The organism is Aliarcobacter vitoriensis (assembly GCF_003316695.1).
GTDB classification, from domain to species: domain Bacteria; phylum Campylobacterota; class Campylobacteria; order Campylobacterales; family Arcobacteraceae; genus Aliarcobacter; species Aliarcobacter vitoriensis.
The window spans coordinates 57672-115342 of the sequence record NZ_PDKB01000006.1; the positions used below are offsets into that span (position 1 = coordinate 57672).

Annotated in this window: 56 protein-coding genes (2 of these 56 cut by a window edge); 21 read left to right on the plus strand and 35 right to left on the minus strand. The window is 27.0% G+C overall.

The window, feature by feature from the left end; translation table 11 throughout:
- The 3 genes in view from CRU91_RS04540 to rpe are tightly spaced (each overlapping or abutting the next) and all read right to left on the minus strand, a layout consistent with a single transcriptional unit that may run on beyond the window.
- On the minus strand, positions 1–533 hold the 5' portion of the coding sequence (locus CRU91_RS04540) for a 3'-5' exonuclease (RefSeq protein WP_113893866.1). It extends 286 nt beyond the left edge of the window; only the first 533 of its 819 coding nucleotides appear in the window; it begins with the start codon at positions 531–533; its stop codon lies off the left edge, out of view.
- Positions 520–1113 (minus strand): phosphoribosylanthranilate isomerase, encoded by a 594-nt coding sequence (locus CRU91_RS04545; RefSeq protein ID WP_113893867.1) that lies wholly within the window; start codon positions 1111–1113, stop codon positions 520–522. Before CRU91_RS04545 ends, CRU91_RS04540 begins: the two co-directional genes overlap by 14 nt.
- On the minus strand, positions 1110–1751 hold the full coding sequence (rpe, locus tag CRU91_RS04550) for a ribulose-phosphate 3-epimerase (protein ID WP_113893868.1): 642 nt from the start codon (positions 1749–1751) through the stop codon (positions 1110–1112). The genes CRU91_RS04545 and rpe overlap by 4 nt, the downstream gene beginning before the upstream one ends.
- 104 nt (positions 1752–1855) lie before the next feature.
- Here rpe and CRU91_RS04555 point away from each other — a divergent pair, with 104 nt between their 5' ends.
- Positions 1856–2839 (plus strand): phospholipase A, encoded by a 984-nt coding sequence (locus CRU91_RS04555; RefSeq protein WP_113893869.1) that lies wholly within the window; start codon positions 1856–1858, stop codon positions 2837–2839.
- A gap of 47 nt (positions 2840–2886) precedes the next feature.
- Here the strand turns inward: CRU91_RS04555 and guaB are convergent, their stop codons facing one another.
- From guaB to rpmJ, 8 genes are all read right to left on the minus strand, one after another.
- Positions 2887–4332, minus strand: a complete 1446-nt coding sequence (gene guaB / locus CRU91_RS04560; RefSeq protein WP_113893870.1) for an IMP dehydrogenase — start codon at positions 4330–4332, stop codon at positions 2887–2889.
- A gap of 18 nt (positions 4333–4350) precedes the next feature.
- Positions 4351–5709, minus strand: a complete 1359-nt coding sequence (gatA, locus tag CRU91_RS04565) for an Asp-tRNA(Asn)/Glu-tRNA(Gln) amidotransferase subunit GatA (protein ID WP_113893871.1) — start codon at positions 5707–5709, stop codon at positions 4351–4353.
- Between the two features lie 159 nt (positions 5710–5868).
- Positions 5869–6219: a 50S ribosomal protein L17 gene (gene rplQ, locus CRU91_RS04570; RefSeq protein ID WP_113893872.1), complete on the minus strand. Its 351-nt coding sequence runs from the start codon at positions 6217–6219 to the stop codon at positions 5869–5871.
- A gap of 14 nt (positions 6220–6233) precedes the next feature.
- Complete coding sequence (locus CRU91_RS04575; RefSeq protein ID WP_113893873.1) at positions 6234–7232, minus strand: DNA-directed RNA polymerase subunit alpha; 999 nt, start codon at positions 7230–7232, stop codon at positions 6234–6236.
- 19 nt (positions 7233–7251) lie between these two features.
- On the minus strand, positions 7252–7878 hold the full coding sequence (rpsD, locus tag CRU91_RS04580; protein ID WP_113893874.1) for a 30S ribosomal protein S4: 627 nt from the start codon (positions 7876–7878) through the stop codon (positions 7252–7254).
- A gap of 10 nt (positions 7879–7888) precedes the next feature.
- Positions 7889–8281 (minus strand): 30S ribosomal protein S11, encoded by a 393-nt coding sequence (gene rpsK, locus CRU91_RS04585; RefSeq protein WP_113893875.1) that lies wholly within the window; start codon positions 8279–8281, stop codon positions 7889–7891.
- Positions 8282–8291: 10 nt separating this feature from the next.
- Complete coding sequence (gene rpsM, locus CRU91_RS04590) at positions 8292–8660, minus strand: 30S ribosomal protein S13 (protein ID WP_026804485.1); 369 nt, start codon at positions 8658–8660, stop codon at positions 8292–8294.
- A gap of 5 nt (positions 8661–8665) precedes the next feature.
- Entirely contained in the window at positions 8666–8779 is a 114-nt protein-coding gene (rpmJ, locus tag CRU91_RS04595) for a 50S ribosomal protein L36 (protein WP_113893876.1), read from the minus strand.
- A 232-nt stretch (positions 8780–9011) separates the two neighbouring features.
- On the opposite strand from rpmJ, the gene CRU91_RS04600 reads away from it, so the two are divergent.
- Entirely contained in the window at positions 9012–9374 is a 363-nt protein-coding gene (locus CRU91_RS04600) for an HIT family protein (protein ID WP_113893877.1), read from the plus strand.
- 3 nt (positions 9375–9377) lie between these two features.
- Here the strand turns inward: CRU91_RS04600 and CRU91_RS04605 are convergent, their stop codons facing one another.
- The 3 genes from CRU91_RS04605 to CRU91_RS04615 are packed head-to-tail and all read right to left on the minus strand — an operon-like array spanning position 9378 to position 11891.
- Positions 9378–10307: an exopolyphosphatase gene (locus tag CRU91_RS04605; RefSeq protein ID WP_113893878.1), complete on the minus strand. Its 930-nt coding sequence runs from the start codon at positions 10305–10307 to the stop codon at positions 9378–9380.
- 15 nt (positions 10308–10322) lie between these two features.
- A complete protein-coding gene (leuB, locus tag CRU91_RS04610; RefSeq protein WP_113893879.1) occupies positions 10323–11390 on the minus strand; it encodes a 3-isopropylmalate dehydrogenase in 1068 nt (355 codons plus the stop codon).
- Positions 11391–11891 carry a 3-isopropylmalate dehydratase small subunit gene (locus CRU91_RS04615; RefSeq protein ID WP_113893880.1) on the minus strand — a complete coding sequence of 167 codons (501 nt, stop codon included), beginning with the start codon at positions 11889–11891 and terminating at the stop codon, positions 11391–11393.
- Between the two features lie 161 nt (positions 11892–12052).
- Here CRU91_RS04615 and rpoD point away from each other — a divergent pair, with 161 nt between their 5' ends.
- Positions 12053–13924, plus strand: coding sequence for an RNA polymerase sigma factor RpoD (gene rpoD / locus CRU91_RS04620; RefSeq protein WP_113893881.1), 1872 nt, complete (start codon positions 12053–12055; stop codon positions 13922–13924).
- Between the two features lie 16 nt (positions 13925–13940).
- On the opposite strand, the gene CRU91_RS04625 is transcribed toward rpoD, so the two are convergent.
- From CRU91_RS04625 to CRU91_RS04685, 14 genes are all read right to left on the minus strand, one after another.
- Positions 13941–15605, minus strand: a complete 1665-nt coding sequence (locus CRU91_RS04625; protein ID WP_113893882.1) for a ShlB/FhaC/HecB family hemolysin secretion/activation protein — start codon at positions 15603–15605, stop codon at positions 13941–13943.
- 8 nt (positions 15606–15613) lie between these two features.
- The gene (locus CRU91_RS04630; RefSeq protein WP_113893883.1) at positions 15614–20299 is read right to left on the minus strand and encodes a GLUG motif-containing protein; all 4686 of its coding nucleotides are present in this window, start codon (positions 20297–20299) and stop codon (positions 15614–15616) included.
- Positions 20300–20496: 197 nt separating this feature from the next.
- Complete coding sequence (locus CRU91_RS04635; RefSeq protein WP_026804493.1) at positions 20497–20682, minus strand: hypothetical protein; 186 nt, start codon at positions 20680–20682, stop codon at positions 20497–20499.
- A gap of 20 nt (positions 20683–20702) precedes the next feature.
- Positions 20703–20834: a hypothetical protein gene (locus CRU91_RS12460; RefSeq protein WP_257118756.1), complete on the minus strand. Its 132-nt coding sequence runs from the start codon at positions 20832–20834 to the stop codon at positions 20703–20705.
- Between the two features lie 96 nt (positions 20835–20930).
- The gene (locus tag CRU91_RS04640) at positions 20931–21623 is read right to left on the minus strand and encodes a response regulator transcription factor (RefSeq protein ID WP_113893884.1); all 693 of its coding nucleotides are present in this window, start codon (positions 21621–21623) and stop codon (positions 20931–20933) included.
- Positions 21613–22989, minus strand: coding sequence for a sensor histidine kinase (locus CRU91_RS04645; RefSeq protein ID WP_113893885.1), 1377 nt, complete (start codon positions 22987–22989; stop codon positions 21613–21615). Before CRU91_RS04645 ends, CRU91_RS04640 begins: the two co-directional genes overlap by 11 nt.
- Positions 22986–23522, minus strand: a complete 537-nt coding sequence (locus tag CRU91_RS04650; protein WP_113893886.1) for a hypothetical protein — start codon at positions 23520–23522, stop codon at positions 22986–22988. Before CRU91_RS04650 ends, CRU91_RS04645 begins: the two co-directional genes overlap by 4 nt.
- Positions 23512–25536 carry a TonB-dependent receptor gene (locus CRU91_RS04655; protein ID WP_222718395.1) on the minus strand — a complete coding sequence of 675 codons (2025 nt, stop codon included), beginning with the start codon at positions 25534–25536 and terminating at the stop codon, positions 23512–23514. Before CRU91_RS04655 ends, CRU91_RS04650 begins: the two co-directional genes overlap by 11 nt.
- A 94-nt stretch (positions 25537–25630) precedes the next feature.
- Complete coding sequence (locus CRU91_RS04660) at positions 25631–26188, minus strand: hypothetical protein (protein ID WP_113893888.1); 558 nt, start codon at positions 26186–26188, stop codon at positions 25631–25633.
- A complete protein-coding gene (locus tag CRU91_RS04665; protein WP_113893889.1) occupies positions 26172–26480 on the minus strand; it encodes an AtpZ/AtpI family protein in 309 nt (102 codons plus the stop codon). The genes CRU91_RS04660 and CRU91_RS04665 overlap by 17 nt, the downstream gene beginning before the upstream one ends.
- A gap of 11 nt (positions 26481–26491) precedes the next feature.
- Positions 26492–26806 carry a pyrimidine/purine nucleoside phosphorylase gene (gene ppnP, locus CRU91_RS04670; RefSeq protein ID WP_113893890.1) on the minus strand — a complete coding sequence of 105 codons (315 nt, stop codon included), beginning with the start codon at positions 26804–26806 and terminating at the stop codon, positions 26492–26494.
- 8 nt (positions 26807–26814) lie between these two features.
- Positions 26815–28095, minus strand: a complete 1281-nt coding sequence (gene hemL, locus CRU91_RS04675; RefSeq protein WP_113893891.1) for a glutamate-1-semialdehyde 2,1-aminomutase — start codon at positions 28093–28095, stop codon at positions 26815–26817.
- 69 nt (positions 28096–28164) lie between these two features.
- Positions 28165–28503 carry a branched-chain amino acid transporter permease gene (locus tag CRU91_RS04680; protein WP_113893892.1) on the minus strand — a complete coding sequence of 113 codons (339 nt, stop codon included), beginning with the start codon at positions 28501–28503 and terminating at the stop codon, positions 28165–28167.
- On the minus strand, positions 28500–29189 hold the full coding sequence (locus CRU91_RS04685; protein ID WP_113893893.1) for an AzlC family ABC transporter permease: 690 nt from the start codon (positions 29187–29189) through the stop codon (positions 28500–28502). Before CRU91_RS04685 ends, CRU91_RS04680 begins: the two co-directional genes overlap by 4 nt.
- Positions 29190–29263: 74 nt before the next feature.
- Here CRU91_RS04685 and CRU91_RS04690 point away from each other — a divergent pair, with 74 nt between their 5' ends.
- Positions 29264–30013 carry a TonB family protein gene (locus CRU91_RS04690; RefSeq protein WP_113893894.1) on the plus strand — a complete coding sequence of 250 codons (750 nt, stop codon included), beginning with the start codon at positions 29264–29266 and terminating at the stop codon, positions 30011–30013.
- Between the two features lie 5 nt (positions 30014–30018).
- Here the strand turns inward: CRU91_RS04690 and CRU91_RS04695 are convergent, their stop codons facing one another.
- Entirely contained in the window at positions 30019–31128 is a 1110-nt protein-coding gene (locus tag CRU91_RS04695) for an FtsW/RodA/SpoVE family cell cycle protein (RefSeq protein ID WP_113893895.1), read from the minus strand.
- A 19-nt stretch (positions 31129–31147) separates the two neighbouring features.
- Here CRU91_RS04695 and CRU91_RS04700 point away from each other — a divergent pair, with 19 nt between their 5' ends.
- The 16 genes from CRU91_RS04700 (at position 31148) to argC (ending at position 49162) form a co-directional block, all read left to right on the plus strand.
- Entirely contained in the window at positions 31148–32134 is a 987-nt protein-coding gene (locus CRU91_RS04700) for an RluA family pseudouridine synthase (RefSeq protein ID WP_113893896.1), read from the plus strand.
- Positions 32082–33350, plus strand: a complete 1269-nt coding sequence (locus tag CRU91_RS04705) for a fibronectin type III domain-containing protein (RefSeq protein WP_113893897.1) — start codon at positions 32082–32084, stop codon at positions 33348–33350. Before CRU91_RS04700 ends, CRU91_RS04705 begins: the two co-directional genes overlap by 53 nt.
- 2 nt (positions 33351–33352) lie before the next feature.
- Positions 33353–34546: a tRNA (guanosine(46)-N7)-methyltransferase TrmB gene (trmB, locus tag CRU91_RS04710; protein WP_113893898.1), complete on the plus strand. Its 1194-nt coding sequence runs from the start codon at positions 33353–33355 to the stop codon at positions 34544–34546.
- Positions 34543–35205, plus strand: coding sequence for a cell division ATP-binding protein FtsE (locus CRU91_RS04715; RefSeq protein ID WP_113893899.1), 663 nt, complete (start codon positions 34543–34545; stop codon positions 35203–35205). The genes trmB and CRU91_RS04715 overlap by 4 nt, the downstream gene beginning before the upstream one ends.
- Positions 35192–36010, plus strand: a complete 819-nt coding sequence (locus CRU91_RS04720) for an FtsX-like permease family protein (protein WP_113893900.1) — start codon at positions 35192–35194, stop codon at positions 36008–36010. The genes CRU91_RS04715 and CRU91_RS04720 overlap by 14 nt, the downstream gene beginning before the upstream one ends.
- Positions 36003–37253, plus strand: a complete 1251-nt coding sequence (locus CRU91_RS04725) for a murein hydrolase activator EnvC family protein (protein ID WP_113893901.1) — start codon at positions 36003–36005, stop codon at positions 37251–37253. The genes CRU91_RS04720 and CRU91_RS04725 overlap by 8 nt, the downstream gene beginning before the upstream one ends.
- A gap of 8 nt (positions 37254–37261) precedes the next feature.
- On the plus strand, positions 37262–37690 hold the full coding sequence (locus tag CRU91_RS04730; protein ID WP_113893902.1) for a hypothetical protein: 429 nt from the start codon (positions 37262–37264) through the stop codon (positions 37688–37690).
- Complete coding sequence (gene mrdA / locus CRU91_RS04735; protein ID WP_113893903.1) at positions 37687–39465, plus strand: penicillin-binding protein 2; 1779 nt, start codon at positions 37687–37689, stop codon at positions 39463–39465. Before CRU91_RS04730 ends, mrdA begins: the two co-directional genes overlap by 4 nt.
- A gap of 119 nt (positions 39466–39584) precedes the next feature.
- Positions 39585–40250, plus strand: coding sequence for a flagellar type III secretion system pore protein FliP (gene fliP, locus CRU91_RS04740; RefSeq protein ID WP_113893973.1), 666 nt, complete (start codon positions 39585–39587; stop codon positions 40248–40250).
- Positions 40251–40280: 30 nt separating this feature from the next.
- Positions 40281–42227, plus strand: coding sequence for an HD domain-containing phosphohydrolase (locus CRU91_RS04745; RefSeq protein ID WP_113893904.1), 1947 nt, complete (start codon positions 40281–40283; stop codon positions 42225–42227).
- Between the two features lie 119 nt (positions 42228–42346).
- Positions 42347–43699 carry a TolC family protein gene (locus CRU91_RS04750; RefSeq protein WP_222718396.1) on the plus strand — a complete coding sequence of 451 codons (1353 nt, stop codon included), beginning with the start codon at positions 42347–42349 and terminating at the stop codon, positions 43697–43699.
- Complete coding sequence (locus CRU91_RS04755) at positions 43696–44421, plus strand: efflux RND transporter periplasmic adaptor subunit (protein WP_113893907.1); 726 nt, start codon at positions 43696–43698, stop codon at positions 44419–44421. Before CRU91_RS04750 ends, CRU91_RS04755 begins: the two co-directional genes overlap by 4 nt.
- Positions 44411–45985, plus strand: a complete 1575-nt coding sequence (locus CRU91_RS12465) for an efflux RND transporter permease subunit (RefSeq protein ID WP_113893909.1) — start codon at positions 44411–44413, stop codon at positions 45983–45985. Before CRU91_RS04755 ends, CRU91_RS12465 begins: the two co-directional genes overlap by 11 nt.
- Positions 45982–47637 (plus strand): efflux RND transporter permease subunit, encoded by a 1656-nt coding sequence (locus CRU91_RS12470; protein WP_113893911.1) that lies wholly within the window; start codon positions 45982–45984, stop codon positions 47635–47637. The genes CRU91_RS12465 and CRU91_RS12470 overlap by 4 nt, the downstream gene beginning before the upstream one ends.
- A gap of 13 nt (positions 47638–47650) precedes the next feature.
- Positions 47651–48145, plus strand: a complete 495-nt coding sequence (locus tag CRU91_RS04770) for a redoxin domain-containing protein (protein ID WP_113893913.1) — start codon at positions 47651–47653, stop codon at positions 48143–48145.
- Between the two features lie 66 nt (positions 48146–48211).
- Positions 48212–49162: an N-acetyl-gamma-glutamyl-phosphate reductase gene (gene argC, locus CRU91_RS04775; protein ID WP_113893915.1), complete on the plus strand. Its 951-nt coding sequence runs from the start codon at positions 48212–48214 to the stop codon at positions 49160–49162.
- Positions 49163–49347: 185 nt separating this feature from the next.
- Here argC and CRU91_RS04780 read toward each other — a convergent pair whose 3' ends face one another.
- From CRU91_RS04780 to polA, 6 genes are all read right to left on the minus strand, one after another.
- Positions 49348–50124 (minus strand): DUF4198 domain-containing protein, encoded by a 777-nt coding sequence (locus CRU91_RS04780; RefSeq protein ID WP_113893918.1) that lies wholly within the window; start codon positions 50122–50124, stop codon positions 49348–49350.
- Between the two features lie 16 nt (positions 50125–50140).
- Positions 50141–52303, minus strand: a complete 2163-nt coding sequence (locus tag CRU91_RS04785; protein WP_113893920.1) for a TonB-dependent siderophore receptor — start codon at positions 52301–52303, stop codon at positions 50141–50143.
- A gap of 177 nt (positions 52304–52480) precedes the next feature.
- Positions 52481–52624 carry a hypothetical protein gene (locus CRU91_RS12220; protein WP_222718397.1) on the minus strand — a complete coding sequence of 48 codons (144 nt, stop codon included), beginning with the start codon at positions 52622–52624 and terminating at the stop codon, positions 52481–52483.
- Positions 52625–52730: 106 nt separating this feature from the next.
- Positions 52731–53576, minus strand: coding sequence for a ModD protein (gene modD / locus CRU91_RS04790; RefSeq protein WP_113893922.1), 846 nt, complete (start codon positions 53574–53576; stop codon positions 52731–52733).
- Position 53577: 1 nt separating this feature from the next.
- Positions 53578–54087 carry a hypothetical protein gene (locus CRU91_RS04795; protein ID WP_113893923.1) on the minus strand — a complete coding sequence of 170 codons (510 nt, stop codon included), beginning with the start codon at positions 54085–54087 and terminating at the stop codon, positions 53578–53580.
- A 59-nt stretch (positions 54088–54146) separates the two neighbouring features.
- Positions 54147–56840 (minus strand): DNA polymerase I, encoded by a 2694-nt coding sequence (polA, locus tag CRU91_RS04800; protein ID WP_113893925.1) that lies wholly within the window; start codon positions 56838–56840, stop codon positions 54147–54149.
- Between the two features lie 304 nt (positions 56841–57144).
- Here polA and kdsB point away from each other — a divergent pair, with 304 nt between their 5' ends.
- Positions 57145–57671, plus strand: the 5' portion of a protein-coding gene (gene kdsB / locus CRU91_RS04805; protein WP_113893927.1) for a 3-deoxy-manno-octulosonate cytidylyltransferase. 193 nt of this gene lie beyond the right edge of the window; 527 of the gene's 720 nt are visible here — the first part of the coding sequence; the start codon lies at positions 57145–57147; its stop codon lies off the right edge, out of view.

Below are 57671 nucleotides of genomic sequence, written 5' to 3' on the forward strand. Positions count from 1 at the left end.
GATATAAAAGTATAGTCGAATTTTATATCATGAGCAACAAAAACATCATCACCTAAAAACTCTTTAAAATCTTTTAAAACTTTTTCTATTGTAGGAGCTGTTTCAAGCATAGCAAGAGTAATTTTTGTAACTTCTTGAATATAAGGTGGTATATCTTTTGCAAAAACTAAAGAATCAAATTTATCTATAATTTCTCCATTTTTGTATTTGACAGCTCCAAGTTCAATTATTTGAAAACCTTTTTTTGGGGTCCCCCCATTTGTTTCTATATCTACAAAACAAAAAGTTTGTTCATTTATAGAAGTTTGTGTAGTTTTTAAAAATACAGAATCATTTTTTATATCAAGTGGAAAGCCATTTATAAGCAAAAGTTCAAACTCTAATTCACTATTTTCATAAAATTTATCACTAGATTCTTCTAAAAGTGATAAAAAATCTTCGTATGGTATAGGCTCTTTTTTAAGTCTTCTTATAATATCCAAAAACGTAATTTTTGTTGGCTTAAGTATATATTTTCTTTTATAAGATTTCATAAGCTGCTTTTACAAAGTTTATCATTTTTTGTATATCTTTTTTGCCTTTTTCTTTTTCAACAGAACTACTTACATCAACTCCAAAAAAGCCAAAACCATTTAACTCTTTTAGATTATCACTACTTAGTCCACCAGCTAAAATAAACTTAGAACAATTAATATCTTTAAATAAATCTAAACAAAGTCGCTTTCCTTTACCACCAAAACCATCTACAAAGGCATCAATCAAATAGTAATTTTCATCTAAATTTTGTAAATCATCTTTATTTTTTACTCTTAAAACTTTTATATATTTTACTTTTAATTTTGTATAATCCAAAATATTTTCATCATCTATAATTTGTGCTAAATGCATTTTTGATTTCTCACAAACTTCATTTATAAAATCTACATTTTCATTTACAAAAAGACCAACAGTTTGTATAAATGGTGGTAATTTTTCAACAATATATAGTGCATTTTCTGGTGTTATATATCTAGGAGATGGCTTGTAATAAACAAATCCTAAAGCACTTGCACCAGCCTTTACAGCATCAAGAGAATCAGTTACATTTGTAATTCCACAAATCTTTACTCTCATATTTGAAGACTCTTTATTGCTTTTGTATAATCATCACTTCCAAAAATGTAACTTCCAGCAACAACTACATCAACTCCAGCATTTTTAAGTTCATAAATATTTTTATCACTCACCCCTCCATCAACTTCAATTAAACAGGCTGGATTTCTTTTATTTATAAGGTCTTTTAATTTTTTTGCTTTTTCAAGAACAGTTGGAATAAACTTTTGTCCACCAAAACCTGGATTAACAGACATCAATAAAACCATATCTAAATCTTCTAATAAATACTCTATATCCTCAACTCTTGTATGTGGATTTAGCGTTATAGCTGGACATATGCCTAAACTTCTAATTTTTTGTATAAGTCTATGTGGATGTTTTTCACTTTCAATATGAAAAGATAGATATTTTGGTTTTAATGGAGCAAATAAATCTACAAAAAAATTGTTATTTTCAACCATCAAATGAATATCAAGAGGTTTAGTTGCTACTTTTGAAACTGGTTCTACAACAACTGGTCCAATAGTCAAATTTGGTACATAATGCCCATCCATAACATCAATATGAACTAAATCACATCCAGCATCACAAATAGCTTTTATATCTCTTGCTAAATTACCAAAATCAGCAGATAAAATTGATGGAGCAACAAGCATTTATAACCTTTTTTTTCTAAATTTTGGTGATTATATCATTTAATCTCTTTTATAAAGTATAAACCAAAATTTAAGTAAAATCTAGAAAAACATAAAGAAAAAATATGAAAAAAATGCTATTTACATTAATTTTTGCTATTTGTTATGCAAATAATACAGAACTTCTTGAAAAAGCTCAAGAACTTGAGGAAGCAAAAGATTATAAAGGTGCTATGCTAATCTATAAGCAAATTGCAAAAGAAAATAGTCAAAAAGTTTTGGAAAAGAATATCTTAGAAACTAATAATTTAGAAAATTTCAAAAAAGAGATTTTTGTAGAAAATATAGATAAAACAGAAGACCAAGAAACAAATGATAATTTAGAACAATTAGTTACCAAAGATTTTGGAATTTATCCATATAAAAAGAATTATTTTTTACCAGCAACTTATACTTTTAACGATATTAATGGAAGAGATAAATTTGAAACTTCTTTTCAAATAAGTTTAGAAAAACCTATTTCGCATAATTTCTTTGGATTTGGAGAAATTTTTAGTTTAGCCTATACTCAAAAATCTTTTTGGCAGACAGCAGAAGATTCCGCTCCATTTAGAGAATCAAATTATGAACCAGAATTTTTTGTTCAAGTTCCAATTAATAACAAATATTTAAAGTTATCTAAACTTTCAATTATGCACTCTTCAAATGGCAAAAGTGGAGATGAATCTCGTTCATTAAATAGAATATATCTTCAAAATATTTTACAGTTTGGGAATATTTTTATAACACCAAGAATTTGGTATAGAATCCCAGAAAATTCAAAAAATGATGATAACAAAGACTTTTATAAATATTATGGTTATGGTGATTTAAATATTCTATACGCTCATAAAAAACACACTTTTGAGTTGCTTTTAAGAGATAATTTAAGATTTGATAGTTCAAATAAAGGTGCAGTTGAATTTAATTGGAGCTTTCCTTTACCAGAATTTATTGCTTCAAAGAATACTTTTGGTATTTTCCAAGTATTTCATGGATATGGACAAAGTTTAATGGATTACGATAGAGAAGTTACGAATATTGGTTTAGGTTTAGTATTTTCAAGGTAATTAAACCCTAATTTTAAGTAAAACAAAACTTGTTTTACTTAAAAATTTTATACGTGATAGTTTGGAGCTTCATTTGTGATTGTTACATCATGAACATGAGACTCTCTTAATCCTGCACTAGTTATCTCTACAAATTCTGCATTTTCTTGGAAAGTTTTAATATCTTTACTTCCTAAATATCCCATAGAACTTCTTAATCCACCAACAAATTGGTGAATAATATCAGAAATACTTCCTCTATAAGCAACTCTTCCTTCTATTCCTTCAGGTACAAGTTTATCAGCAGCTGTTCCTTCTTGGAAATATCTATCCGTACTTCCTTTTGTCATCGCTCCAATACTTCCCATTCCTCTATAAGTTTTAAATTTTCTTCCTTGGAAAAGTACAACTTCCCCTGGGCTTTCATCTGTTCCAGCCAAAGCACTTCCCATCATAACACAACTCGCACCTACAGCTAAAGCTTTTGCTACATCACCAGAGTATTTTATACCACCATCAGCAATTATTGGAGTTCCAGTTTTAGCCCCTTCAATAGCACACTCATCAATAGCACTCATTTGAGGAACTCCAACACCAGCAACAATTCTCGTTGTACAAATACTTCCTGGTCCTATTCCAACTTTAACTCCATCAGCTCCAGATGCAATTAAATCTCTTGTTGCTTCAGCAGTTGCTACATTTCCAGCTATTAATTGAACATCCATCTCAGCTTTTATTGCTTTAACTGTATCTAAAATACCTTTTGAGTGTCCATGTGCTGAATCTAAAACTAAAACATCAACTCCAACTGCAACTAAAGCTCTAGCTCTATCTAATTGATTAACACCAATTGCAGCACCTACTCTTAATCTTCCAAACTCATCTTTACAAGCATTTGGATACTCTCTTTTTTTATTTATATCTTTGATTGTAATAAGTCCAATTAGTTTATTTTCATCATTTACAATTGGTAACTTCTCTATTTTATTTTGGTGCATAATTTCAGCAGCTTCATCTAAAGTTGTACCCTCTTTTGCAGTAACTAGAGGCATTTTAGTCATCTTTTCACTTGCTTTGAATCTATAATCTTTAGTAAATCTCATATCCCTATTTGTTAAAATACCAACTAAAATTCCATTATCATCAACAACAGGAACACCAGAAATTTTATATGTTGCCATAATATCTTCTGCATCTTGAAGTGTTTGATTTGGTTTTATTGTAATTGGATCTATTATCATACCTGATTCAGATTTTTTCACTTTTTGGCATTGTAAAACTTGTGAATCAATATCCATATTTTTATGAATTATTCCAATTCCACCAAGTCTTGCCATAGCAATAGCTGCTTGATACTCTGTTACTGTATCCATAGCGGCACTTACAAAAGGAACATTTAATTCTATTTTTTTAGTAAGTTGTGTTTTTGTACAAACTTCTTTTGGTAAAACTTCTGATTTAGCAGGAACTAACAATACATCTTCAAAAGTCAAAGCTCTTTTTCTTATTCTCATTTTAAAATCCTATTTTATTTATTTAGTATAATTTACAGCTTTTTCCATAGATAAAGCACCATCAAATAAAGTTTGTTCTTCAAAACTATTAGCTATTAATTGTAATCCTATTGGTAAATTTTCTTTATCTTTTGCAACAGGTAAGCTAATAGCTGGTAATCCAGCAAGATTTATAGCTATTGTATATAAATCAGTTAAATACATATCTAAAGCTGAACTATAAGCTCCAAATTTTGGAGCAGTTGTTGGAGCAACAGGAGATAAAATCAAATCTGCACTTTCAAATATCTTATCAAACTCAGATTTTATAAGACTTCTAATCTTTTGTGCTTTTATATAATAAGCATCATAATACCCTGAACTTAATACAAATGATCCAACCATAATTCTTTTTTGTACTTCATATCCAAAACCTTGAGATTTTGTTTCTACATACATATCTTTTAGTCCAGTATCACCTTTTCTAGTTCCAAATCGAACTCCATCAAATCTAGCTAAATTTGCACTAGCTTCTGCACTTGCAATAATATAATATGTTGAAATAATTTTATTTGTATCTATCATATTTGTGTGAATAATTTTATGCCCTTGCTCTTCTAAAAGTTTAACTGTTTTATTAAAAGCATTTTTTATATCATCATTTGCTTGTTCAACAAAATTATCAATTACAGCTATTGTAAATTTTTTATTTGAATCTAATTTTGGAGTAACTTTTTCATAAGATATATTTGCACTTGTAGAATCTTTTTCATCATATCCAGCAATAATATCATATAAGATTGCTGCATCTTCAACATTTTGAGTTATTGGACCACATTGATCTAAAGATGAAGAGTATGCAACTATTCCATATCTTGAAACTCTTCCATAAGTTGGCTTCATACCAACACAACCACAATAAGCAGCTGGTTGTCTAATACTTCCACCAGTATCAGTACCTAATGCAGCAATAGCCAATCCACCAGAAACAGCAGCAGCACTTCCTCCACTACTTCCTCCTGGGATTCTTGAGTTATCAATAGGATTTAAAGTTTTTCCATGACAAGAACTTTCTGTTGAACTTCCCATTGCAAATTCATCCATATTTGTAAATCCAAATGGACTTAATCCAGCATTTTTTAATTTTTCAATCACTGTAGCATTATATGGAGCAATGTAATTTTTTAAAATATTACTTGAACACGTTAGCTCCCAATCTTTAACATTTATATTATTTTTAATTGCTATTGGAATACCTGAACCACTTTTATTAATATCTTTATTCTCTAATTGCTCAACATAAGCACCTATATTACTATTTTTGATTTTTGAAGCTAAATCTTCTCTTAATTTTTCTATTTCATCACTTTGTAAACTTAGTGCTTCTTTCAATGTCATATATTAGTTCTCCTATGGTTTTTAGGTGTAGTAAACGGCTGATTATATCAAATAATGTATAAAAAAAAGGTAAATAAAAATTTTTAGGATAATTTGAAAATTTATGAATAAAAAAAGGGATAGAAAACCTACCCCTTAAAAGAAATATATTTTTATATATTAGATAAAAGAGATAAATGCCATAGCAGTTGCATCACCTTTTCTAATTCTAGTTTTAATTATAGAAGTATATCCACCATTTCTACCTACGTATTTTGGTGCAATTTCATTAATTAATTTTTTTGTAGCTTCTTTTGATTGTAACTCTGCAAATACATATCTGTGTGTATTTAAATCTGCATTTCTTGCAGTAGTTACTAATTTTTCAATATATCTTTTTAATTCTTTTGCTTTTGGAACAGTTGTTTCGATTTTCTCTCTTTCAATAATAGCAATTGCTAAATTCTTTAACAATGCTTTTCTATGAGCAGAAGTTCTATTTAACTTTCTATATCCGTGCTTATGTCTCATATTAAACCCTTATTTTATGCTTTTAGTTGCTCTAATTTTCTTCTTAAAGAAGATGCAACATTCTCTGGAAGTGTATTTTCTACTGGATATCCTAATGATTCAAGCTTATCAGCTATTTCATTATAAGATTTTGTACCAAGATTTTTAATATTTCTTACTTCAACTTCACTCATAAGTACTAACTCACCTAAGTATTTAAGTCCATTTCTATCTAAAGCATTAAAGCTTCTAGCAGTCAAATTAAGTTCGTCAATTCTCAAAACTAAATCTTTTAATTCAACTGTATCTTCACTAGAATCACTCATAGATATATCTGATAAATCAAAAACTTTATTAAATACTGACATTTGTGAATACATAACAGAAACTGCTTCTCTAAATGCAACAATTGGAGAAATCTGCCCATTTGTTATAATATTAAATACAGCTTTTTCAAAGTTAGGATTATCTTCAACTAACATCTTTTCAATATTGTAAACTACTTTCTTAACTGGTGTAAAGAATGCATCAATTGGAATATAATCTGGTCCAACAATATCTCTAATATCTTCAGATGGCATATATCCAATACCTTTTTGGATAATAACTGTAAATGTTAAATTACAATCACTATTTATAGTTGCTAAATGTTCATCTGTTGAAACAATATCAACCTCAGAATTTACTAAATCTTCACCTTTAATATCTCTAGGTCCATTAAATGAGTACTCAACTGTAACTTGATTTTTATCACTATTTATTTTAAATCTCATATTTTTAAGATTTATAACAAACATTGCAACATCTTCAAGCATTCCTCTTAAAGAATCAAACTCATGAGTAACACCTTCAATTTTCACAGCAATTGGTGCATAACCAACTGAAGAGCTTAAAAGTAGTCTTCTCAACGGATGAGCTAAAGTGATAGCAAATCCATCTTCAAATGGATAAGCTATTATCTTAGCTTCATTAGCACTAATAGCCTCAATTTCAACTTCAGTTGGTAAAAACGGAGTTTCTGCAAACTTTTTCATTGGCTACCTTTTTTATTTTTTATTTAGAATATAACTCTACTATTAATCTCTCTTCAACAGGAATAACAATCTCTTCTCTTGAAGGTATTCTTGTGAAAATCCCAAATACTTTATCTTTATCTACATTAACCCAATCAACCATTCCTGTTTGATTTGTTAATTCTAATGCTCTAACTACTTGAGGATTAGATTTTGATTTTTCTTTAATTTCAATTTTTTGTCCAGCTTTAACTAGGTAAGAAGGAATATCAACTTTTTTACCATCAACTAAAACATGTCCATGAGTTGTAATTTGTCTAGCAAATGCTCTTGTTGTAGCAAACCCCATTCTATATACAACATTATCTAATCTTTGTTCAATTAATGAAATAAGAATAGCCCCTGTGTTTCCTTCTCTTCTAACTGCTTCTTTGAAGTAGTTACTAAATTGTTTTTCAGAAACACCATACATAAATTTAACTTTTTGTTTCTCTCTTAATTGTAATCCATACTCAGAAACTTTAGCTCTTCTTTGTCCGTGTTGTCCTGGAGCAAATGGTCTTTTTTCTAAAGCACTTTTACCTGAAAGTCTTCTCTCACCTTTTAAACCAAGATCTGCTTCAAGTCTTCTTTCGATTTTTTCTACTGGTCCTCTATATCTTGCCATTATTTACTCCTTACACTCTTCTTCTTTTAGGAGGTCTACAACCATTATGTGGTAATGGTGTAACATCTTTTAACCAAGTAACTCTAATTCCATTGATTGACCCAACTGATTTAACAGCAGTATCTCTTCCAGAACCTGGTCCTTGAATTTTAATTCCTACATTTTTAATTCCATGCTCCATAGCTTTGTTTAAAGCATCTTCAACTGCAGCTTGTGCAGCAAATGGAGTTGATTTTTTAGAACCTTTAAATCCTAAGTTTCCAGCACTTGACCATGCAATTGCATTTCCAGCATTATCTGTAACTGTAACCATTGTGTTATTAAAACTAGCAGCTATATGAACTATTCCATCAGCAATGTTTTTTCTTACAATTTTTTTTCTAGTAACTTTTCTTTTTGCCATCTATAATTCCTTATTTAGTTGCTGCACCAACAGTTTTCTTTTTACCTTTTCTTGTTCTAGCATTAGTTTTAGTCTTTTGCCCTCTACAAGGTAAACCTTTTCTATGTCTTAATCCTCTGTATGAACCTAAGTCCATTAAAGATTTAATATCCATAGCAACTTTTTTTCTTAAATCCCCTTCTACTAGGTAGTTTTCTTGGATCTCTTTTCTAATTAAAGCTGCTTCATCTTCTGTTAATTCAAATGCTCTTTTATTAAAATCAATTCCAGTAGCATTTAAAATAAGTCTTGAATTATGTAATCCAATTCCAAAGATGTATGTTAAAGCATACTCCATTCTTTTTTTGTTTGGTAAATCAACACCCGCGATTCTTGCCATGTGTCTTATCCTTGTCTTTGTTTATGTTTTTTGTTTTCGCAGATAACTCTTACGATACCTCTTCTTTTGATAACTTTACATTTATCACACATTGTTTTCACTGAAGCTCTTACTTTCATAAGCTGTATCCTTCTTTATTTGTGTTTAAATTTCCACTATTCAACAGGAAAAGTTCTTAAAAAACTTTTCCAACTCTCTATAAAATAGTTAGTATATTTTATAAAAACTTCTTCAATGGTTGAAAAAATGGAATTGGATTATATTTAATTATTACTTAAAGCTCGTTGAATATTAAAATCTTCTTTAATTTAAATTATAGTAACATTCTCCATATATAAAATAAGGATATAAATGTCAGTAATATTTAAAAATGAATTTATAAATATACAAATTGAAGATAGCGAAATTCCTTGGCTTAAGATATTTACAAATGAACAAATAAAAGAGTTTTCACAGTGTAATAAACAAACAAAAGAAGAGATATGGAAATATCTCGATATTATAGAAAAAATTATGATTAAACACTTTAACCCAGATAAAATAAATATTGCATCATTTGGAAATTATGTACCTCATGTACATTTTCATATTATGGCAAGATTTAAAGAAGATTCTTTTTTCCCTGAACCAATGTGGGGTAAAAAGCAAAGAGAGTCAAAATTAAATTTACCATCTTTTGAAAAGTTTTATGAAGAGTTAAAAAATAATTTTTAACTCTTATCCATCTTGATTAATTTTTGATATTAACTCTTCTAAAATCTGTTCTGATTTATCATTATATATTTGACATGCTCCAGCTTTTTTGTGTCCACCGCCACCATATTTAAGCATTAATTCACCAATATTTGTATTTGATGTTTTATTTATAATAGATTTTCCTGTACTAAAAACTGTTTTTTCTTTGTCCTTAGCCCAAAATATATGAATAGAAATATTTTGTTCAGGAAAAAGTGTATATACCATAAATCTATTCCCAGGATATATAATTTCTTCATATCTATAATCAATAATTAAAAGATTGCCAAAAACTTTAGTACACTTTTTAAGTTGCTCTTTAAACTGCTCTTCATATTGAAAATATAAATCAACTCTTTCTTTTACATCAGGTAATTCTAAAATTTCATCAATATTATGTCTCGAACAATAATCAATTAAATCCATCATTAACTGATAGTTTGATATCCTAAAATTTCTAAATCTTCCTAAACCTGTTCTACTATCCATTAAAAAACTAAGTAATGCCCAAGCTCTAGGTTCAACTATATCTTCATAAGTAAAATCTGCACTATCAGCCTTATTTGCTCCTAACATCATACCAGTAAAATATCCTGGAAATATCTCATCTCCATCATAATAGTCATAAACAACTTGTGCAGCACTTGCTGCATTTGGGTCTATGATATGATTATCTTTTTTCTCATTTCTTAATGTTTCACTAAAATGGTGATCAAAAGCCAAATAAACACCTTCAACATAAGGAAGATTTGTTGTTATATCATTTGAAGTTATCTCAATTTTACCATCTTGCATATCTTTAGGGTGAACAAATGTAATTTCATCAATAATGTCAAGATATTTTAATAATGTCCCACAAACAAGTCCATCCATATCGCTTCTAGTAACTAATCTATACTTTTTATCATTCATATAATTTTCCTAAAATTATCTATTTATGTACTCTACTATTTTATCACCCATTGCACTGCAATTTAAAACTTCTTTTGCATCATATGACGCTAAATCTTTTGTTCTATATCCATCTTTTAGTACAATTTTTATTGTATCTTCTATCAAATTTGCAGCTTTTTCTTCATTTAGAGAATATCTTAGCATCATTGAAGCACTTAAAATTGTGGCTAATGGATTTGCAATTCCAAGCCCTGCAATATCTGGTGCTGAACCATGAATTGGCTCATAAATAGCTGTTTTATCTCCTGTAGAAGCTGAAGGTAATAATCCAATAGAACCAACGACCATTGAAGCTGTATCACTTAAAATATCTCCAAAAATATTTCCTGTAACTATTACATCAAATTGTTTTGGATTTCGTACAAGTTGCATTGCAGCATTATCTACATACATATGAGAAACTTCAACTTCTGGATAGTTTTTAGCAACTTCATTTACAGTATCTCTCCAAAGTTGTGAAACTTCTAAAACATTTGCTTTATCAACAGAACAAACTCTTTTATCTCTTTTCATCGCTAATTCAAAGGCTGTTTTTGAAATTCTTTCAATTTCAGGTTTTGTATAAACCATAGTATTATATGCTTTAAAACCATCATTTTCTCTAGGTTTTCCAAAATAAATTCCACCAATTAACTCACGAACAACCATGATATCACAACCTTGAATCACTTCAGGTTTAAGTGTTGAAGCATTTACAAGTTCATCATAAACAATTGCTGGTCTTAAATTTGCATATACACCCATCTCTTCTCTAAATTTTAGAAGTCCTGTTTCAGGTCTTAATTCTCTTGGAAGTGTATCCCATTTTTCTCCACCAATTGCTCCAAATAAACAAGCATCACTTGCTAATACTCCATCTATTGTCTCTTGAGGAAGAGGAACTCCTGTTGTATCAATAGCAATACCACCCATTAAATACTCTTTATAACTTAAAGTAAATCCACATTTTTTAGAAGCTGAGTTTAATACTTTAATTGCTTCATCAACAATTTCAGGACCAATTCCATCACCTTTGATTATAGAAATATTATAATTTTTCATCTATTTTGCCTTTTTCATTTCTTCTTTTGCATAATTTATTAATCCACCAGTTGCAATTAATTCTTGCATAAAAGGAGGAATTGGAATAAATTTATATACTTTTTTAGTTGTATTATTTGTAATTTCACCTTTATCTAAATTTATAGATATTTCTTCACCCTCTTTTATCTCTAAAGATTCAGGTAATTCAAAAATAGGTAATCCCATATTAAAAGCATTTCTATAAAAAATTCTAGCAAATGATGGAGCTACAACAGCAGCTATCCCAGCAGCTTTTAAAGCTATTGGAGCGTGTTCTCTACTTGAACCACATCCAAAATTTTCTCCAGCAACTATAATATCGCCTTTTTTTAATTTTTTTGGAAAATCTGGATCAGCATCTTCCATAACATATTTTGCTAAATGTTCTGGATCTGAACTATTCAAATAACGAGCCGCTATGATAACGTCAGTATCAATATTTGCTCCAAAATTCCAAACTTTACCTGTAATTTTACTCATACTTTGTCCTTATATTATTAAACACTAAATTCATTGAAGTAAAAATTTTATCCAATATTTTAGTAAACTTTGTTTAAATAAGTAATCCTTAATACGATATTCAAATTATTTGGGTATAATGTTTGACTATTTCATAATATAAAGAAGGATTTTCTAAAACTATGAGTGCAAAAGATATAAACAAAATTATTGAGCAATTAATTAAAGAGTATAAAGATTCAGTATTAACTTACGAAAAAATCATTAAAATCTTTCCAAAAGCACCAACAGGTGCAACGATAAAGAAGATTTTAGCATTAATTCAGTTATACAACGTAACAGTTATTAGTTCTCAAGAACAAGCTAAACTTCTAAATGATGAGGAAGCTAAAAAAAGAAGAGAACAAAGAGAAAAACTAATTGAAAATGAAGATGATGAGTTTGACTTATTAAAAAATAAAGAGCTAATGGAATGGTCAAGATCAGATTCTCCTGTAAGAATGTATTTAAGAGAAATGGGACAAATCCCACTTTTAACAAAAGATGAAGAGGTTGAAATATCTAAAAAAATTGAAACTGGAGAGGATATTATCCTTGATGCTATATGCTATGTTCCATATTTGATTGATTTTATTTTAGAATACAAAGAACCATTAGTTAATAGAGAAAGAAAAGTAAAAGAGTTATTTAAAAACTTTGATGATGACAATGAAGAAGAGGAAGAAGAAGATTTAGAAACTGATGAGTATGAAGATGATGAATACTCAGAAGATGATGATAAAAAAACTTCTGGAACAAAACAAAGAAAGTTAGATAAAAGAGCTCAAACTATTATAGAAGCTTTTAAAGAACTTGAAAAAGCTAAAAAAGAGTGGTTAAAATTTCAAGCAAAAGAAACAGCGAAATCTGATGATGAAGCAGATATGATGACTTTCAATCTTGCAACTTCTTTTAAAAAGAAGTTATTAAAAGAAGCTTTATTAGATTTAGGACCAACTTCAAAACTTATAACTGAAATTGTAAAAGCTATGGAAACATCGTTAAAATCTGAATCAGGTTTTGATAGTGAATTAAAAAGATTAGAGTATAAATTACCACTTTTTAATGAAAATTTACAAAAAAATCACCAAAAAATATTAGAAAATATTGTAAATTTATCAAAAGCACAAATTACTGCAATGGTTCCAGAAGCTACAATGGTTTCAACTTATATGGAAATCAAAAAATTATTCCAAACAGCTGAAGCTTCTAAAGGAGGATTTGATTTAACTCCTGAAGAATTAAAAGCAGTTTTAGAACAAATAAAAAGAGGAAAAAGAATAACTGACACTTCTAAAACAAGAATGGCTCAATCAAACTTAAGACTTGTTGTATCTATTGCAAAAAGATACACAAATAGAGGTTTAGCTTTCTTAGATTTAATTCAAGAAGGAAATATCGGACTTATGAAAGCTGTTGATAAGTTTGAGTATAAAAAAGGTTATAAATTCTCAACTTATGCAACTTGGTGGATAAGACAAGCAATAAGTAGAGCAATAGCTGATCAAGCAAGAACTATTAGAATACCTATTCATATGATTGAAACAATCAATAGAATCAATAAAATAATAAGAAAAGGTGTTCAAGAAACTGGTAAAGAGCCAGATGTTGAAGAAATTGCAAAAGAAGTTGGATTACCTGTTGATAAAGTAAAACAAGTAATTAAAATAACAAAAGAACCAGTTTCTCTTGAAGCTCCTATTGGAAGTGATGATGATGGTAAGTTTGGAGATTTTGTACCAGATGAAAAAGCTCCAACTCCAATGGACAATATTATGAAAGAGGATTTACAAGGTCAAATTGACCAAATTCTTGGACAATTAAATGAAAGAGAACAAGCTGTTATCAGAATGAGATTTGGTCTTATGGAAGATGCAAGTGATAGAACACTTGAAGAAATTGGAAAAGAACTTTCAGTTACAAGAGAAAGAGTTAGACAAATTGAATCAAGTGCTATTAAAAAATTAAAACACCCAAAAGTAGGTAAAAATCTTAAAAATTATGTAGAGAGTTAATCTCTACATAATCGTTCTAAAAGACCCATCCAGTTTGAAACAATATCTTACTATTTTGATGAGAAGTTTTTTCACTTGAAATTGGGTCAGAGTTTAAGGTCCATGCCACTTGTACTTTTGCAAAAAAATCTTTATAGTTTGCATAGTATCCAAACCCTACATCTTGAAGTGTTCTTCTTTGAAATGTAATATCTTGATTTTTCTCTTGATATACATTTCCCATATCATAAAATGTTCCTATTTTATGATTATATAAAGATATACTAGGAAGTTTTGAAAATAGCTCTACATTTATCATATATCCATTTTCAGCACTTTGTTCATTAGAAGGATAGACTTTTACTCCATAAGCTCCACCCAAACTTAAATCTTCACTTCCATCTAGGTTTTTATTTCCTAGTACTTTTTGAGCTATTAGATTTGTATTTAGTGAAAATATTTCAGAAAAAGCTATCTCATTTGAGATATAAGTATCTACTTTATTATAGTTTCCACTATTTAGATTATTATATTTTGAGCTCAAATCTCCTGTTGTAAAATTTAGATTTGCAAATATTCTTGATGGGAACTCTCCAATACTATAATATTTTTCAAAATCAAGCGAAACCACAAAAGAATCTATAGTTTTATCTTCATATTTACTACCAGTTATATAATCTTTAAACTCTTTATGATAATACTTTCCTTTTAACCAAAATGATTGATTTGTACTTCTTTGTAATGGATAGCTTAATCCCGCCTCATATATATTTGCATTACCTTTTGCATCTAAATCTTTATACTCTTTAACTAAATTATAGTTTGTTCTAGTATATGCAACATCTGCTTTTAAACCATAAGAATTTAAAGGTAGTTCATAAGCAAATCTTCCATTTTTCAAATCAGCACCATTTGAAACAAGTCCTGAAACTGACAGTTTATCTCCCAAAGTTGCAATACTATTTATATTTACTAAAGATTGAGTTCTATACAAACCTGTATATCTACTTCCAAAGTTATCAGCAACTACATAACCATCTACTCTTGGAGTTGCAGTAGTTTCAATATTAAAGTTACTTGTTCCTACATCAGCTCCTGGGCTAATTTCTGCTTTAGATACTTTAACACCTGCTCTATCATTTATAAGTAACATAGCTTTTTGGATTACATTTGTATCAATAACAGAAGAGGATTTTGTGTTATCAAAAATATCTTGAACTACACTATTTCTAACTAAAGAGTTATTAGTTATTTTAAACTCACCATAGTTTCCCTCTAAAATAGAGATATTTAAAATATTTCTATTTTGTTCAAGGTTTTGAGCAGGTAGATATGCACGTGCAACAAAGTAACCTTTATCTTGATATAGTTTAGAGATAATAGAAGACAAAGTTTGAATTTGAGTAAAAGTCAAATCTTTGTTTTCAAACTCTTTAATAGAGTTTAAAATATCATCTGTAGATATTTTTGTATTACCCTCTATCTTAAATCCTTTTATAAGAATAGTTTTACTATCTCCCATATCTTTTAAGCTATCTTGTTGTACCCCCTCTATTTTTACAATATCTTTTTGTTTTATTGGAATATCTTTTGGTGCTTGTATCTCTCTTTCTATACTTGAGCTATTTGGTATTGGACTTGCTCCTAAAAGTAAGCTAGAGCTTAACACTGAAAGAGTTATTATTTGATTTAGTTTTATCATCTTTTTTCCTACTTATTTATCATATTTTGGAAGTTTCTAGCTTCTTCTTCTTTTGTTGGGGCATTTATCCCACCATTTACAATCTCTACACCAAATTTATTATTGAAGCTTAAAGCTTGAGTATTTAAGTTTGTATTTAATCTTTGATTATCTATTTGTGTTGTTTGTGCAATCTGATGAAAAATACTATCTACTACATCTTGTATATTTGGAGTTTCAGGTTTTGGAGTTTCAGTTTTAGCCTCAACTATTAATTTACCCTTTTTAAAATCTATCTCATAATTTGGGTTATCCAAACTACCTTTTTCTATATCATAACTCCCTACTTCACTATTTTGTGTAGCATTTGTACTTAAAGTTCCATTTAAAGTATCATTTTCTATTAATCCATTTGCTACATAAGTTAAGTTTGGATTATTTTCACCTTGTTTTTTATTTTTATTATCAGCAGTTACAGAAATATCTTTTTTTATAATATTCAATGTTCCTTGTGCTACATTAATATTATAATTATCAGATGTTCCACTAATATTTGTTTTAGTAGTTCCAACATTTTTACTAGAGCTTATTGTAGTTATTCCACTTAGATTTAAATCAGCTTCTGTATCACTTCCTAAAAGCTTATTTTCTCCAAATGTATATCCATTTACACTTTGAGTTTGACCGTTATAAACTAAACTATTTGAGTTTGCGATAATATCTAGGTTGGCTTTATTTATAGTCAAAGTTCCTTTTGTACCAACTCCTGCAACTATGAATTCATCAAGTGATACAACACCTATATTAGAATATGTTCCTGCATTTTTATATGCTGTTATATCATTATTATCAACATCTACAAATTTGAAATTTACTCCAGCTGTACCAAAGATAGCTTGTGAAGTGTAGATAGAACTTAAATTTTGAAGTAAACCATTGTAAGTAGTTGATTGATTTCCTAAATTTGCAGTAAAAGTTTTTGGAGCAATAGCCCAAACATATTTATTATTTACGCTATCATATTTTAATATTGGAGTTGAAGAAATTACACTACTATCTGCAACTATATCCCAACTAGCATCTTTAAAGATTTTTCCATAAGACATCTCCTCTGTTGTAAGTCCTGTAACTCCAGTTTCTATACCAGCTCCTACACCATTTCCACTAAACTTTGTTTTATCATAAAAAGAGTTTGTGATTGTTCCATCATTAGATCCAACCAATCCACCTAAAGAAGAAGTACCACCTACACTTACACTAGCATATGAGTTTGTAATTTTTCCATCCTTATTATTATGTCCAACCAAGCCACCCTTCTCAGAACCATTACCACCTACAGTTGCACTTGCATATGAGTTTAAAATTATTCCAGAGTTAGCTCCAGCTAAACCTCCGATCCATATACCATTTCCAGTTATTACTCCAGTAACATATGAATTTGTAATATCAGTATAATAATTAACCCCAACTAGTCCTCCTGTAAAACTTCCTCCTGTAATATTTACATTTAAAAGTCCAATATTTTGAATATTTGAACCTGATTGAGTATGACCAAATAATCCAGCTTCATTTAGATTATTTTGTCTATTTATATATAAATCTGAAATAGTATTTCCTAAACCATTAAATTTGAATAAAGCTCTATTATCATTATTACCTATTGGGTTCCATCCTTCTCCAGTTCCTATATATCCAGCTGTTGATCTATCTATATTATTTAAGAGATTAAAATAGTAGCCTCTAGTTACAATATTTGAGTTATTAATATTTTGTAGTTGTGTCCAGTTTGTAATTGTATATGGGTTTAATGCTGTTCCAAAACCACCATTAAATAGTATAGATTTAGATTTATATTCATCTTTTGTAACACCTAGTAAATAAGGAAGAAGAACTACTTCATATCCACTTACACTGGCTCCACCTCCAGTTGTTCCCCAGCCACTAATATTTGAAAATGAAGATAAAATTTCTGCTTTTGTTTTTCCATGATAAGTTTTATCTCGCATATCAGCTTGATTTGTTTCTTTATCATAATATGAGTTTGTAATGATTCCACCATTATTCCATCCAATCAATCCTCCTGCGAAAGAACTTTCACTAACTACTATTCCACTTGCATATGAGTTTGAAATTGTTCCATTATTTTGTCCAACCAAACCACCTACATTAGAACCATCTCCACTGCCACCCACTGAACCAAGAGCATATGAGTTTGAAATTTTTCCAAAAGCAAAATTACCCCCAACCAATCCACCTACAATATTATTTCCACTTACAGTTCCACTTGCATATGAGTTTTCAATTGTTCCAGAAGGAAAATTACCCCCAACCAATCCACCTACAATATTATTTCCCCTAATATTCAGATTTTCTAATCCAATATTTTTTATAGTTGCACTATTATTTATATATCCAAACAACCCAATATAATCTTGAGTTGGTCTATTTATATATAAATCTGAAATAGTATGTCCTAAACCATCAAATGTTCCTGTAAAAACATTTGTAGCATCTCCAATCGGATTCCAACCTTCTCCATTTCCAATATATCCAGTTGTTAATCTATCTATATTATTTAAGAGATTAAAGTAGTAACTTCTAATTACATTATTTGAGTGATTAATATTTCGCAACTGTATCCAGTTTGTAATTGTATATGGATTTGCTTCTGTTCCATGGCCATCTTCAAACCAAGTGTTTGAAAGTTTTGTAACATTTTTTAAAAATGGTAATTCTGCAGTTCCACTTGCACCATTTCCTCTACCCTTTGAAAAATCAGTTTCCCATTCACTACTTGCACTTTTTAAAGCAGTTGCAATTTCTATTTTTGTTTTTCCGTAAGCACTATCATTCATAGAAGCTGTATTTGTTGCATTATCATAATATGAGTTTGTAATCGTTCCACCAATATTCTCTCCAACTAATCCTCCTACAAAAGAACTACTACTTACAATTCCACTTGCATATGAGTTTTCAATTATTCTTCTATTAACTCCAACTAATCCGCCTATATAAGAATTAGTACCAATACTCACTGAACCAAGAGCGTATGAGTTTGCAATTGTACTAACATTATCTCCAACCAATCCACCTACATAACTATCTCCACTTACAGTTCCACTTGCATATGAGTTTTCAACTGTTCCATCATTAAGTCCAACCAATCCTCCTACATTACTTTGTCCAGTAATATTTATATTCTCTAATCCAATATTTTTTATAGTTGCACTATTATTTGTAAATCCAAATAGTCCAACAAAATCTTGAGTTGGTCTATTTATATATAAATTAGAAATAGTAAAACCTTTACCATCAAATGTTCCTGCAAATCTATTTGCACTATTTCCTATTGGATTAAATCCTGCTGTTCCCCATTTTGCTGTATCTGTTTTTGTAGCACTTGCATCTATATCTCTTCCTAGTTCATATTTTCCATTTAGTGCTGTTTCTATCAATTGCATTTGATTTATATTATTTACAATTACTTTTCCATTTGTACCAAATACTACTTTACCTGTTGTATTAGCTGCATTAAAATATACTCCACCGTTTGTAGAGTTTGTATTATTTATTGTTGCATTTACATTTATATTATCTGCTATTAATTTTAGTTGTTTATCTGTACTCCAAGTGATATTTTGATTTACAGTTATATTATTATCAGCTTGTAGTTCTAGATTTGTTCCAGCTAAAGCATTTTGTATAGCAGTTGCACTTACACTTCCACTATTAAAATCACTTCCACCGTTTGCTTCAATTGTCATATTAACTGGGTCAAGTAGCCATTTATTTGCAGTGATTTTAAAACTATCTTTTACAGATAAGTTTTCTCCACTTGTTTCCACAAATGAGTTTTTAGCTTTTATTTCCCCATCTATATTTGCTGTTCCACCGTGAGCAAAAAGTATTACTTCATTTGTTTTACCTGTAATATCATCTAAACTATTTGCTTCTATAATTCCTGTATTATTTACTACACCTTTAAGCAGTTCATTTTTTGCATTTGTTGTAAGATATACATTTCCACCATTTGCAACTATTAAATTATTGTTTTCAACAAGTGAGTTTAAAGCACCTTTTGTTACTTTTAGTGAGATATTTTGATTTTCATTTAAAGTTATAGAGAACTCATCTGCTCCTGTTAGATGAACAGTTCCTTTATGTACTTTTATATCACCATTGTTTATTACACTATTTGCAACAAATACTGCATAGGCTTTATCGTTTAGGTTTATATCACCTTGATTTTCAATACTCTCTTTTGAGTTACCTTTAAAAGAGTAGTTACCTTTTTGAAAGTCATCATCTGATAGCTCTTTAGTTGTTACAAGAAGTCCAGAAGTATTTACTTTAGCATTTTTACCAAAGAGTGTACCATTTGAGTTTAAAATCCAAACTTGTCCATTTGCGTTTAATGCTCCATCTATAATAGATTTTTCATTTCCTATTACTCTGTTTAGAGTTATTGAGTTTTGATTTGGTTGATTAAAGTTTACTGTTTCATTTTTAGAGATACTAAAATCTTGCCAATTTATAGAGGCTTTTTGGCTACTTTGGTTTATATTTGTAGTATTTCCATTTTGGTTTATTGTTGCATTTCCGCTTACTACTGTTCCACTACTTGGAGCTGAGTATAGATTTGAAGCAACAACAAGGGAAATCAATCCACCTTTTAGTATTCTAAATCGGTTTTTATATTCATGATTTTGATACATCTTTATCTCCTTTATTTTTTAATTTACATTTCTTAATTATAGATAAAGAGTGTGATGAAGTGTGATGTTTTTTACTTTTTTAAAATAAATTTTGAAATTTATAGTTAGATTTGATTAAAGTAGCTATAAAATGGAGATAGTAGAAATAAAGAAATTTTGAGAATTTTAAATAGAGTTAAAAAATAACATAAAATACTTCACTTTTTTACTATTTTATAAAATTTAGCATTTGCAATATTTTGGAGAAACTTTGGTTCAATCTCATGTAAGGCAATAATATTTACAAAATTACTATCCATATACCAACCTTTACCAGTATCTTTAATTTTTTCTATTTCAAATAGTTCTATTAGCTCATCTTTTGAAACAATAATTTCTTCCAAACTAACTCCTAAATATATAATTAGATCTTAATCCAACTATCTTCATCATCTATTTCAAACTCTTCTTCTATTTCACATATAATAAAATTGCAAATCCCCTTATTTGCAATTTCAATGTTTTGATAGTTATGATTTATATAATTATTTAACATGTAATATCCTATAAATTGTTTCCTAGAAATTGAATTATAGAAAAAGAGTGTGATGAAGTGTGAAGTTTTTAATAAAAAATAGTTAAATTAAAGACTTTAACTATTTTTTAAAATGTAACCAACACCATAAACATTTACAATAGTATTTTTAGGAAGTTTTTTTCGTAGATTACTAACCAAAGATTTGACACTATCAAGTGATATTTCAATAAAAATATCACTCCAGCAATGAGACATAATATTTTCAATAGTTATATCTTTATTTCTATTTATTATAAAAAGTTCTAGCAAAGAGAGCTCTTTTTTACTTAATTTTATTTCAATATTTTTATTAAATAGTTTTTGGTTAGTTTGATTAAAATATATATTTTCATCAAATCTTATGATTTTTTCTGAACTTCTTAATAAATCAATAGAAATTTTATTCAACATATCTTTAACTTTTTTTAAAGTTGCAGGTTTTATTAAATAGTAATTTACATCTATATTGATTGATTCTAAAAGTAAACTATCATTTGAATGTGCAGTTATTAACACTATCTTTGTCTTATAGTCATTTTCTCTCAAAATCTTTGTTAGTTCAATTCCTGTTAAATGTGGCATATAAATATCAAGTATGAGAACATCTGGTTTATGTTGTTTATAAAGTTCTAAAGCCTCATTCCCATCATCTGCAGTAAAAACCTCTTTAAAATAGCTAGAAAAGTATTCCAACATCTCTTTTTGAATAGCTTTATCATCCTCTGCATAAAGTAGAGTAAAATGCTTTAAACTATCTTTATTGCCCATTTTTATCTCCTATTTTTTGTGAAATATTTAAAATAAATTTTGCCCCAATAGAACTATTTTCAACTTTTATATCACCAAAACTATTTAACATAATAATTTTTGCAATATAAAGTCCCATTCCAGTTCCACCAGTTTTATGTTTTGTTGTGAAATAAGGATCAAAGATTTTATCTAAATTCTCACTTTTTATCCCACCTGCATTATCTTGTATTTCTATATAAATATTTATTTCATCTTCATAAATATTTATATTTATCTCTTTTTCTTTTATATCTCTTTGTTCAAATATATCTATGGAATTTGATAAAATAGAAAAAATAACTTGCATAAATTCACTCTCATAAGCACATATAACACTATCTTGTTTATTTAGATTTACTTTTATATTTTTTAATGAAGGACTTAAAACTTTTATACTTTTTTCTATTGCTTGATCAATTTTAAAATTTTGTTTATCTTTATTTGGATTTAAAAAATCTCTAAATGTGTCTATTGTATTTGACATAAAATATATAGTATTTGATATATCTTCTAATCTTTGTTGTAGATACTCCTCATCATAATTTTTAAGTTCTATATTTCTATCTGTATTTAATAATATTGCATTTATTTTCATCAAAGGTTGTCTCCATTGATGAGCAATATTATCAATCATCTCTCCCATAGAAGCAAGACGATTTTTTTGCATGATATTTTTTTCATAAATAATTCTTTTTTCAACCTCTTCCTCTATCTTTTTTATCATTTTATATGCACTATTGTTTATAACAGAAATTTCATTTTTAAAACACTCTTCTTCAAAGCTTATTTTATCATTTAAACTATAATTGAGCATTTTATCTTTTAGTTGCATTAGAGATTTTAGATTATATTTAATAAGAAATGATGAGATAAATAAAGATACTATAAAAAATATAGCTATAAATACTATAAATTTATTAAATTCATTTAAAAGTTTTGAGTAAATAGATGAAAATGTATAATAAACCTTTAACTCTCCTATTTTCTCTTTTAAAATAGTATCTTCCAAAAGCACATGGTATATTCTTGATTTTTTAATATCTTTTTTTATATTTTCGTAAATTACTTTATTATCAAGGTCTAAAATATCAATCCCAATTATTTCACTATGTGCTTGCATACTTTCACTAATTAGCTCTTTTATATTTTCTTCCAAACCTAAAGTAAGATTTATAGAGATTATTGGTGATATAGTTTTTACTATTGAATCTATTTTTTCATTCTCAAGTAAAATTAACTGATTAGAAACTATTGTATAATTTTTATAAATAAACACAGCTATAAAAAAGCTCATAACCACAGTATTTATAATAATGATTTGTGTGATAATATTTAAATTTTTCATTTTAATATCACTACATTAAAAATAGAATTTTGTAGTTCAATTCCGCTATCTTTTAAATTCTGAAGCTTTAAAAATATATTTACTTTTGAACTAATCTTTAATCCAAAAATGACTCCAAAGTCTAAATAACTATCATCATAAGTAAAACTCAATCTACCATTTTTAGATAAAAGTTCTGTTATCTGAACAATTTTATCTTTTTTACCAAGCAAAAAAAAGTAAGCTGTTGAAATATTACTACTTATAAAATCATTATATCTTATAAGATTTACTTCAAAAGTAAAATCTTTTAAAGTTATATAATTTTTTTCTAACATTTCTTTTAAAATTTGTGCAGAGTTTAAATCTATATCATCATATAAAATAGTTAAAAGTATTTTATTATTTATAAGTTTATTCTCTAAATTATTATCAGCAATTATTATTTTTGGAAATACTTTTGCTTGAAAATCTAAAAGATTTATATTGTAAACTCCATTTGCAAAAGTAAATATTGACAGATATAAAATAAGTAAAAGTTTATTAAAAATCATATCTAAAACTTACAAACCAAGTTGTACCCTCTCTTAGCATTTTCTCATCTTTTGTATTGTATCCATAGTAAAAATACTCTTTATCTAAGATATTTTTTGCTCCAAAATATAGTTTTGCATCTTTTGAAATATTATGAGTAAGAGTTAAATCAAGTAAAGCAACATCACCTATTTTATTACCATTTAAAAGATTTTTAGAACCATAATATCTAATCAATGGGCTAATAGTAAATTTAGAATTTATTGGATAAATATATCCTAAAATTGTAGTTATTTTTGAAACTATTGGTGTATCTATTTTTAAGTTTTCATAACTATTTTTATAAGCAAAACTATTAAAACTAGCATTTAAAATTACTTTTGAACGATTCTCAAAACTTTTACTATACTCTAGCTCTGCTCCATAGTTATATTCATCTTGCTTTTTATTGTAGTATTGTAAAGAATCTTTATACCTATAACCATCAATAGAATTTATATACTTTTGATAGTATAAATTTAACTTTAATTTCTCATCATTTTGTTGATAAATATACATCAATTCAACACTTTGTAGTTTTTCTGCTTCTAAAGCTTGGTCTTGAGAGTTTATTATATGCCCTACAAAATAGTCTTCTATTAAAGATGGATTTCTATTCGCTTGAGAAATAGAGAATTTATATATATTTATATCATCATTAGAGTAAACAGAACCTAATCTAAAGTTTAAAAGCTTTTTATAATCTTGATAGTCATCAATTCCAAGATTTGCTAAAAGAGTTAAATTCTCATTTACACTATAAGTATCTGCTAAAAAATATGACATATTAGTTTTTGAACTCTCATCACTTATAAATCCTTGCTTTCCTGAAAACTCTTTTAACTCCTTTTGTACTGGGAAATAGGCATCATATTTTGGAATGTATTGTCCTAAACCTGTTAGATAATCTACATTTGTATAGTATTTATTTTTTGGAATTTGGATTAAAGAACCATAAACTCCATATTCGATTTTATTATTTGTAAAGCTAGTATTTTTTACTAAAAGTGATATATAACTCTCTCTTTGAGTATAATCAACTTTAAAATGTGGGTCATAGATTCCAACATTATTTGGTTCAAATTTATACATATAAGTATTCATTTTATAATTACTTTGTACACTTCCTATCTTCATTTCCAAAATATTGTTTGTATTTAAGAAAGTATCATAAGTTATTTCATTTGAAAACATCTCATATTTTGAGTAACCATCATCACTCCAATCTAATAATCCAGTAGTACCATAATTGTTTTGTCTATTATTTTTTATATAATTTGAAGATATTTTAAAGTTTTTATTTTCTAAAGAAGCACCAATTAAAATATCTTCAATTCCTTCTAAAGATTCTTGTTTTCTATCAAAATTTGTTCCAAAATCTATAGAATTAGTCAAAATAGCACTAGGGGCATCTACTTTTTTATTGTGTTTCAAGTAACTTGTAGATAATTTTAGTTTCCAATTATCATTTAATTTTTCATTTAAAAGTAAAGAGAAATTCTTATTATCAAAGCTTCCTGTTCCAAAAGCAATATTACTTTTATTTTTTGTGATAATATCAATAACAGCTACAAAACCACCTTGATCATAAATAGTTGAAGCATTTCCTTTTGATATTTCTATTCTATCAATTAGACTAATTGGAAAATTTTCAAAATAGTTTGAAGATACACTAACTCCATTTATTCTATATTTTATTTTCTCTTGAAAACTATTTAAAGGTTGAGTATATCCTCTTACAGATACAATAGAGTTAACAGAAGTTGTTTTAAAAGCTTGAATTCCAGCAACAAAATTTAAAGCTTCAGACAAAGTATTTATTCCTAATGTTTGTAGATCATTAGCATATAAAACTGTCATTGCTGTTGGTTTATAATCAATATTTAAGTTAGATTTATCACTATATTCATTTAAATCATCTAATATATTTTCTAGTTCTTGAGAAAATAAAAGTATAGGAAGTAATAAAAATATAAATACTATTTTAAAAAACATTTTCTTCTCATTTTCATAAAATTCTAACATTATAGTTAAAAAGTGTGATGAAGTGTGATATTTTTTCTAAAATAATTAAATTTATATTTTTTACTTATATTTCAACTTTGTTAATAAATTTGGTAAACAATACTCCTATAGGTACAATCCCTAAACCAATGATAAAAGCTAATGGTACAAAAACTTCATTGTTATTTAAAGCAAAAAATCCAAAAATTAAAACAACATATCCTAAAATCCTATAAATAGATAAAAATCCACCTGTACTAAAAAGTGTATTTTTAAAGGTATTTTGTTTTACCCTACTTTTCTCTTCATCTATTATCTCTTTTATCTTTTGTGGAGTTAATTCATCTTCTGGAATTTCTTTGTATTCACTATATAAATCATAAGGGTCATCTATCTCATCTATTTTATCTCTATCTTCACTTAAAATAGTAGAATTGTCATCTATATTTGCTAATCTATTTTGAATATTTTTTCTATATGACAAAAATGATGCAATAGTTATAAACAATGATGAGAAAAATGCAACTTGTATATTTAAAAGCCACAAAGTATTTTGAAAAAATATTGCATAAAGGCTAAGGCAAAGGTTTAAAAATATAAAAACCTTTGCAAAATTTAGAATTTTACTATTTATCTTCGTCATCTAAAGATTTATCACCATATTTTGCTCTATGAGCATATCGTGGGTCATTTTCCATACCTTCATAAACTTTTTGAGCTCTTTTATAAGCTCTATATACATTAAGACCAGCTGCGGCTATTCCCCAAAAAACTCCCAACCAAAGAGTCCAAGTATAACCTGTCAAGTGTTTTAAACCTAATCCAATAGCAACTCCAATAACAACTGCAGCAACCATAGAAATACCTACTGATAAACTATCTAAAGCTTCTATTTTATCTCTATGTTTTGGTTTTTGTTCTTTTAAATCTTCCATATTTTTCCAATCTATTTTATATAACTACAACAGTAATCGCTTATTGTTTTTACTTTTATATCAAAGCTAGAATTTGCAGGAACACTAAAAGAACTTCCACTTTTGTAAGTTTTCCACTCATTTTCACCTTTCAATCGTACTTCAACATCACCTTCAATTATCTCCATAATTTCAGCTTCTGCTGTTCCAAAAAGATACTCTCCAACCATCATAATCCCTAAAGATTTTTTACTTCCGTCAGTATCTATAAATGTTCTACTAGTAACATTTCCATTAAAATATATATTAGATTTTTTTATCAATTCTACATTTTTAAAACTTTGCATTTTTTACCTTATAAATCTTTCATTACTTCTTTTGCTGCTTTTATACAATCATCTATCTCTTTATTTGTAATTTTTGTACAAATAAATCCAGCTTCATATTGGCTACAAGCAAAATAAAAACCTCTTTTTAACATTTCTTGATGAAATTTAGCAAATCTTTCAAAATTGCAATTTCCTACTTCTTTAAAATTTTTTGGCTCATTTTCACAAAAGAAAAATCCAAACATACTTCCTCTTGTGTTTACTTGCAATGAAATATTACACTCTTTTGCAACTTTTTTTAATCCATTTACAAGTCTTAAAGCTTTTTTAGATAAATCATCATATATCTTTGGATTTGCTTTTAATTTCTTTAAACTTTCAAGTCCAGCTGCCATAGCTACTGGATTTCCACTTAATGTTCCTGCTTGGTAAATTTTACCTTCAGGAGAAAGATAACTCATAATCTCTTTATTTGAAGCAAATGCACCAACAGGCATTCCAGCACCTATTACTTTTCCAAAAGTCAAAATATCAGCTTGTACTTTTAAAATTCCACTTGCTCCTTTTAAACTTGCTCTAAATCCACTCATAACTTCATCAAAAATTAGTAACGCTCCATGTTTATCACAAAGCTCTCTACAAGCAACTAAAAACTCTTCTGTTGCAGGAACTAATCCCATATTACCAGCAATTGGTTCGATTATAATACAAGCAATATCAGAACTCTCTTCAAAGCATTTTTCTAATTGTGCTATATTGTTATATTCGCACAAAAGTGTGTGTTTTGTTAAATCAGAAGGAACGCCAGGACTACTTGGACTTCCAAAAGTTGCCATTCCACTTCCTGCTTGAACTAGTAGTGAATCACTATGTCCGTGATAACAACCCTCAAATTTTATAATATCATTTTTATTTGTAACACCTCTTGCTAATCTTATAGCACTCATAGTAGCTTCTGTTCCAGAACTTACAAATCTAACTTTATCGATATTGTCATACATATCAACAATTTCATTAGCTAATTTTGTTTCTAAATTTGTAGGTGCTCCAAATGAAAGACCTTCTTTTGCAGTTTTTATAACAACCTTTTCAATATCTTTATCACAATGTCCAAAAATCAGTGGTCCCCAACTTTGTACAAAATCTAAATATTTATTTCCATCTATATCATAGATATATGCACCTTTCCCTTTTTTTATAAAAGGTGGTGTTCCTCCAACGCTTTTAAATGCACGAACAGGAGAATCAACACCTCCAGGGATTACTTTACAAGCTTTTTCATAAGCTTTAATAGATTTTTTAAACATATATATTCCTAAATAATTATTTATTTTCATTTTACTATAAGTTATATAAGCAATTGGTTATTTAAATATTTAAACAATTTTTGGTACAACAATTTGAACTAAAAACATATAAAAAACAGTTGAACCAATGATGCTTAAAAGTACATTATTAAACCTTATATGAAGAAAAATTGTTATAAAAATAGATAAAATTTCAGCTATTCCAAAAGGAACTTCTAAAAAATCTACACTTTTTATTGTGTAAAAAACTAAAATAACCATTATTGCCAATGGCATTGCTTTTTCAAAAATGAGTAAAATTTGTGATTGTTTTTCTTGTTTTCTAAAAATTATAAAAGGTAAGAAACGAGTCAACATAGTAGCAATCATTGCAACTAGAATAACTAAAATGATTTCTAAATTACTCAAATTTGTATCCTTCCTCTAAATAAAATAATAAAAATTGTACAAATAGTCAAACAAACAATCAACATATATTCATTTGGTAAAAATAGTCCAAAAATTCCTACTATACAAGATATTAAAAGAACGATTTTTGATTTCAATTTTTTATATAACTCTATTGCTAAAACAACAAAAAGTGATGTTAGCATAAACCCTATTCCTGTTGAATCAAAATTTAAAAATTGTCCAAAATAAGAACCTAAAAATACACCAAAAACCCAATATATTTGACTCAAAAGTGTTATAAAAAAATATACTTTTTGTTTTTCATCATTTTTTATATCTATTAGTTTAAAAAGTGCAAAAGTTTCATCTGTAAGCGAAAATATAGAGTATTTTTTAACTAATCCTTTTAGGTTTTTAAAATCATTTAACATCGAAATACCATAGAAAAAGTGTCTAAAATTTACTAAAAATATTGTTATAAAAACCTCAAATAAAGATGCAAAAGACAATATAAAAGCAACAACTAGGAATTCAGCACTTCCAGCATAAACTAAAGCACTCATAAGGGTAGCAAAATACCAAGGAATATCAGAGCTTACAGCAAATATACCAAATGCCATACCTAAAGGAATATATCCAAAAAAAATAGGAGATGTGATTTTTATGATTTGTACGAGTTTCAAGAATGCCTTTTCAAAAAACAAAATTATATCTTTAAAAAGTTTATATCTATTTTATACTATGCCAAATTTTCAAGAAAATTTAATATAATTCGCCTATGAGAATTATTGCTATATCTTTTATCATTTCAATATTAATTCATCTTCTCTTATTTATAGAGTACAAAAAGAATGATGATACAAAAAAAGATGTACCAAAAGAGCATGTAGAAAAAACTGAGGTTAAGATGGTAAAACTTCAAGAAAAAAAATCCTCACCAGAACAAATACCAACACCACCAACTCAAAAAGTAGAGAAAATAGAACCTATACAAAAACAAGAAATCCAAAAGAAGCAAGAAACTGTAAAACAGATACAACCTAAACCAAAAGATATAAAAAAAGCAAAAGAGTTTCAAGATAAAATTTTAAAAGAGCAAAATGTAAAAAATAAAAAAACAATACAAGAAAAAACTTTAGAAGACTTTTTAAGCCAAAAAGAACCTATAAATAAAGAAGTTTTAAATGAACTTCAAAAGCTTTATGGAAAAGAGTATGATAATTTTACTAAAGTTCAAAAAGCATATTTAGAGAAAAATATAAATAACTTTCAAGTTATTACACAAAGAGTTTTAAATCGTATAGGTTATCCAAAATTATCAGCATATTTAAGAATTGGTGGAATAAATGTTGTAGAATTTATGTTTCATCCAAATGGAGATATTAGTGATTTAAAAATAATTGGACCTTCTGGATACTCTGATTTAGATAAACACTCTATTGAATTAATAGAAATTGCGTATAAAGAATATCCAAAGCCTAGTGAACCAACAAAAATAAGATTTAAAGTTCACTACATAGCACATTAAAATATTTACATTTTTCGTTCATAATTATAAATATCCATATACCTAAATGCTATTAAATTTTCCAATATTGCAAAAGTTACTATAAAATTCAAAAATGAGCTTCCTCCATAGGAGAATAGTGGTAAAGGTATCCCAACAACAGGTGCAAAACCTATAACCATCAAAATATTTACACTCATATTTAAAAATATAAGTAAGGCTAGTCCAGAAGCAAAAGCTTTGACTACGAAATCATTTTTAAAAAAATAGTTTATTGTAAAGAGATGAAATATTATTAATAAATATAAAAATATAAGTCCCAAAGCACCTAAAAAGCCATGTCTTTCAACCAAATATGCAAAAATAAAATCACTTGTTGCTATTGGCAAAAATTTTAACTGAGTTTGTGTGGCTTCGTTACTATCTTTTCCAGTAAGTCCACCTGAACCAATTGCTATAATACTTTGCTGTACATGGTAACTAGGTTTTTCAGCAACTATAAAATCGTGAACTCTCTTTTTTTGATAATCTTTCATTATATAATTATAGGATAATGGTATAATTACAGATAAAATAGCAACTATACCTAGCCATATTTTCCAATTTACTCCTATTATGAAAAGTATTCCATAACCAACAAGTAGCATTACTAAAGCAGTTCCCAAATCTGGTTCTTTTGCTATAAGAAAAAATGGAATCATAATATATATAGAAAAATATCCGAAATCTTTTAAACCATATCCTCCTATTGGTGGTGGACGATGGTGTATTAAATATCCAAGCATTAAAATGTATATTGGTTTTATAATTTCTGATGGTTGAATAGTTGTATCAACTATTGGTATATGTATCCATCTTTTAGCTCCAAGTTTTGTAACTCCTATAAACTCAACAGCTAATAAAAGTATAATTCCTATCCAGTACAAAATAGGCACTAATCTTAGGTTTCTTCTTATAGGTAACATAAAAACTAAAAAAAATATAAACAAAGATACACTATAATAAAAAATCTGTTTATTAGCTAATGCTTCATTTACATCTTCAATTAATACATAAGATAGTATTATCAAAGGTGAAATAAATAGTAATATTAAATAATCAAAATGTGAAATAATTCTTTTATCAAGTAATCGCATAACAAAAGAGTAGCATAAAATGTATAAAAATTTTATTGTAGAAGAAGAGACAAGATTAGATAAATTTTTAAGCTCTAAAATAGAAGCTTCAAGAAATCAAATTGAACAATTAATCAAAAAAGATTTTGTAAAAGTTGATGGGAAAACCACTATTAAAAATGGATTGAAATTAAAATTAAATCAAAATGTTGAAGTTTTTTTCCCAGAAAATGAATTATCAAATATAAAAGATATAGATTTTATAAAAAATTCATTGAAAGATAAAGAAATATCAATTATATACGAAGATGATTCAATTTTAATAGTAAATAAACCCATAAATTTAACAATACATGATGCCCCAAGTGTAAAAGATGCAACTTTAGTTGATTGGCTAAAACTTAAAAATATCTCACTTTCTACAATAAGTGGAGAAGAAAGACATGGTATTGTACATAGACTTGATAAAGGAACAAGTGGAATAATTATCATTGCAAAAACAAATCAAGCTCACTTAGAACTATCAAAACAACTTGAAACTAGAGAGGCAGGAAGATACTATTTAGCATTGATTGATTTACCTTTAAAAGATAATATTGTTGTGGAAGAACCAATAGCTAGAAATCCTAATAATCGCTTAAGAATGGCTATTGTAAAAGATGGAAGATATTCAAAAACTGCATTTTGCAAACTAGAAACAAGTAAAAATGAAAAGTTTGAGTTAATTGCTTGTAAACTATCAACTGGAAGAACTCATCAAATAAGAGTTCACTTAAATTCCTTAAATAGGCATATCATTGGAGATAATTTATATGGATTTAAGAGCGAATTAAGTAAAATAGATGGATTTTTTTTACACGCTTATTGTTTAGTATTTACTCATCCTGTCACAAAAGAAAAGATGAGTTTCACAGCTAATATTCCTAAACATATGGTAGATTTTTTAGATAATAATTTTAATATGGAGAGAATTTATGAAAGAATTGAAACATCTAGTATCTTTAATTGCTTTAATTTTTCTAATTAGTGGTTGTGCAAATATTTTTAATACAACAACTACACCAAAAGTTAATAATTCATTTCAAACTGTAAACTACAGTTCAATCAAATCAATTCCAGATATGGCTTCTATTGGTTTTGAATGGCAAAGAATCGATGACCATAGAGTTGTTGGATATAATTTTTATAGAACAGAACTAAGTAAAGGTGAAAAAACTTTAAAACTTATAAAAGCTACTGATAGTAGATATGTAACGCACTATGTTGATAAAGGTTTAGAACCAAAAACTAAATATGCTTATCAAATTTCAGCAAGATTGAGTGATGGAAGTGAATCACCAACAACAAATGCTTATATAGTAGAAACTCTACCTAGGATAAAACCCGTTGAATTTGCACAAGCTATATCAAATCTACCAAGAAAAATAAAACTTATTTGGCATCCACATTCAGATCCTAGAGTTAGTTATTATAGAGTTGAAAAATATAACACTTTGATAAATGAATGGATTTTTCAATCAAAAATAACACAAAGATTATCAGCTGAATATATAGAAACTGGATTAAAAGACAATACAACTTATAAATACAGAGTTAAAGCTTTCTCTTTTGAAGATGTAGAATCAGCACCAAGCCCAATTTTGGAAGCAAAAACAAAGCCTGTGCCTTTACCTCCAAGAAATATAATAGCATCAAACAATATACCACAAAGTGTATTTTTAACTTGGGAAAAATCTCCTACTGCTGATGTTGTAGAATATAATATTTACAGAAGTAGTTATAAACTTTTAGGTTATAGTAAAATTGCAACAGTAAATGCAAACTCAACGGAATATACAGATAAAATCAGTAGTTCAGGAAAAGAGTATTTTTATAAGGTAACTGCTGTGGATAAAGATGGTCTTGAAAGTAGCGAAGATGTAGATGCGATAAGAGGTATTACTCTAGCTCCACCACTAAAACCAACTATAACTTTGGCTCAAATTCAAGGTAATAAAGCTATTTTAAACTGGCAAAGTGGAGACAACAGAGCAGTTTCTTATAATGTAAATAAAAAAGTAAAAAAATATCTAATCTTTTCTGATACAACAAAATTTGAAAATATTAGTGGACTTAGATTTGAAGATAATGATATTGTTGATGGAGTTGAATATCGTTACTCAGTTCAAGCTGTAGATGAATTTGGTATAGTATCAGCAAATAGTGATGAAGCTAAATTAACGCTTTCTAATTCAAGATTATAATTATGCCTCATATAGTTTTTGAAAAAAATAGCTTAATCAAAACTCCTATAAAAGATAAAAATATAGAGTTTTTGTTTACAGCTGTTTCATATCATACAGAAGAACAAAATAGAAAAACAGAATATAAAATTGCTGTAAAAAATGAAGATAAAGAATTTTTACTTACAATAAAAAACAAAGATGAAGACTTTTTAATAAAATCAGATAAAACTACAAGAATATCACCTGTTACTTTTATAAAAGATGCTTTAAATAGTTATGTAAAATTAAATAATTCAAAAACTATATTTTCAAATACAAATAATCTAAAGCAAAAAAAAGAACAAGAGCATAAATATTTAAAAGATATAAACTACTTTGTAGATGAATTTAAAACTTCAAAAGAGATTCAAATTGAAATAGGATTTGGAAGTGGAAGACATCTTTTGTATCAAGCAAAAAACAATCCCAATATACAATTTATAGGACTTGAGATTCACTATCCATCAATAGAACAACTTTTAAGACAATTGGAACTACAAAATATTACAAATGTTTTAGTTGTAAACTATGATGCAAGACTTTTTATGGAGTTTATAGAATCAAATCAAGTAGGAAAAATATTTGTTCATTTTCCTGTGCCTTGGGATAAAAAACCACATAGAAGAATATACTCAAATGAGTTTATTAGTGAAGCATTAAGAGTTTTAAAAGTTGGAGGAACACTCGAACTTAGAACAGATAGTAGAAAATATTTTGATTTTTCACTAGAACTTCTTACAAATCTTAACAAAGCAAATATATCTATAGATATAAATAAAGATTTAGAAGTAACAAGTAAATATGAAGATAGATGGAAAAAGCAAGGTAAAAATATTTATGATGTAGTTTTAACTTCAAAAAATGAAGATAATATGACAGATTTAAATTATGATTTTAGCTTTGATTTTACAATATCTTTTGAAAGATTTTTAAACCATATTCCATATAAGGCTATTATTTTAAAAAACTTTTTTGTTCATATAGAAGAGTTTTATACAATAATAGATGAAGAAAATTCAGGTTTGATAAAAGTTACAATGGGGAATTTTGATAGACCAGTTACTAAATATCTTTTAGTAAAAAATGGTGTAATTTCATACTATCAAGGAAATCCTCTTCCTACAAGTTCAAATATTCAAGCTCATAAAAAATTAAAAGAGATTGTGTCTATATGATCGTAGCAAGAGATTTATATCTAACTTATGATAATAATAAGTATATTATTAAAAGAGGTAATTTCAGTATAAAACCAAAAGAGTTCGTATTCATTGGTGGAACTTCTGGGAGTGGTAAATCAACATTATTGAAATCTTTTTATGGAGATATTCCAATAAAACACGGTAGTTTAAAAATATCTGGTCAAGAAGTTTTTGGAATAAAAGGTAAACATCTAAGGCTTCTAAGAAAAGATATTGGAGTAATTTTTCAAGATTATAAACTAATTAATGAGTTTACAATAGAAGAAAATATTATGATTCCTCTTAGAATAAATAATTACTCAGAAGAAGTTTCAAAACTTCAAGCTGATAATTTATTAAAGCATGTAAAATTATCACATAGAAAAGGCTACTATCCAAATCAGCTAAGTGGTGGAGAGCAACAACGAGTTGCAGTAGCTCGTGCTTTAGCACACAATCCTAAAATAATAATTGCAGATGAACCTACTGGAAATTTAGATGATTTTAGTGCTGATGTTGTATGGAACTTATTAAAAGGAGCAAATGAACAACTTGGAATTACAGTTGTTGTTGTAACACATAGAGTTCCTAAAAATTTAGGTATAAATTTTAGACAATTATCAATAGAAGATGGGATAATATATGAAGTCTCTTAAAGCTATTTTTGCATTTTTAATCCCCCTACTATCAATGTTAATAACTTTTTGTATATTTTTAATAATAGACAATATTGTTGACAATTACAAAACTAAAATTTCAAGAGATTACTCTATTGTTATAGTTGCTACAAATCCTATAAATAAAGAATCTCTAAATGAATTAGCTGGAATAAAAGTAGAGAATATTCAAGTTTTACCAAATGATAAAATTATTGAAAATATAAAAGCAAATTTATCTTCTAATTCTATTGAATTATTAAGACAAAAATTACCATATTTTTATCAAATTTATTTAGAAATTTTTCCTACAAGTAGCGATTTGGAAGTTATCAAAAAAACATTACTTTCAAATAAAGATATAAAGAATGTAGAAGTTTTCTATAAAAACCATAATCAAGTATATTTACTACTACTAATTTTAAATAGTGTATCTTTTATACTATTTTTTATAATTACAATTTTTGCAATAATAATAATTGCAAAACAAATAAAACTTTGGTTTCATGAGCATCATATCAAGATATCAATATTAAGACTTCATGGAGCATCAATACTTTACAGTGCATCTTCTGTTTTAAAATATGCACTAATTAGTTCTCTTTTAGCATTTTTAATTGCAACTGGATTTTTAACTTATATTTCTCAAAATATAGACCTACTATTTCCTTTAGAACTTCAAGATATTGTTGATATCAAAATAGATATTATCAAAGAGATAATAAAAATATTTATCTTATCTTTTTGTATATCTATTTTTACAATTCTTGGAGTTCTTCTAAAATATAAGATAAACAATGATTAAAATAGTTTTTTTAATATTTGCATCATCTTTTTTACTTTTTTCATCAACTATTGATAAGAAAATTCAACAAAACCAAAAGATTTTAGACTCTAGTAAAAAAAGTAAAGATGATACAACTTTAAAAGTAAAAGAGTTAGCTGATAAAATAGAAAATCAAAATAATAATATTTCAAAATTAGAAGAAGATATTATAAAAATAAATGAAGATATAGAGCAACATCAAAAACTTCTTGAGAATTCTCAACTTAAATTAAATGAATTGCAATCAAAATCAGAAGATTTATTAAAAGAAAAAAACAGTAGTGAAGAAGAGATAATAAACACAATTGTTGAAGAATTCTCTATATCTATGGCATTAAAATTGGCTTCAATAAACTCTTTTCAAGAACTTATTGACAATGAAATTTTTAATCTTTTATCTCAAAACTCTCAAAAAAAAGTTTTACAATTAAATGAAAACTACAATAAAATATCTGAAAACACAAAAGCAAATCAGCAAGAAATAAATAAGCTAAACACTTATATAAAAGATAGATTAAAAACAAAAGAACAATTTACAGCTTTAAAAACAAAACATGCTAGTTCTTTAGTAAATCTTGAAAAAGAACATAAACTATATCAAGAAGAATTAAAAAAAGTAGCTCTTCAACAAGAATCTTTAAATAAAATTTTATCTGATTTAAAAATTGTAAAGCAGCAAGAGATAAAAAAAGCACAACAAGAAGAAAAAGATAAAGTTAGTCAATCTAGCGAAATACAAACAACAAATGTAAGAAATCAAAAATTTGCAAAAGATTTAGATTTAGATGTTAGAAAAATAGGTTCTTCAACAGATGGAGTTAAAATAGCAAAATATACTGGAGCAAAAACAATAGCTCCTTTAAAATCTTTTAAAGTTGTAAAAAACTTTGGAACATATTATGATCCAGTTTACAAAATAAAGTTGTTTAATGAATCTATTGTCTTACAGTCAAATGATAAAGATTCAAAAGTTGTTTCAGTTTTAAATGGGAAAGTTGTATATGCTAAAAAAAATGCTGGAATGCTTGATAATGTTGTAATAATCCAACACGAAGCTGGAATACATACTATTTACTCACATTTAGATGATATAGCTCCAAATATAGTTGTAGGGAAATGGGTTCAAAAAGGTTCAGTTGTAGGAAGAGTAAACTCTAATCTTACATTTCAAGTTACAAAAGATTCAGCTCATATAGATCCAAAAGATCTATTTAAAATTTAGGCTTATTTATGGTAAGAAATAGTTTAGATAATCCAGTTTTTATATTTTTTTTACTAGTTTTTGCTGTTAGCATAAATTTTTTAGCTTCAATTCATTTTTTAGTTATAATCTTTGCTGGTATTATCTCAACTGCATTTTATAGAACTTTAAAACAAAGATATTATTACTCTTTTGTACTTGTAATTATTGCATTTTTATTTATTGAATTAAATATGGGATTAAAACCATTTTCTTTATCTTTATTATCATTTTTTGTATATTTATTTATTATTCCAAGATATGAACAAAGCCATGTAAATGGATATTTGTACATAATCTTTTTCTATATTGGTTTAGCAATTATGTGGTATATATTTTTCAATTTTGATACTATTTTTAGTTATATTCTTATAGTAAATCTAATCATAGATCTTATTATATTTGGGATATTTTTATGAATTGGAGATTAAATCTTATATATATTTTTGTAACTCTTATTTGTATTATGATTCTTTCAAGAGTATATTTTTTAAGTATTAAATCTAATACATATTATGAAGAATTATCGCAAAACAACTATATAAAGAAAACTTATAAAGCACCTACAAGAGGAGTTATTGAAGATAGAAATGGAGAACCATTGGCTCTGAATCAAATGGGATTTTCTATACTAATAAAACCTCATTTAAGAGCAAAAAAACATCAAGAAAAATTAGAAAATATAATCAATATAATAGTAGAGCAATTTCCACAATATGAAAAAGATAAACTAATTAAAGATTATATGAGAAATGACTCACCTTATAATCATGAATTTATAAAAATCATTGATTATGTACCATATGAAGATATCTTTTCAAAATACACATTTTTAGCAACACAAGAAGATATAAAAATAGAATCTTCATCTAAACGATACTATCCACATAAAGAACTAGCCGCTCACATTATTGGATATGTTGGAAAAGCTTCAAAACTTGATATCGTAAATAACGAAATAGCAAAATATAGTGGAATTGTAGGTAAAAGTGGTATAGAAAGATTTTACAATGAAAAACTTCAAGGAAAACTCGGATATAAAGATACAAAAGTTAATGCTTTAAATAAAGAAATAGAAGTAATAGATGAAAAAGAACCATCAAATGATAATAATGTAAGAATTACAATTGATGTAAATTTACAAAAATATCTTCAAGAATTATTCATTGATAAAAGTGGTTCAATTGTTGTAATGGATGCACAAAACGGTGAAATACTTGCAGCTGGTTCATTTCCTGAATATGATAGTAATATATTTGCAAGAGGAATTTCACAAGCTGAATGGAATGAAATGAGAAATGATTTTAATCACCCTTTTACAAACAAAATAATAAATGGTCTTTATCCTCCTGGTTCTGTTATAAAAATGGGAGTTGCACTATCATTTTTAGAAAATGGAATAAGTGATAAATTTACTGTTGATTGCTCTGGTTCATTACCTATTGGAAATAGAAATTTTAGATGTTGGAAAACAACAGGACATGGACATATCAATTTTAGAAGTGCCATAGCACAAAGTTGTGATGACTTTTTTTATAAAGGTAGTTTAAAAATTGGTATAAATAAAATATCTGCTACTTTAGATAAATTAGGAATTGGTCAAAAAACAGGAATTGATTTAGACAATGAATTTATAGGAATAAATCCAAATAAAGAGTGGAAAGAAAAAAGACTAAAAAAACCTTGGTACATAGGAGAAACTGTAATTACTTCTATTGGTCAAGGAAATATGCTTACAACACCTTTACAAATTGCTAGATATACAGCATTTTTTGCTTCTGGGAAATTACCTAAGCCACACTTAACAAGTGAATCTTATGAAGAACCTATAGAATTAGATTTTAAAAAAGAGTATGTAAAATTGATGCAAGAAGGTATGTTTGATGTTTCAAATGCTCCGTCAGGAACAGCAAAAAGATATACAACTTCAAAAGTAACAATTGCTTCAAAAACAGGTACAGCACAAGTTGTATCTATTCCACAATCTGAAAAAGTAAGGATGAAGGAAAGTGAACTTGAGTATTATCAAAGATCTCATGCTTGGATTACAGCTTATGGACCATATAAAAATCCAAAATATGTTGTAACAGTAGTACAAGAACACGGTGGAGGTGGTGGTAGTGCCACAGGTGGAGTTGCTAGTAGAATTTTTGATAAACTATATGAGTTAGGTTATATTACAGAACTTGAATAGTTTTACTTTAAGAATTTTTAGTTAGAATTACAACTCATTTTATATAGGATATTTATTTGAGAATATTTTTATTCATACTTTTTTTAACTAGTTTCTCTTTTGCACAAGATCCACTACCAATGGTAAATCTTTCAATAGCTGCCATAGAAGAACCTGTTCAATTTGTAAAAACTATAAATATAGCTATTATACTAGCTTTAATGGTTCTTGCACCATCATTACTACTTATGGTTACTTCATTTACAAGAATTGTTATTGTTCTAGCTCTTTTAAGACAGGCTCTAGGTTTACAACAATCTCCGCCAACACAAATTATTATATCGCTATCACTAATATTAACTATTTTTATAATGGAACCTTATGGTAAAAAAGCTTGGGATGAATCAATAGTTCCATATATGGATGAAAAAATATCATATCAAGAAGCCTTTACTAAAGGTGTTGCACCTTTTAAAGATTTTATGATAAAAAATACAAGAGAATCTGATTTAGCTTTATTTTATAGAATAAAAAAAGAGTCAAATCCAAAAAATATTGATGATGTAGCTTTAACTTTATTAGTTCCAGCTTTTATTGTGAGTGAATTAAGAACTGCTTTTGAAATAGGGTTTTTAATCTTCTTACCATTTTTAATTATTGATATAATAGTAGCTTCCATCTTAATGAGTTTAGGTATGATGATGTTACCCCCTGTTATGATATCCTTACCTATAAAAATAATATTCTTTATTGTTGTTGATGGTTGGCTATTAATTATTGGAAATCTCGCACAATCCTTTAAATGACAATTTTTTAATCTCTAGGTTTTTATATCAATGAAAAAAATTTTATATTTTAGTACAATATTTATTTCTTTATTATTCTTTTCACATTTTTTTTACTATTTACCAAATATTAATAATCTCACAGTTAATACTTATTTAGAAAAAAGTAAACTTATGAGAGAAATGTTTTTGGAAGAAGTAAAAAAAGAACAAGAAAAAACAACAATTTTTACATATCTTATAGGTCAAGATTCAAGAATTATAGAATCTTTAAAAACAAATCAAACAGAAAATTTAAACTATGATATTGTTATGGATTTTTTGCATAACAATGGAGATTATAAAGATATTTGGTTTCAAATAATATCTAAAGAAGGTAATGTTGTTTATAGAAGTTGGTCAAAAACAAAAAATGATAATATTTTAAGTTTTAGAGAAGATTTAAAAGAATTAGTAAAAAACCCAAAACCAACACAATCTATTACTTCTGGAATTTCTGATTTAGTTTTTGTCACTACACAACCAGTATATGATAGAACTGGAGTATTCATAGGTTTTATTGAACTTATATCGCATTTTAATTCTGTTGCAAATACTTTAAAAGATAACAAAATTGAACCATTATTCATATTGAGTGAAGAAAAAAGTGCAATAATAACTGAACCTTTTACAAAAATATTTTTAGGAAACAACTACATTGCAAATTTAAATGCTTCAAAAGATATTTTAAATTTGGTTCAAGAGCATAAAATAAATAATTTTATTGAGATTGAAAACTTTATTAGTATTAGTCAATATTTAGCAACAAATATAGAGATAAAAGATGTTGAAGGAAAAAGTTTAGGTCTATTCTTAATGTTTTTAGATAAAAAAAATATTGATTACTCAAATATATCAAATTTTCAAACTCAATACTTAACGTTTATTATTTTTTCTATGATTATTTATGCTTTTATATTTTTATACCTTTTAAAAGTTTCTTATACAAAAGAACTAAAAGCAGAAGTAAGTAAAAAAACTCAAAAAATAGATGATCAACAAAGAAAACTAAAATCTTTAATAACCATATATGATAAAAATGTAATATTTTCAAAAACAGATTTACAAGGCTTTATAACACATGCAAGTTCAGCTTTTTGTGATATTAGTGGATATACAAAAGAAGAGCTTATTGGAAAACCTCACAATATAGTAAGGCATCCTGATATGCCAAAAGAGTTTTTTAAAGATATGTGGAAAAACTTAAAAGAAGAAAAAAGAGTAACAGTTGAGATAAAAAATCTTAGAAAAGATGGTTCGTATTATTGGGTAATTGCTGATTTAGAACCTGAATATGATGAAAAAGGAACTCATATTGGATATTTTTCTGTAAGAGAGGATATTACAGCAAATAAAGAGATAGAAGAACTACAAAGAGATATTATTTTTACTATGGGAAGTATTGCTGAAGTAAAATCAAAAGAGACAAGTGAGCATGTAAAAAGGGTAGCTAAATACTCAAGAGTTTTAGCAAATGCACTTGGATTAAGTGAAAAAGATATAAAAATGCTTGAACTTGCAAGTCCAATGCACGATATAGGTAAAATTGCTATTCCAGATGAAATTTTACATAAACCAGCAAAACTAACTTTTGAAGAGTTTGAAATTATGAAAACTCATGCACAAAAAGGCTATGAAATGTTACATATTTCAAATAGACCATTATTTAAAGTAGCTTCACAAATTGCTCTAACTCATCATGAAAAATATGATGGAACTGGATATCCAAATGGATTAAAAGGTGAAGATATACCAATTTTTGGAAGAATTACAGCAATTGTAGATGTATTTGATGCAATTGCTAGTGATAGATGCTATAAAAAAGCTTGGGAAATGCCTAAAGTTTTAGAATATATAAAAAGTGAAAGTGGAAAACAATTTGATCCCAAATTAGTTGATTTACTATTTGAAAATATTGATAAATTATTAGAAATAAAAGAGTTGCATAAAGATGGATAATAAATTCAAGTTATAATATAATAAATATTTATTTATAACTATAATATTTTTTTATAATTCTTAAGAAAATATATTAATTTTTAGGTTATAATTCTAAGAAAAATATTTAGGAATTAATTATGAAAAAAATTTATATATCTTTTTTTCTATCAACAATCCTTTGTTATGCACAAAGTATAACTTTTCAAGAAGTTTTAAATCAATCATTAGAAAATAGTAAAGATTTAAAAAAACAAGAACTGAATATAGATCTAGCAAAACAAGATAGAAAAATAGTTGATAGTTTTTCATATGGAAAATTAGAGATAAATTCACAAATAAGTAGAACAAATCACTCTGGATATGTCTTTAATTCTAAATTATCAAGTAGAGAAGCAACTTTTAAAGACTTTGGATTTTCTCAAATGAATGAAGGATTAAATACTACTCCAAAAGATTTAAACTATCCAGATGATAGAACAAATATAAACTCTTATGTATCTTATGATATTCCACTTTTTATGGGATTTAAACTACAAAATCTAAAAGATATTACAAAACTTCAAGAAAAAGCAAATGAACATTTATACAATCTTGACAAAAAAAATTTAGAGTTTGAAGTTTTAAAAGCTTATAACGGTGCGGTAGTTGCTAAAGAGTTTGTAAAAGCTTTAGAAAAAGCAAAAAAAACTATAAAGTTTATATCAAACGCAGCATCAGAATTTCATAAAAATGGACTTGTTACAAAAATAGATGTAAATGAAGCAAAAGTTTATGAACTCAATATAAATTCTAGTTTTATTGAAGCTCAAAATAACTTCAATCTAGCCTTAGCTTACCTAAAATTTTTAACTTCAAATGAGGAGATAAAAAATGTTGAGGATTTAGAAAATATATATTTTGACTTAAGTAATTTTGATGAATTATACAAAAAAGCCTTAAATCAAAGAGATGAAGTAAAGATGCAAAATATAAGTATTGAAGCAAATAAAAAAAATATAGATGTACAAAAAGCATCATATTATCCAACTGTTTTCTCTCATTTAGAATATGGTTTCAATGACAATGATTTTACAGCTTCTAAAGACAAAGATTACTATATGGCACTTTTAGGAGTAAAACTGACACTTTTTGATAGTTCAATAAGTGCAAATGTTCAAAAAAGTAAAATTGAACACTTGAAAGCAAATCTTGATTTTGAAAAACTAAAAGATGGTATAAAACTAGAACTTGAAAAGGCCATTTTAGATTTTCATACAAAGCAAGAGATTTTAAAAGAAAAAATAGAAGCTAAAAATCTTGCACTTGAAGTTTTAAATCAATCACAACTTCAATATAAAAATAGACTTATACCTATGACAACTTTGCTTTTACAAGAATCAAATTATAGAAAGGCTGAAGCTATGTTAATCAATGCAAGATACGAAAATTCATTGGCTTTAGCCAATTTGAACCTTGTTTTAGGACAAAATTTAAAAAAGGATAATCAATGAAAAAATTTTTAATAGCTAGTTTATGTTTTATAAATATTTTTGCAAACTCTTTAGAGTTAGATGGAATAGTACAATCACAAAATGAAAAAATTATCTCAAGTAAAATGATGGGATATATAACAAAAATATATGTTCAGGAAGGAGATAGTGTAAAAAAAGGTGATATTTTATATGAAATAGATGCTTCTGATATTGTTTATAATGCTGAAATTTTACAAAATCAAGTAAAAAATCTTGAAGTAAATTTAAACAGATATAAAAATCTTTTAGAACAAGATTTAGTTTCAAAGTTTGATTATGAACAATTAGCTTTAAATCTAGCAACTGCCAAAGCAAAACAAAAAGAGTTAAATTCACAATACAACTATTTAAAAATCAAAGCTTCGAACAATGCTTTGGTAATTAAAAAAAATATTAAAGAAGGTGAGATGGCAATGCCTGGTATGCCACATCTTATTTTAACTGATTTAGATGATTTAATAATAAAATCAAACATAGCAGAATCAAATCTAAAAGATATAACATTAAATCAAGAAGTAAATATAAAAATACCTTCTCAAAACTTTGAAACTATTGGAAAAATAACTGCAATTTTCCCAAATCTAGCTTCAAATACACACTCTTTTGCTATAAAAATATCTTTTGATAAAAAAGATTTTACAATTTATCCCAATATGTATGCAAAAATTTTTATAAATTTAGGGAAAAAAGATGAACAATGAAAATAGAACTAGAAAACTAAATATTGCAGGAAAAACTGCAAAAATTTTCATAAATCATCCTTTAACTGCAATTTTGGGTATATTTATCTTGATTTTAGGATATTTTTCACTTTTAATAATGCCTAAAGAGGAAAATCCACAAATAAAAGTAAGTGGAGGAGTTGTAATTGTAGCTCTTCCTGATGCAAAAGCTAGTGAAGTTCAAAAAGTTATAATAGAACCTTTGGAGAAGAAAATAAGAGAAATTCAAGGGGTTGAGCATATCTACTCTTTTGCAAGAGATAGTGTTGGTATAGTACAAGTTCAATTTTTCATTGGAGAAGATAAAGAGATATCAAATCTGAAATTATATGATCAAGTTATGAGAAATATGGATTTAATGCCTAAAAATGCTATGCAACCAATTATAAAAACTATGGATATTGATACAGGTATTCCAATAGCAACTATTGCATTTTACAGTGCAAAAAAAGATGGAAAAGATTTAGTATCAAATACAGAACTTTTCAATGAAGTAAACAAACTATCAAAAGAGATAAATAAGATAAAAAATGTTGCTTCAGTGGATTTAAAAGGAGACAAAAAAGAGCAATTTAATATTTTGGTTGATGCAAATAAATTAAGTTCATACAATCTAGCACTTGCTCAAGTTATGAAACAAATTCAATCTTTGAACTTCAATACACCAAATATTTCAACCAATACAAAAGATAATGAAACTGTAGTTTTTTCTATAAAACAAGCAATACAAAATGAAAAAGATTTGGAAAATCTTATAGTTTCTTACAATTTTCAAACACCTATTTATCTAAAAGATATAGCAACAATAACAAAATCTTATGAAATTCAAAATAAAAAAGATGCCTATATTTACCAAAAAGATGAAAATGGAAATATGCAAAAAAGCAGTCAAATAACACTTAGTGCCTCAAAACTAAAAGGTTCAAACTCTGTAAAAATAAATGAAGAAATATTTAGTTTTATGGAGTCAATAAAAGATGAATTATTGGCAAAAAACATAAAATATACAATAACAAGAGATGATGGATACACTGCAAACAATGCAGTAAATGCTTTGGTTACAGATTTACTTGTTTCTATTGTAATAATCTCTATTTTGCTTATTTTTACTTTAGGATTTAAAGAAGCTATGATAGTTTCGCTTACAGTTCCTATGATTTTATCTTTAACACTTTTTATAGGATTTATGCTTGGAGAAACAGTAAATCGTATCACACTTTTTGCTTTAATTGTATCTTTAGGAATGTTGGTTGATGCAGCTATTATAGTAATAGAAAATATTCACCGACACAAAAAAGAAAATCCAAATATGGACTTGGAAACTCTAAGTATTCAAGCTACAAATGAGATAGGAAATCCTACAAATATTGCAACAATTGCTATTATTATGGTGTTTATTCCTATGTTTTTTGTTGGAGGAATGATGGGAGAATTTATGCACCCTCTTCCTGTTTTTGTACCTATTTCACTTGCTGTTTCACTCTTTATAGCTTATGCTTTTACTCCATATTTAGTTAAAAAGTTTTTAGGAGCTAAAAAATGAGATTAGAAAAAATAATATTAGATATTTTGAACTCTAGTTCAAAAATAAAAATGGTTTATTTAATCACAATAATTTTGTTTATACTATCAATTTTAACTTTTCCAACAAAAATAGTAAAAGCAAAAATGCTTCCTAGCAAAGATTCTGATAGCTTCTCAATTTATATAGATTTAAAAGATGGTTCAAGTTTAAATCAAACAAAAGAGGTAGTTGATTGTGTTGTAAAAAATATTCAAGATGATGAAAATATCACGAATATTTCAGCATTTTTAGCACAAGGGCAACCTATTGATTTTGCTGGACTTGTAAAACAAAGTTCTTTAAAATACAAAGATAGTCAAGCTGAACTTATGGTAAATATAAAAAGAGCAAAAGAGAGAAACATATCTAGCTACAATTTAGTAAATAGCTTAAGATTTGATGCACAAAAAAATTGCTCAAACTACGAAGCAAATATAAAATTTATAGAACTTCCTGCAGGTCCTCCTGTACTTGCTTCATTGGTTGCTGAAATATATGGTGGAGAAAATTTTGAAAATAGAAGAGATTTTGCAATAAAAATAGCAAATATTTTCAAAAATCAAACAACTTTGGTTGATATTGATATTCTTGCTGATGAAGATTTTATAACTTATGATTTGGATATTTTAAACAACAAAACTATTATGAGTCAAGTTGATTTGGAACATCTAAAAGCTACACTTTATCTAGCTTTTGAAGGTATGCAAATAGGAGTTATAAATGATAAAAATGCACAAAGTCAAATTCCTATATTTTTAAGACTTGATGATTCAAGAAATTTGCAAAACAAATCAAAAGAAGCTTTAAATTCTAAGTTAAATAGCCTAAAAATTATGAATAATATGGGACAAATGATAAATATTTCTGAACTTGTAAATATAAAACAAAATATAAAAGAGCCAGAAATAACTTCAAAAAATCTAAATCCAATTATAAATGTGATAGCTGAAACTTCAAATGATAGCCAGATTTATCCACTTTTAAACTCAAGAGATGAAATGATAGAAACTTTATCAAATGAGTATGAAATTATTAAAACAGATATGTTAAATCTATCTTTTATTGATAAAAAAACAGATGAAAGATTTAATTTAGTATTTGATGGAGAGCTAAAAGTTACAATAGATACTTTTATAGACTTAGGAACAGCATTTATCATAGCTTTAATTTTGATATTTTTACTTATGGTAGTTTATTATAAAAATTTTGCTTTAAGTGGTGCGATAGTTCTATCTAGTTTTATCTCTATTATTGGAGTTATTTTGGCACATATTGTTATGGATATATTTACAAATGATACTTTTTATCTAACAGCAACTTCTCTTATAGGATTTATTGGTCTTATAGGGATAAATTCAAGAAACTCAACTTTGATTATAGATTTTGCAAAACAGTTAGTACAAGAAAATGGTTTAGGAATAAATGAAGCAATAGCAAAAGCAGCAGCAACACGGTCAAAACCTATTATTTTAACAGTTTTAGTACTTGTTTTTGCAAGTTCTTTAATAGCAAATGATGCTGTGTTTGGTGGGCTTGGAGTTGCACTTATAGGTGGGACTTTAATCTCTTATGTGGTTTCTATGTTTTTTGTTCCTATTGTGATAAAAAATAGCCTTAAAAAAATAGTATAGAAGAGATTCATATATGAACGAAAAACTAAAAAAATATATTAAAAGTATCATAAAATACACTATTCTATTTGTAATAGTTTTAAATATCATAAGTTATTATAAAAGTACTGATTTAAATAAAGAAAAACTTGATATAAAAAGTTTTACTCTTTTAGATGGCTCTATTTATGAAATAAAAAATGACAAACCTCTTCTAGTACATTTTTGGGCATCTTGGTGTCCTATTTGTTCTCTTGAAGAGCAAAATATTGAAAAGATTTCAAAAGATTATGAAGTTTTAACAATAGCCACTCAATCAGGAAACAACAAAGAAATCGAAGAGTATTTAAAAAATAACTCTTTAACTTTCAATGTTGTAAATGACGAAGATGGGATTTTAAGTAAGAAATTCAATATAAAAGCATTTCCAACAACCTTTATATATGATGAAAACCAAAATCAAAAATTTACTGAAGTTGGCTATACATCGACTTTTGGACTATATTTAAGAATGTGGTGGAGTAAATAAAAAGTTCAAAACAAGTGATTTTTGGATAAACTTCCACAAAAATAATATTTATAATTGGGGTAAAAAATGAAATTTAAAGTATTTGTTGATGGGCAACATGGAACAACTGGATTAAAAATCCATGAAATGTTAGAAAATAGAGATGAAATTGAACTTTTAACAATAGATGAAAAAGATAAAAAAAATACAGAAAAAAGAAAAGAGCTTCTAAATAGTGCTGATTTAGTGTTTTTATGTCTTCCAGATGATGCTGCGATTGAGTCTGTGAGTTTAATAACAAATGAAAATGTAAAAGTAATAGATGCAAGTACAGCTCATAGAACAAATAAAGAGTGGACTTATGGAATACCAGAACTTACAATTAAACAAAGAGATAAAATAAAAAATTCTAAAAGAGTTTGTGTTCCAGGTTGCCATGCAAGTGGTTTGATAATGGCTATGAAACCTCTAATAAAAGAGAAAGTTTTAAACAAAAGTCATAAAATAATTTGCCATTCAATAACTGGATATAGTGGTGGTGGAAGTTCTATGATAAGTGAGTATGAAAATGGTGAATTTGAAGTATTTGGAGCTCAAAGACCTTATGCACTAGCTTTAAATCATAAACATTTACCTGAAATGAAATATATTTTAAAACTAAAAAATGCTCCATTGTTTACTCCAAGTGTTGGAAATTTTAAACAAGGGATGCTTGTTATGTCTTATTTAACTAAAAAAGGTTTAAATAAAAAACTAAACAAAGATAAAATTATAAAATTGTATAAAGAGTACTATAAAGATGAACTTTTTATAAAAATAATTGAAAACAATGATGAATATTTGGAAAGTGGTTTTTTAAATCCTATGAGATGTAACAATACAAATAGCTTAGAAATTTCTGTTTATGAAAATCAAACTGATTTAGTAGTTATATCAAGACTTGATAATCTAGGAAAAGGTGCTAGTGGTGCTGCTGTTCAGTGTATGAATATCATGCTAGGACTTGAAGAAAGAAAAGGTTTAGAGATAAAAATCTGATATTTGAGATAGATTAAAATCTATATTTTTAAGAATGAGTTACAAGGTAAAAGAAAGGACAATTTATTAACTTTAGCTCCTAATCTAAATTGATGTTAAAAAATCTGAAAATATAAAAAAACCTTGAAACCCATACTTAAAAATACAAAGAGAAAAACCTCTTTGTATTTAGTTAAAACTATTTATTATTGTACTTGAAAAGTTAAAGTAGAAGAGTAAAACAGTTCATCTACTTTATCTTGCATATCTTTTGGAGATTTTACAGTATGTTCAACTTGTAAAAGCCAATATCCAGAATGATTTAATTTTATATTTGCAATTCCATCTTTATTTGTAGTTGTTGCAAGTGCAAAATCTCCTTTATTTGAAAATCCAGAATAAGTTCCAACTATTTTTACATTATCTAATGGCTTATTATTAAACAACACTTTTATAGTTAAATATTCTCCATCTTTTAATTTATTTGGATTTTGCATAGGAATTATCTCTAAAGTTTGTCCTACAGCTTTTGAATAATTTTCATCTTTCGCTTCACCAACACTTATAATTGCCTTAGCAAACCTATTAAATTGTTTACTAGAAATTACATTATCTAAACCCTCTTTTGTTCCAGCTTTCCAAGTTTTATTACCTTTATTATCAAGATATTGAGTATAAAAAGCTGGATTTGTTTTACCTAAAACCAGATAATTTCCATCATTTTTCAATACTGCTTTATAGCCTAAAAGTTTATCATCAAGATTACTTTGTTTATCTCCTTCAACTATTTTGAATTCTGCTTTTGCCTCATAAACTTCATCTATTGGATAGATATGTCCACTTCCTGTATATAGATTTGTTATTGCACCTAATTTATTTACTTGTGGAGTATAACTTGAAGAGTGTATCCAAAAATCATGAGCCAAACTTTGAACTGTTGACAATGTAGTAAAAAGAACTACAAATCCTATTTTTTTAATCATTTTTTATCCTTTATTTTTAAAATTTATAATTTATACCAAACTCAAAGCTTCTTGCATCACCTAAAAATACTTGTGTATCTCTTCTTGCTGTTGTAGCGAACATCTCATCTGTTAAGTTTTTAAGTAAAAATGAGAATGTTGTATTTTTATTGTATGTATAATCAAGTGTTAAATCAACAGTTGTATAACTTGGTAATTTTACTGAATTTGCAAAACCTATGTTGTCTGTATAAAAAGAATCTACATATTTAACCCAAGTTCCAATACCTAAATTTGAAATAGGAATATATCTAATTCCTAAATTTGCCACATATTTTGGAATAGAACTTGGTGTTTTTCCAGCATAATCAACACCATTATGAACAAAATCATCATATTTTGAATCTGTATAAGATAGATTTGCATCTATTTGAATTTGTTCTATTGGTTGAATACCTAAAGCTATTTCAAAACCTTTTGAACTTTGTTTTCCAACATTTAACAATCCAGTTCCTGGCATTGGATTATTTACAAACATATTCTTTTTAGTTATTTTATATGCACTTGCAGTAAACTCTGCTTTATCATCTAAAAATGATTGTCTTAATCCAACCTCAAATTGTTCAGCTTTAGTTAAATCTAATTTTGTTTGTGCAGCACTCATTGTAAGAAAACTAGCACTTGCATCTCCTGATTCAAAAGATGAAGCATAAGAAGTATAAAGAGTTGTTGAATCTGTTAAATCATAAACCAAACCACCTCTATATGAAAATTTATTATGTGTTTTATCAATTTTTTGGGCAATAGGACTGCTAAGCCCTGCTTTAAAATCATATTTTATATCATAAGTATCATGTCTAATTCCTGCTACAAGTTTTAAATTATCCATTATACTTAACTGGTCTTCCATATAAACGCCAATTTGATTTAATTTTATATCAACATCAGGTTTTTTATAATCATCTGTTGTTGGTTTAAAAAAGTCCTTATAATACATTTTTGTTGGATTATACATAGGAGTATTTATTATATTTCCAGCATATGTTGATTGTTCTCTATTTAGTTCTAATCTACTTATATCAAGACCTACAAGAAATCTATTTTCAAGCCCAAAAAAATTACCTTTATGGATTAAATCCAACCTATTTCCTATTAAATCTTGTTTTTGACTAGAGTCATAACCTCTTCTTTGAACCATAGTTGGATTTGCTTTATCTTGTACAGCCAAATATAATCTTCTAATATCAGAATCTGCATTTTGATAATATATTTGATTTTTTAACTCTATATTTTGTGTTGGATACCATTCAAGATTATTTTTTATCCATAAACTATCACCTTTATCTATACCATCTTCTAAATTATTATAATTTATTTTTCTAACACTTTTATCCAATTTACCATTTACTAAAGGTGTTCCTTGATAGTCATGCTTTCCATCATCTTTAGATTTTTCAATAGATAATGTTGTAAGTAAATTATCATTTAATTTATAAAGCAATGAAGCACTCAAAGAGTCAATATCTCTTTTTTCTCCATCATAATTTGAACCTAATTGTCTAGTAAGTACATCCACTCTGTAAGCCAATTTATCTTCAACAGCTACACCACCTGTTCCAAAATTAAATCTATAACTATCATAACTTCCAGCTTTAAATCCTAATTCTGTTTCTTGTTTTGTAAAACTTGGTTTTTTTGTGATTAAATTTACAGTAGCTCCTATCGAGCCTTCACCATTTAATACTGAGCTTGCTCCTCTTATAACTTCTATTCTATCAAGATTTGAAACATCTAAAGTTCTTTTTGAAAAAATTGTCCCATTTAATTTTATTCCATCTTGTAAAAAATCAATTCCAGGATAACCACTAAATCCTCTTACAGAATAATTCCCAGTTGTTCCATGACCAGAACTTCCACCAGTTATACCAGTTGCTTTTGTAACAGCTCTTATTACTGTACTATCCCCTCTTTGCCCCATTGTTTTAGAGTTTATCACTTCTACACTTGCGGGAGTTTCTTTGATAGTTAAGCCAAGCCTTGAACCAGTTGATGTTTCTTGTTTTAATTGATTTGTGTATCCAGTAGAGTTACTTTGAGTTTCACTTACTGTAATAGTGTCTAATTTTGTAGTTTCATTCGCACTTAAATATGTACTTGTAATTAAAAGTGTAGCAACAGAAACTGCTAATTTTATTTTCATATTTTCTCCTATTTTATTTATGCAACTAGGTTGCAATTATTTCGTGATTCTAATATTTTTTATCTTACTTGCAACTTAGTTGCATATTTTTATTCTTTTAAATAATTAGAATTTCAATAAGAAAATTTGTGATTTTTGTAAAATAAGAGTTTAAAGGAGTTGAATATTTTTTATTTACTAATTGTTCTTTATAATATGCACCCCCCCCCCGAAACTCAATACCGTAGCAACTGAAATTGCCATTCGTATTTTCATATTTTTCCCTTTATTTTTATTTAATATAGTAATTATTACTAATATTATGGAATGAATATTAGTCACTATTTTCTTAATTTTTGCTTATTGTTAATGAAAAATGAATTGATTATTAATAATTTTTAGTTTGAAATTTAAATATTTTTTATCAAAATATTCACTAAAAATCAGCTTATAAAATAGTTATTTTACTTCCGAAGTCAGACATTCCACAAGAGTACATAGCACTCGTAACAATAGCATCTATTCCTAAAGAAGCATACTCTTTAGCATTGTTTATATTTATTCCTCCACTACATACTATTTTTACATATTTATAGCTTTGATTTCGTAATTGTACAACTTTTTTTATATCTTCTTTTGACATTTTATCTAGCTGTAAAACATCAACTCCATATTCTAAAAGATGTTCGCTATCTTTAAAAGTTGAACTTTCGACTACTATTTTCTTTTCTGGCATTTTTATTTTAAAAGTTTCAATATCTTTATAAAATTCTAAATCATCTTTATATACAACACGGTGATTTGGAAAAAATAGCAAACTTTCACTAAGATTCAATCTATGAACAAGTGCTCCACCATTTAAAATAGATTTTATACAAAATTTTTTTGCAAAAGGATAAGTTTTTCTTGTAGTTAATAATTGACAATTAGGATTTACCTCAGCAATATTTTGCTTCATTGTTGCTGTATATGTAGCTATTTTAGAACTATATTCAACTATTAGTTGTGTTGTTCTCCAAATTTTATGGATATTTTCATAAGTTCCAATAAAACTTAAGACTAAATCACCTTTGGAAGCTTTTGTTTTTGAACTTAGATAATGCACAACTTCACAATTCATAAGTTTTGCTATTTGACAAGACTCTTCACTACAAGATACAACGATATCTTCTCTTGTAAAAATATCCAATTTAGCTTTCAGATTTGATTTTTCTTGTAAAGATGTAGTTAGATCTAAATATGGTAAATCATCACTTAAAAGTTCTAAAAGTTCATTATCAGAAAATAATATCATTTTATGCGATATTTGGAACTAAGAAATCAGTCTTTTTAAGAAGTTTAGAGCCTTTTTTATTAAATTCACTCTCTAATTTACCTCTATTCTTACAAATATACTCTAAAACAAGTGGTTCTTGCTTTTGAATAAGATTTAAAATAGCAAGTTTCATAGAAGTATAAAACTCTTCTTCACTATAAATAGATTCTGCAATTTTTTCTATTATAACTTTATTTGAATTCTCTTCAAAGCTCTCTTCTAATAGTATTGTAACTTTTTTTGCAACTTTATAGTTTGTGATATGACGAAGAAGCTTATAAAATTTTAGTGATAAATCTAAAAGATAATCTTGACTTCCCATATCTTCAATACGACTTATCTTTCCTGTTTTTAAAAATTCTACCAACTCTTCATCTGTAAAAGCATACTCTATAAGAGAAATTATCTTCCTTTTATCTTGCTTCTTCCATTTATAATATGTTGGGGCAGAAAACTCAAAAAGCTTCGTCATAATCATCTCTTTAGTCATATCTTTCCTTTTTTTAAATTATGTCATTATATACTTAAATAAATAATGATTTTATTAAGCTATTTTAAATCTTGCCAAGAGTCACCAACTGCAACAGATACTTTAAGTGGTATATTTAAAACAAAGATATTTTCCATAATATCTTTTATATCTTCTTTAACTTCATCTACATACTCATCTTTTATTTCAAATATAAGTTCATCGTGGATTTGTAAAAGCATTCTTACATTTTCATTATCTTTATATTTTAGATGTATTTTTATCATAGCAAGTTTTATCAAATCAGCTGCACTTCCTTGAAATAGAGTATTTACTGCTTCTCTTAAAATTCCAGCTTGTAAAATAGGACTTGCTCCTTGAAAATCAAAAAGCCTTTTTCTATTTAACAAAGTTTTTACATAGCCTTTTTGTATTACTCCATCTTCTATAGATTTTAAATACTCTTTTACACTTTTAAATGCTTCAAAATATGAATTAATATATATTTTTGCTTCTTTTATACTAATACCCAATGTATGTGCTAATTTCTTACTTCCCATTCCATACAAAAGACCAAAATTGATAGTTTTTGCAATAGCCCTTTTACTTTTAGCTTCATCTTCTCCAAAAATTTTTACAGCTGTTTGTAAGTGAATATCTAAATCTTCTTTAAATGCTTTAACTAAAGCTTCATCTTGACTAAAGTGTGCAAGTAATCTTAGTTCAATTTGAGAATAATCTACTCCTACAAGTTTATATCCATCTTTTGCTACAAAAGCTTTTCGTATTTGTATCTCGCTTTGAGATCCAACTGGAACATTTTGTAAATTTGGAGTTTTTGAACTCAATCTTCCAGTTGCTGTTCCTGTTTGTAAAAATGAACTAAATATTCTATGCTCTTTATCTCTTAATCCAAATTCTAAAAGTGGTTCAATATATGTAAATTGGATTTTAAAAGCCTCTCTATATTTTAATACCAATGGTACAACTATATGTTTATCTTTTAAACTTTCTAAAACAGATTCATCTGTAGCATATCCTCTTTTAGTATTTTTATAAGATGTAAATCCTAGTTTTTCAAATAATATAATACCCAACTGCTTTGGAGAATTTATATTAAAATTCTCATCAACGGCTTGATGTATTTGAGAAGTTAATTCAATCAAATATTGAGAAATCATCTCTTTATATTTTCTTAAAAGATTAACGTCTATTTTTATACCTTTTTGCTCCATTGATGCTAATACATATATAAAATTAAACTCCAACTCAAAAGCTATATTTAAAAGTTCTTCTTCTTTTCGTTCTTTAAAAATATCAAGTTGTCTATTAAACAATTTTAAAGTCCATAAAGCATCTTCTGCTGCATATTCACAAGCTTCTGCTAGTTCAATAGATGAGAAATCTTCACCTTTTTTAACAATATCATCAAAAGCTATCATTTTATGTCCAAACTGCTTTTCAACTTGATAATCTAGTCCTATTTTTTCACTTGTATTTAATAACCAAGATAATATCATAGTATCGGCATATAGTTTTAAATCTAAGCCAAAGTTATTTTTGATTATTTGCCAATCATATTTAAAGTTTTGAAAAATTAATTTATATCTATTTAAAATTTCAATAGTTTTTCTAGCAACATCATGTGAGATTTGATTTCCCACACCTAAATAACTATGAGCTATTGGAACATAATATGCTTTATTCTCTTCATAGCAAAAAGAGAAACCTATAATTTTTGCTTTTGCTGTATCAAGATTTGTAGTTTCTGTATCAAAAGATATATAACTATCTCTTGGTATTTTATTTATAGCTAGACTTAAATCATTTTCATTGTCAAGTAAAATGTATTCTATTTTTTCGATTGATTTCTTTTGTGGTGATTGAGGAATCTCAGTTTTATAGCTAAGCCCATTTTTGTTTACTCTTTCTAAAATTTTAGTCATATCATATTTGATTAACTCATCAGAAATTTTAAGTATAGGATTTTCTAAAGGCAAAGTAAATTCATCAAGATTTGATATTACATGACAATCATTTTTTAAAGTTACAAGTTTTTTAGATAAAAAGGCATTATCTTTACTTTCAAGTAAAAGTTCTTTTGTTCGTTTTTTTTCAATATTTTCAATATTAGAATATATATTTTCAAGACTTCCAAATTGTTCAATTAAACTTTGTGCTGTTTTTGCTCCAACACCTCTAACTCCAGGTATATTATCAGCTGTATCCCCAACAAGAGATTGATAGTCTGTAAATTGTTTTGGTGTAACTCCATATTTTTCTATACATTTTGCTTCGTTAATAACTTGCTTTTTTGTAGGGTCAAACAAATACACACTGTTGTCATCATCTATTAACTGATATAAATCTTTGTCATGCGATACTATTCGTACTTCCAAACCTTTTTCTTTTGCATCTTTTGCTATACTTGCAACAATATCATCTGCTTCATACCCAGTTCTTATGGCTATTTTAAAACCCATTTTTTCTACCCAAGATATTGCTATTGGAAGTTGAGTTAATAAATCCTCTGGAACATCTGGACGCTGTGCTTTGTAGTTTTCAAATAATTCTGTTCTAAAAGTATCACCTTTGGAATCAAGTGCAAAAACAATATAATCTGTTTGAAAATCTTTTCCAATACCAGCAATAAAATTTGTAAATCCAGTCAAAAGACCTGTTGGTAACCCCTCATTTGAACGCAATGGTGGTAAGGCAAAATAACTTCTAAATAAAAATCCAAATGTATCTATAATCGTAATACTTTTTTTCATAACTCTTCTTTCAATATTGGCTTAAGGACTTATAATATAATAAAAACTTTTAAAAATGGGTTATTATAAAAATATTACAATTTGTAATGTTTTTTGCTGTTTTGATTTTTTTTCGATAATATTCAAAAAACAGCAAAAGTAATTTGTTGAAAATACTAACATTTTGGAGGTCTTAAATGAGTGAAACATTTATCATTGCAAGTAGTTTATTTGCTTTTATCAGTTTTTTTACTTGTGTATAGTCTTTTTATAAATTTATAGAGTTTATAATATAATAAATCTTTCTAAACAAAGGATAAAATATATGATAATAATTCCAGCAAGACTAAATTCAAGTAGATTTGAAAATAAGATTTTAGTAGATATTTTGGGTCTTCCAATGGTTATAAAAACGGCAAAACAAGTGAGTTCTTTGGACAAAGTAGTAATAGCAACTGATAGCCAAAAAGTAATTGATTTAGCTTACAAATATGGTTTTGATGCAGTATTAACATCAACTGAACACAATAGTGGTACAGATAGAATAAATGAGGCTGTAAATAGACTAAATTTAAGTGATGATGAAATAATTATAAATGTTCAAGCAGATGAACCTTTTATTGAAGAGAGTGTCGTAAAAAGCGTTATGCAAAAAGTACAAGAGATAAAAAATCAAGAAGATATTTTGATAACTTCTTGCTATAAAGAGATAAACAGTGAAGCGGCTGATGATCCAAATTTAGTAAAAGTTGTATTAAATGAAAAAGAAAATGCAATATATTTTTCAAGAGCAAAAATCCCATATCACAGAGACCACAAAGAGAATTCTAGCTATTTTGGACATTTAGGAAT

Coding starts and splice junctions, on each gene's coding strand:
- CRU91_RS04630 (WP_113893883.1), bottom strand. CDS start 20,299: ATGTATCAAAATCATGAATATAAAAACCGATTTAGAATACTAAAAGGT.
- mrdA (WP_113893903.1), top strand. CDS start 37,687: ATGAATTGGAGATTAAATCTTATATATATTTTTGTAACTCTTATTTGT.
- gatA (WP_113893871.1), bottom strand. CDS start 5,709: ATGACATTGAAAGAAGCACTAAGTTTACAAAGTGATGAAATAGAAAAA.
- CRU91_RS04715 (WP_113893899.1), top strand. CDS start 34,543: ATGATCGTAGCAAGAGATTTATATCTAACTTATGATAATAATAAGTAT.
- CRU91_RS04545 (WP_113893867.1), bottom strand. CDS start 1,113: ATGAGAGTAAAGATTTGTGGAATTACAAATGTAACTGATTCTCTTGAT.
- CRU91_RS12465 (WP_113893909.1), top strand. CDS start 44,411: ATGAACAATGAAAATAGAACTAGAAAACTAAATATTGCAGGAAAAACT.
- CRU91_RS04780 (WP_113893918.1), bottom strand. CDS start 50,124: ATGATTAAAAAAATAGGATTTGTAGTTCTTTTTACTACATTGTCAACA.
- CRU91_RS04730 (WP_113893902.1), top strand. CDS start 37,262: ATGGTAAGAAATAGTTTAGATAATCCAGTTTTTATATTTTTTTTACTA.
- rplQ (WP_113893872.1), bottom strand. CDS start 6,219: ATGAGACATAAGCACGGATATAGAAAGTTAAATAGAACTTCTGCTCAT.
- trmB (WP_113893898.1), top strand. CDS start 33,353: ATGCCTCATATAGTTTTTGAAAAAAATAGCTTAATCAAAACTCCTATA.
- CRU91_RS04755 (WP_113893907.1), top strand. CDS start 43,696: ATGAAAAAATTTTTAATAGCTAGTTTATGTTTTATAAATATTTTTGCA.
- CRU91_RS04645 (WP_113893885.1), bottom strand. CDS start 22,989: ATGAAAAATTTAAATATTATCACACAAATCATTATTATAAATACTGTG.
- CRU91_RS04555 (WP_113893869.1), top strand. CDS start 1,856: ATGAAAAAAATGCTATTTACATTAATTTTTGCTATTTGTTATGCAAAT.
- CRU91_RS04690 (WP_113893894.1), top strand. CDS start 29,264: ATGAGAATTATTGCTATATCTTTTATCATTTCAATATTAATTCATCTT.
- CRU91_RS04750 (WP_222718396.1), top strand. CDS start 42,347: ATGAAAAAAATTTATATATCTTTTTTTCTATCAACAATCCTTTGTTAT.
- CRU91_RS04615 (WP_113893880.1), bottom strand. CDS start 11,891: ATGAGTAAAATTACAGGTAAAGTTTGGAATTTTGGAGCAAATATTGAT.
- CRU91_RS04745 (WP_113893904.1), top strand. CDS start 40,281: ATGAAAAAAATTTTATATTTTAGTACAATATTTATTTCTTTATTATTC.
- CRU91_RS04795 (WP_113893923.1), bottom strand. CDS start 54,087: ATGACTAAAGAGATGATTATGACGAAGCTTTTTGAGTTTTCTGCCCCA.
- CRU91_RS04770 (WP_113893913.1), top strand. CDS start 47,651: ATGAACGAAAAACTAAAAAAATATATTAAAAGTATCATAAAATACACT.
- polA (WP_113893925.1), bottom strand. CDS start 56,840: ATGAAAAAAAGTATTACGATTATAGATACATTTGGATTTTTATTTAGA.
- CRU91_RS04720 (WP_113893900.1), top strand. CDS start 35,192: ATGAAGTCTCTTAAAGCTATTTTTGCATTTTTAATCCCCCTACTATCA.
- guaB (WP_113893870.1), bottom strand. CDS start 4,332: ATGAGAATAAGAAAAAGAGCTTTGACTTTTGAAGATGTATTGTTAGTT.
- CRU91_RS04660 (WP_113893888.1), bottom strand. CDS start 26,188: ATGACGAAGATAAATAGTAAAATTCTAAATTTTGCAAAGGTTTTTATA.
- rpmJ (WP_113893876.1), bottom strand. CDS start 8,779: ATGAAAGTAAGAGCTTCAGTGAAAACAATGTGTGATAAATGTAAAGTT.
- CRU91_RS04785 (WP_113893920.1), bottom strand. CDS start 52,303: ATGAAAATAAAATTAGCAGTTTCTGTTGCTACACTTTTAATTACAAGT.
- CRU91_RS12470 (WP_113893911.1), top strand. CDS start 45,982: ATGAGATTAGAAAAAATAATATTAGATATTTTGAACTCTAGTTCAAAA.
- CRU91_RS04655 (WP_222718395.1), bottom strand. CDS start 25,536: ATGTTTTTTAAAATAGTATTTATATTTTTATTACTTCCTATACTTTTA.
- CRU91_RS04725 (WP_113893901.1), top strand. CDS start 36,003: ATGATTAAAATAGTTTTTTTAATATTTGCATCATCTTTTTTACTTTTT.
- CRU91_RS04605 (WP_113893878.1), bottom strand. CDS start 10,307: ATGAATGATAAAAAGTATAGATTAGTTACTAGAAGCGATATGGATGGA.
- fliP (WP_113893973.1), top strand. CDS start 39,585: ATGGTAAATCTTTCAATAGCTGCCATAGAAGAACCTGTTCAATTTGTA.
- CRU91_RS04640 (WP_113893884.1), bottom strand. CDS start 21,623: ATGGGCAATAAAGATAGTTTAAAGCATTTTACTCTACTTTATGCAGAG.
- CRU91_RS04600 (WP_113893877.1), top strand. CDS start 9,012: ATGTCAGTAATATTTAAAAATGAATTTATAAATATACAAATTGAAGAT.
- CRU91_RS04665 (WP_113893889.1), bottom strand. CDS start 26,480: ATGGAAGATTTAAAAGAACAAAAACCAAAACATAGAGATAAAATAGAA.
- leuB (WP_113893879.1), bottom strand. CDS start 11,390: ATGAAAAATTATAATATTTCTATAATCAAAGGTGATGGAATTGGTCCT.
- modD (WP_113893922.1), bottom strand. CDS start 53,576: ATGATATTATTTTCTGATAATGAACTTTTAGAACTTTTAAGTGATGAT.
- ppnP (WP_113893890.1), bottom strand. CDS start 26,806: ATGCAAAGTTTTAAAAATGTAGAATTGATAAAAAAATCTAATATATAT.
- rpe (WP_113893868.1), bottom strand. CDS start 1,751: ATGCTTGTTGCTCCATCAATTTTATCTGCTGATTTTGGTAATTTAGCA.
- hemL (WP_113893891.1), bottom strand. CDS start 28,095: ATGTTTAAAAAATCTATTAAAGCTTATGAAAAAGCTTGTAAAGTAATC.
- argC (WP_113893915.1), top strand. CDS start 48,212: ATGAAATTTAAAGTATTTGTTGATGGGCAACATGGAACAACTGGATTA.
- CRU91_RS04700 (WP_113893896.1), top strand. CDS start 31,148: ATGTATAAAAATTTTATTGTAGAAGAAGAGACAAGATTAGATAAATTT.
- CRU91_RS12460 (WP_257118756.1), bottom strand. CDS start 20,834: ATGTTAAATAATTATATAAATCATAACTATCAAAACATTGAAATTGCA.
- CRU91_RS04705 (WP_113893897.1), top strand. CDS start 32,082: ATGAAAGAATTGAAACATCTAGTATCTTTAATTGCTTTAATTTTTCTA.
- rpsM (WP_026804485.1), bottom strand. CDS start 8,660: ATGGCAAGAATCGCGGGTGTTGATTTACCAAACAAAAAAAGAATGGAG.
- rpsD (WP_113893874.1), bottom strand. CDS start 7,878: ATGGCAAGATATAGAGGACCAGTAGAAAAAATCGAAAGAAGACTTGAA.
- CRU91_RS04575 (WP_113893873.1), bottom strand. CDS start 7,232: ATGAAAAAGTTTGCAGAAACTCCGTTTTTACCAACTGAAGTTGAAATT.
- rpoD (WP_113893881.1), top strand. CDS start 12,053: ATGAGTGCAAAAGATATAAACAAAATTATTGAGCAATTAATTAAAGAG.
- CRU91_RS04650 (WP_113893886.1), bottom strand. CDS start 23,522: ATGATTTTTAATAAACTTTTACTTATTTTATATCTGTCAATATTTACT.
- rpsK (WP_113893875.1), bottom strand. CDS start 8,281: ATGGCAAAAAGAAAAGTTACTAGAAAAAAAATTGTAAGAAAAAACATT.
- CRU91_RS04625 (WP_113893882.1), bottom strand. CDS start 15,605: ATGATAAAACTAAATCAAATAATAACTCTTTCAGTGTTAAGCTCTAGC.
- CRU91_RS04695 (WP_113893895.1), bottom strand. CDS start 31,128: ATGCGATTACTTGATAAAAGAATTATTTCACATTTTGATTATTTAATA.